The organism is Pseudomonas sp. GW823-FHT01D03 (genome assembly GCF_058798255.1).
On the sequence record NZ_JBXAKK010000001.1, the window covers coordinates 2,167,055 to 2,224,570 of the forward strand.

At 60.6% G+C, this 57,516-nt stretch carries 48 protein-coding genes and 1 pseudogene (1 of these 49 running past the window's edge); 33 read left to right on the forward strand and 16 right to left on the reverse strand.

Annotated features, from left to right (window positions below):
• The 6 genes from AC1RBR_RS09545 to AC1RBR_RS09570 all read left to right on the forward strand — a co-directional run.
• On the forward strand, positions 1-213 hold the end of the coding sequence (locus tag AC1RBR_RS09545) for a lysine N(6)-hydroxylase/L-ornithine N(5)-oxygenase family protein (RefSeq protein WP_115985748.1). The gene continues 1,125 nt to the left of window position 1, outside the view; only the last 213 of its 1,338 coding nucleotides appear in the window; its start codon lies beyond the left edge, outside the window; its stop codon occupies positions 211-213.
• A 580-nt stretch (positions 214-793) separates the two neighbouring features.
• Entirely contained in the window at positions 794-3,493 is a 2,700-nt protein-coding gene (mgtA, locus tag AC1RBR_RS09550) for a magnesium-translocating P-type ATPase (RefSeq protein WP_492564006.1), read from the forward strand.
• A gap of 141 nt (positions 3,494-3,634) precedes the next feature.
• Positions 3,635-4,351, forward strand: a complete 717-nt coding sequence (locus tag AC1RBR_RS09555; protein ID WP_095138705.1) for an MgtC/SapB family protein — start codon at positions 3,635-3,637, stop codon at positions 4,349-4,351.
• Between the two features lie 135 nt (positions 4,352-4,486).
• Complete coding sequence (locus AC1RBR_RS09560; protein ID WP_115985746.1) at positions 4,487-4,921, forward strand: chemotaxis protein CheY; 435 nt, start codon at positions 4,487-4,489, stop codon at positions 4,919-4,921.
• 143 nt (positions 4,922-5,064) lie between these two features.
• Entirely contained in the window at positions 5,065-5,697 is a 633-nt protein-coding gene (locus AC1RBR_RS09565; protein ID WP_492564007.1) for a response regulator, read from the forward strand.
• An 8-nt stretch (positions 5,698-5,705) separates the two neighbouring features.
• Positions 5,706-8,924 carry a transporter substrate-binding domain-containing protein gene (locus AC1RBR_RS09570; protein ID WP_492564008.1) on the forward strand — a complete coding sequence of 1,073 codons (3,219 nt, stop codon included), beginning with the start codon at positions 5,706-5,708 and terminating at the stop codon, positions 8,922-8,924.
• 4 nt (positions 8,925-8,928) lie between these two features.
• On the opposite strand, the gene dkgB is transcribed toward AC1RBR_RS09570, so the two are convergent.
• The gene (gene dkgB, locus AC1RBR_RS09575) at positions 8,929-9,732 is read right to left on the reverse strand and encodes a 2,5-didehydrogluconate reductase DkgB (RefSeq protein ID WP_492564010.1); all 804 of its coding nucleotides are present in this window, start codon (positions 9,730-9,732) and stop codon (positions 8,929-8,931) included.
• A gap of 292 nt (positions 9,733-10,024) precedes the next feature.
• Here dkgB and AC1RBR_RS09580 point away from each other — a divergent pair, with 292 nt between their 5' ends.
• From AC1RBR_RS09580 to AC1RBR_RS09590, 3 genes are all read left to right on the forward strand, one after another.
• Positions 10,025-10,891 carry a pirin family protein gene (locus AC1RBR_RS09580; RefSeq protein ID WP_492564012.1) on the forward strand — a complete coding sequence of 289 codons (867 nt, stop codon included), beginning with the start codon at positions 10,025-10,027 and terminating at the stop codon, positions 10,889-10,891.
• A gap of 209 nt (positions 10,892-11,100) precedes the next feature.
• On the forward strand, positions 11,101-12,543 hold the full coding sequence (locus tag AC1RBR_RS09585; RefSeq protein ID WP_492564014.1) for a mechanosensitive ion channel domain-containing protein: 1,443 nt from the start codon (positions 11,101-11,103) through the stop codon (positions 12,541-12,543).
• A gap of 96 nt (positions 12,544-12,639) precedes the next feature.
• Positions 12,640-13,080, forward strand: coding sequence for a carboxymuconolactone decarboxylase family protein (locus AC1RBR_RS09590; RefSeq protein ID WP_492564016.1), 441 nt, complete (start codon positions 12,640-12,642; stop codon positions 13,078-13,080).
• A 132-nt stretch (positions 13,081-13,212) separates the two neighbouring features.
• On the opposite strand, the gene AC1RBR_RS09595 is transcribed toward AC1RBR_RS09590, so the two are convergent.
• Complete coding sequence (locus tag AC1RBR_RS09595; RefSeq protein WP_492564018.1) at positions 13,213-14,805, reverse strand: DHA2 family efflux MFS transporter permease subunit; 1,593 nt, start codon at positions 14,803-14,805, stop codon at positions 13,213-13,215.
• Entirely contained in the window at positions 14,802-15,923 is a 1,122-nt protein-coding gene (locus AC1RBR_RS09600; RefSeq protein ID WP_492564019.1) for an HlyD family secretion protein, read from the reverse strand. The genes AC1RBR_RS09595 and AC1RBR_RS09600 overlap by 4 nt, the downstream gene beginning before the upstream one ends.
• Positions 15,924-16,265: 342 nt before the next feature.
• Between AC1RBR_RS09600 and AC1RBR_RS09605 the strand changes: the two genes are divergently transcribed.
• Positions 16,266-17,993 carry a ShlB/FhaC/HecB family hemolysin secretion/activation protein gene (locus AC1RBR_RS09605; RefSeq protein WP_492564021.1) on the forward strand — a complete coding sequence of 576 codons (1,728 nt, stop codon included), beginning with the start codon at positions 16,266-16,268 and terminating at the stop codon, positions 17,991-17,993.
• Between the two features lie 113 nt (positions 17,994-18,106).
• Complete coding sequence (locus tag AC1RBR_RS09610; RefSeq protein WP_492564023.1) at positions 18,107-22,573, forward strand: hemagglutinin repeat-containing protein; 4,467 nt, start codon at positions 18,107-18,109, stop codon at positions 22,571-22,573.
• Between the two features lie 139 nt (positions 22,574-22,712).
• Here the strand turns inward: AC1RBR_RS09610 and nhaA are convergent, their stop codons facing one another.
• The gene (nhaA, locus tag AC1RBR_RS09615; RefSeq protein ID WP_492564025.1) at positions 22,713-23,927 is read right to left on the reverse strand and encodes a Na+/H+ antiporter NhaA; all 1,215 of its coding nucleotides are present in this window, start codon (positions 23,925-23,927) and stop codon (positions 22,713-22,715) included.
• A 718-nt stretch (positions 23,928-24,645) separates the two neighbouring features.
• Between nhaA and AC1RBR_RS09620 the strand changes: the two genes are divergently transcribed.
• The 11 genes from AC1RBR_RS09620 to AC1RBR_RS09670 all read left to right on the forward strand — a co-directional run bounded on the left by AC1RBR_RS09620 (position 24,646) and on the right by AC1RBR_RS09670 (position 35,804).
• Positions 24,646-25,023, forward strand: a complete 378-nt coding sequence (locus AC1RBR_RS09620; protein WP_492564026.1) for a c-type cytochrome — start codon at positions 24,646-24,648, stop codon at positions 25,021-25,023.
• A 91-nt stretch (positions 25,024-25,114) separates the two neighbouring features.
• Entirely contained in the window at positions 25,115-26,293 is a 1,179-nt protein-coding gene (locus AC1RBR_RS09625; RefSeq protein WP_443532229.1) for a 4-hydroxybenzoate 3-monooxygenase, read from the forward strand.
• 46 nt (positions 26,294-26,339) lie between these two features.
• A complete protein-coding gene (locus AC1RBR_RS09630) occupies positions 26,340-27,065 on the forward strand; it encodes a glutamine amidotransferase (RefSeq protein WP_492564029.1) in 726 nt (241 codons plus the stop codon).
• Positions 27,066-27,145: 80 nt separating this feature from the next.
• Positions 27,146-27,769, forward strand: a complete 624-nt coding sequence (locus AC1RBR_RS09635) for a LysE family translocator (RefSeq protein WP_492564031.1) — start codon at positions 27,146-27,148, stop codon at positions 27,767-27,769.
• A gap of 24 nt (positions 27,770-27,793) precedes the next feature.
• Positions 27,794-28,633 carry a glutamate racemase gene (gene murI, locus AC1RBR_RS09640; protein WP_492564032.1) on the forward strand — a complete coding sequence of 280 codons (840 nt, stop codon included), beginning with the start codon at positions 27,794-27,796 and terminating at the stop codon, positions 28,631-28,633.
• Positions 28,634-28,739: 106 nt separating this feature from the next.
• The gene (locus AC1RBR_RS09645) at positions 28,740-29,351 is read left to right on the forward strand and encodes a glutathione S-transferase family protein (RefSeq protein ID WP_492564034.1); all 612 of its coding nucleotides are present in this window, start codon (positions 28,740-28,742) and stop codon (positions 29,349-29,351) included.
• 189 nt (positions 29,352-29,540) lie between these two features.
• A complete protein-coding gene (locus AC1RBR_RS09650; RefSeq protein WP_492564036.1) occupies positions 29,541-31,064 on the forward strand; it encodes an anthranilate synthase component I family protein in 1,524 nt (507 codons plus the stop codon).
• Positions 31,045-31,650 (forward strand): anthranilate synthase component II, encoded by a 606-nt coding sequence (locus AC1RBR_RS09655; protein ID WP_443532235.1) that lies wholly within the window; start codon positions 31,045-31,047, stop codon positions 31,648-31,650. Before AC1RBR_RS09650 ends, AC1RBR_RS09655 begins: the two co-directional genes overlap by 20 nt.
• A gap of 107 nt (positions 31,651-31,757) precedes the next feature.
• Positions 31,758-32,258, forward strand: a complete 501-nt coding sequence (locus AC1RBR_RS09660; protein ID WP_003223490.1) for a sigma-70 family RNA polymerase sigma factor — start codon at positions 31,758-31,760, stop codon at positions 32,256-32,258.
• A 40-nt stretch (positions 32,259-32,298) separates the two neighbouring features.
• Positions 32,299-33,282: a FecR family protein gene (locus AC1RBR_RS09665; protein ID WP_492564038.1), complete on the forward strand. Its 984-nt coding sequence runs from the start codon at positions 32,299-32,301 to the stop codon at positions 33,280-33,282.
• 98 nt (positions 33,283-33,380) lie between these two features.
• Entirely contained in the window at positions 33,381-35,804 is a 2,424-nt protein-coding gene (locus AC1RBR_RS09670) for a TonB-dependent siderophore receptor (protein ID WP_492564040.1), read from the forward strand.
• A 117-nt stretch (positions 35,805-35,921) separates the two neighbouring features.
• Here the strand turns inward: AC1RBR_RS09670 and AC1RBR_RS09675 are convergent, their stop codons facing one another.
• A complete protein-coding gene (locus tag AC1RBR_RS09675; RefSeq protein WP_443532237.1) occupies positions 35,922-37,073 on the reverse strand; it encodes an MFS transporter in 1,152 nt (383 codons plus the stop codon).
• Between the two features lie 373 nt (positions 37,074-37,446).
• Between AC1RBR_RS09675 and AC1RBR_RS09680 the strand changes: the two genes are divergently transcribed.
• Positions 37,447-38,427, forward strand: a complete 981-nt coding sequence (locus AC1RBR_RS09680; protein WP_492564042.1) for a diaminopimelate epimerase — start codon at positions 37,447-37,449, stop codon at positions 38,425-38,427.
• A gap of 118 nt (positions 38,428-38,545) precedes the next feature.
• Here AC1RBR_RS09680 and AC1RBR_RS09685 read toward each other — a convergent pair whose 3' ends face one another.
• The 6 genes from AC1RBR_RS09685 to AC1RBR_RS09710 form a co-directional block, all read right to left on the reverse strand.
• Positions 38,546-39,202: a carboxymuconolactone decarboxylase family protein gene (locus tag AC1RBR_RS09685; RefSeq protein WP_492564043.1), complete on the reverse strand. Its 657-nt coding sequence runs from the start codon at positions 39,200-39,202 to the stop codon at positions 38,546-38,548.
• A 119-nt stretch (positions 39,203-39,321) separates the two neighbouring features.
• Entirely contained in the window at positions 39,322-40,557 is a 1,236-nt protein-coding gene (gene codA, locus AC1RBR_RS09690) for a cytosine deaminase (protein ID WP_492564045.1), read from the reverse strand.
• A 14-nt stretch (positions 40,558-40,571) separates the two neighbouring features.
• Complete coding sequence (codB, locus tag AC1RBR_RS09695) at positions 40,572-41,843, reverse strand: cytosine permease (RefSeq protein ID WP_492564047.1); 1,272 nt, start codon at positions 41,841-41,843, stop codon at positions 40,572-40,574.
• Between the two features lie 245 nt (positions 41,844-42,088).
• Complete coding sequence (locus AC1RBR_RS09700) at positions 42,089-42,901, reverse strand: alpha/beta fold hydrolase (protein WP_492564049.1); 813 nt, start codon at positions 42,899-42,901, stop codon at positions 42,089-42,091.
• Between the two features lie 202 nt (positions 42,902-43,103).
• Entirely contained in the window at positions 43,104-43,460 is a 357-nt protein-coding gene (gene queD, locus AC1RBR_RS09705; protein WP_003223505.1) for a 6-carboxytetrahydropterin synthase QueD, read from the reverse strand.
• Positions 43,461-43,555: 95 nt separating this feature from the next.
• Entirely contained in the window at positions 43,556-44,635 is a 1,080-nt protein-coding gene (locus tag AC1RBR_RS09710; protein WP_492564052.1) for a patatin-like phospholipase family protein, read from the reverse strand.
• A gap of 245 nt (positions 44,636-44,880) precedes the next feature.
• Between AC1RBR_RS09710 and AC1RBR_RS09715 the strand changes: the two genes are divergently transcribed.
• The 4 genes from AC1RBR_RS09715 to AC1RBR_RS09730 are packed head-to-tail and all read left to right on the forward strand — an operon-like array spanning position 44,881 to position 47,482.
• Positions 44,881-45,189 carry a PepSY domain-containing protein gene (locus tag AC1RBR_RS09715; protein ID WP_095138727.1) on the forward strand — a complete coding sequence of 103 codons (309 nt, stop codon included), beginning with the start codon at positions 44,881-44,883 and terminating at the stop codon, positions 45,187-45,189.
• Positions 45,189-45,500 carry a PepSY domain-containing protein gene (locus AC1RBR_RS09720; protein ID WP_007915591.1) on the forward strand — a complete coding sequence of 104 codons (312 nt, stop codon included), beginning with the start codon at positions 45,189-45,191 and terminating at the stop codon, positions 45,498-45,500. Before AC1RBR_RS09715 ends, AC1RBR_RS09720 begins: the two co-directional genes overlap by 1 nt.
• A 3-nt stretch (positions 45,501-45,503) precedes the next feature.
• On the forward strand, positions 45,504-46,172 hold the full coding sequence (locus tag AC1RBR_RS09725; RefSeq protein WP_095138728.1) for a response regulator transcription factor: 669 nt from the start codon (positions 45,504-45,506) through the stop codon (positions 46,170-46,172).
• The gene (locus AC1RBR_RS09730; RefSeq protein WP_166495644.1) at positions 46,169-47,482 is read left to right on the forward strand and encodes an ATP-binding protein; all 1,314 of its coding nucleotides are present in this window, start codon (positions 46,169-46,171) and stop codon (positions 47,480-47,482) included. Before AC1RBR_RS09725 ends, AC1RBR_RS09730 begins: the two co-directional genes overlap by 4 nt.
• Before the next feature lie 122 nt (positions 47,483-47,604).
• On the opposite strand, the gene AC1RBR_RS09735 is transcribed toward AC1RBR_RS09730, so the two are convergent.
• On the reverse strand, positions 47,605-48,360 hold the full coding sequence (locus tag AC1RBR_RS09735) for a methyl-accepting chemotaxis protein (RefSeq protein ID WP_371262551.1): 756 nt from the start codon (positions 48,358-48,360) through the stop codon (positions 47,605-47,607).
• A 102-nt stretch (positions 48,361-48,462) separates the two neighbouring features.
• Positions 48,463-49,935 (reverse strand): annotated as a pseudogene (locus tag AC1RBR_RS09740) (cache domain-containing protein); the annotation flags it as partial.
• A gap of 265 nt (positions 49,936-50,200) precedes the next feature.
• On the opposite strand from AC1RBR_RS09740, the gene AC1RBR_RS09745 reads away from it, so the two are divergent.
• Both AC1RBR_RS09745 and ctpM read left to right on the forward strand, forming a co-directional pair.
• Positions 50,201-51,520: a Na+/H+ antiporter family protein gene (locus tag AC1RBR_RS09745; protein WP_492564056.1), complete on the forward strand. Its 1,320-nt coding sequence runs from the start codon at positions 50,201-50,203 to the stop codon at positions 51,518-51,520.
• Between the two features lie 197 nt (positions 51,521-51,717).
• Positions 51,718-53,400, forward strand: coding sequence for a methyl-accepting chemotaxis protein CtpM (gene ctpM / locus AC1RBR_RS09750; RefSeq protein ID WP_492564057.1), 1,683 nt, complete (start codon positions 51,718-51,720; stop codon positions 53,398-53,400).
• Positions 53,401-53,527: 127 nt separating this feature from the next.
• Here ctpM and AC1RBR_RS09755 read toward each other — a convergent pair whose 3' ends face one another.
• Complete coding sequence (locus AC1RBR_RS09755; RefSeq protein WP_492564059.1) at positions 53,528-54,463, reverse strand: LysR family transcriptional regulator; 936 nt, start codon at positions 54,461-54,463, stop codon at positions 53,528-53,530.
• 112 nt (positions 54,464-54,575) lie between these two features.
• On the opposite strand from AC1RBR_RS09755, the gene AC1RBR_RS09760 reads away from it, so the two are divergent.
• The 4 genes from AC1RBR_RS09760 to AC1RBR_RS09775 all read left to right on the forward strand — a co-directional run bounded on the left by AC1RBR_RS09760 (position 54,576) and on the right by AC1RBR_RS09775 (position 56,953).
• Positions 54,576-55,061, forward strand: a complete 486-nt coding sequence (locus AC1RBR_RS09760) for a DMT family transporter (protein WP_253151894.1) — start codon at positions 54,576-54,578, stop codon at positions 55,059-55,061.
• 4 nt (positions 55,062-55,065) lie between these two features.
• Positions 55,066-55,521, forward strand: coding sequence for a DMT family transporter (locus AC1RBR_RS09765; RefSeq protein ID WP_492564062.1), 456 nt, complete (start codon positions 55,066-55,068; stop codon positions 55,519-55,521).
• 514 nt (positions 55,522-56,035) lie between these two features.
• A complete protein-coding gene (locus AC1RBR_RS09770) occupies positions 56,036-56,290 on the forward strand; it encodes a hypothetical protein (RefSeq protein ID WP_492564063.1) in 255 nt (84 codons plus the stop codon).
• A 495-nt stretch (positions 56,291-56,785) separates the two neighbouring features.
• Positions 56,786-56,953 carry a metallothionein gene (locus AC1RBR_RS09775; protein WP_115985675.1) on the forward strand — a complete coding sequence of 56 codons (168 nt, stop codon included), beginning with the start codon at positions 56,786-56,788 and terminating at the stop codon, positions 56,951-56,953.
• A 22-nt stretch (positions 56,954-56,975) separates the two neighbouring features.
• Here AC1RBR_RS09775 and AC1RBR_RS09780 read toward each other — a convergent pair whose 3' ends face one another.
• Complete coding sequence (locus AC1RBR_RS09780; RefSeq protein ID WP_492564066.1) at positions 56,976-57,248, reverse strand: hypothetical protein; 273 nt, start codon at positions 57,246-57,248, stop codon at positions 56,976-56,978.
• A gap of 39 nt (positions 57,249-57,287) precedes the next feature.
• Positions 57,288-57,515: a DUF6555 family protein gene (locus AC1RBR_RS09785; protein WP_095138739.1), complete on the reverse strand. Its 228-nt coding sequence runs from the start codon at positions 57,513-57,515 to the stop codon at positions 57,288-57,290.
• Between the last annotated feature and the right edge of the window lies 1 nt (position 57,516).

A 57,516-nucleotide genomic window follows, 5' to 3' on the forward strand; every position in this document is an offset into this window, starting at 1 on the left:
GTCGATCGCAACTACAAACTGATCACCGACGAACGCTGCAAGGCCGGCCTGTACATGCAGGGCTTCTGCCAGGCCAGCCATGGTCTGAGCGATACGTTGCTGTCGGTGTTGCCGGTGCGTGCCGACGAGATTGCCGGGTCGCTGTATGAGCATGGCAAGAACCGTGGGCACAGCCGTTCGATGGCGGATCTGCTGTTGGCGACTGCCAGCTGATTCTGTAGCGCCTGACACACCGCTTTCGCGAGCAAGCCCGCTCCCACACTGGTTCTCTGCTGACCACAAAATCTGTGTTCAATGAAGATCCCCTGTGGGAGCGGGCTTGCTCGCGAAGGGGCCCTTCAGCAATACCGCAAAACTCATTCCTGAACCCTTCCTGAACATCCCCGACACACCTTCTTTCACGGGTTTACTCTCCAATCATCGAGGCGTAAGCTTCGCGCGTTTTCATCAATAGCGGAGACCCACAGTGGGTACTTGTTCGAGTGACAGTTGTCGGCCGGTCTCGGTAACCGGCAGATTCTCGGCAAGATAACGCGCAGCCTTTCTCTGCCGTTGTCTCGCCGTAAAGCGAGCAGCGGCATCCCGATCATGGTCAGTTGAGACCATGTCCCGACGTCCTTCTCATCGACACTGAACGTATGTGATTTCGACCGTGTGCTCGCGATCGCAAACCTATCGACACGCCTGTCTTTTCTGACCGGCGCGCCAAGCCTTGCCGTGCCGGATTTTCCGGTGAACGAGGCATGCTCGTACCTGCTCGACGGTTTCCCGGCTGACCATAGGGGCAACAGCCATGAAACTTACGCTCAAGGAATTTTTCGCAGGCTTCCTGCGTACACGCCACATCGCCCGGCACTTCCGTCGTCTGGCGCTGCTGGAATCGATCACCGACACCACGGTCAGCCGTGAAGTGCCGCCAACCCTGGCCAATACCCTGGTTGATGCGGCCCAGCGTGACAGCGGGGAACTGCTGTCGTCACTGGGTACCCACGCCGATGGCCTGACCGACTTTGAGGTCGATGCACTGCGCGCGCAGCACGGCCTCAACGAAGTCGAACACGAGCAGCCGCTGCCGTGGTGGACTCACCTGTGGCACTGCTACAAAAACCCGTTCAACCTGCTGCTGACGTTGTTGGCGGTGATCTCGTGGCTGACCGAAGACCTGAAAGCCGCCACGGTGATTTTCTCCATGGTGGTGCTGTCGACGCTGCTGCGCTTCTGGCAGGAAAGCAAATCCAACCAGGCCGCCGACGCGCTCAAGGCGATGGTCAGCAACACCGCCACGGTGATGCGCCGCGACGAGCCGCGCATCGAACTGCCGATCAAGCAACTGGTGCCGGGCGATCTGATCGTACTGTCGGCCGGCGACATGATTCCCGCCGACTGCCGGGTGCTCAGCGCCAAGGATTTGTTCGTCAGCCAGGCGGCGATGACCGGTGAATCGATGCCGGTGGAAAAATTCGCCCGGCAGGCCGACCGCGACACGCGCAACCCGCTGGAGCTGGAGAACATCCTGTTCATGGGCACCAACGTGGTGTCCGGCACGGCGGTGGCAGTGATTCTCACCACGGGCAACAGCACCTATTTCGGCGCGTTGGCGCAGCGGGTCGGCGCCACTGACCGCGCGGTGACCTCGTTCCAGCTGGGCGTGAACAAAGTCAGCTGGCTGCTGATCCGCTTCATGTTCGTGATGGCGCCGCTGGTGCTGTTCATCAACGGTTTCACCAAGGGCGACTGGACCGAAGCGCTGCTGTTCGCGCTGTCGATTGCCGTGGGTCTGACCCCGGAAATGCTACCGATGATCGTCACCTCGACGCTGGCCAAAGGTGCGGTGTTCCTGTCGCGCAAGAAGGTCATCGTCAAACGTCTGGACGCGATCCAGAACTTCGGCGCCATGGACGTGCTATGCACCGACAAGACCGGCACCCTGACCCAGGACAAGATCTTCCTCGCGCGCAATGTCGATGTCTGGGGTGAAGACTCTGACGATGTGCTGGAAAAGGCCTACCTCAACAGCTACTACCAGACCGGGCTGAAAAACCTGCTCGACGTGGCGGTGCTGGAACACGTGGAAATCCATCGTGAACTGAAGGTCGGCACGGCATTTCGCAAGGTCGATGAGATCCCGTTCGACTTCAACCGTCGGCGCATGTCGGTGGTCGTGGAGGGGCGTGGCGAACCGCATCTGCTGATCTGCAAAGGTGCGGTGGAAGAAGTGCTGGCGGTGTGCACCCGCGTGCAGCACGGCGACGTCGAAGAAGCCTTGAGCGATGAATTGCTGACCCGGATTCGTCAGGTCACCGCAGCATTCAACGCTGAGGGCTTGCGCGTGGTGGCGGTGGCTGCCCGCTCGATGCCGGCAGGTCGCGACACTTACAGCCTGGCGGATGAGCAGGAGCTGACGCTGATCGGTTACGTGGCATTCCTCGATCCACCGAAGGAAAGCACCGCGCCGGCGCTCAAGGCGCTGGCCGAACACGGCGTGGCGGTCAAAGTGCTGACCGGTGACAACGAACTTGTGACCGCCAAGATCTGCCGCGAAGTCGGTCTGGCGCAACAGGGCTTGCTGCTGGGCAACGACATCGAGCGCATGAGCGACGCCGAGCTGGCCGTGGCGGTAGAAAAAACCAACGTGTTCGCCAAACTGACGCCGTCGCACAAGGAACGCATCGTGCGCATCCTCAAAGGCAACGGGCATGTGGTCGGCTTCATGGGCGACGGCATCAACGACGCGCCGGCGTTGCGCACTGCCGACATCGGGATCTCGGTAGACAGCGCGGTGGACATCGCCAAGGAAGCCGCCGATATCATCCTCCTGGAAAAGAGCCTGATGGTGCTGGAGGAGGGCGTGCTCGAAGGGCGCCGCACCTTCGCCAACATGCTCAAGTACATCAAGATGACTGCCAGTTCCAACTTCGGCAACGTGTTCTCGGTGCTGGTCGCCAGTGCGTTCATTCCGTTCCTGCCGATGCTGCCGATGCACCTGCTGGTACAGAACCTGCTCTACGACATTTCGCAGATCGCGATTCCGTTCGACAACGTCGATGACGAGATGCTGAAAAAGCCGCAACGCTGGCAGCCGGCGGATGTTGGACGCTTCATGCTGTTCTTCGGGCCGATCAGTTCGATCTTTGACATCACCACGTTCGCCTTGATGTGGTACCTGTTCGATGCCAACACCCCGGATCACCAGACGCTGTTCCAGTCCGGCTGGTTCGTGGTGGGCTTGCTGACCCAGACGCTGATCGTGCACATGATCCGCACGCCGAAGATCCCATTCCTGCAAAGCCGCGCAGCCATGCCGCTGCTGGTGATGACCGGAATCATCATGGCGGTCGGGATCTTCCTGCCGATGGGGCCGCTGGCCAACTACTTCAAACTGCAGGCGCTGCCGTCGCTGTACTTCGTGTTCCTGCCGATGATCCTGCTGGCGTACATGGCGCTGACCCAGGCGGTGAAAGGCTTCTACATCCGCCGGTTCGGCTGGCAATAACAACAGGACACGCTGTTCCCTCTGTAGGAGTGAGCCTGCTCGCGATGGCAATCCGTCAGTCAAAATTTCAACGACTGACACACCGCTATCGCGAGCAGGCTCACTCCTACAGGGGATTGGGATGTTTTCAAGGACAAGACTATGCAAGCCATCAACAACCTCAACCTGACCTCACTGCTCGACACCCTCGTCAGCCTCAGCGCAGCGTTCATCCTCGGTGGCCTGATCGGGTTCGAGCGCCAGTACCGGCAACGCACCGCCGGTCTGCGCACCAACGTGCTGGTGGCGGTCGGCGCGGCGATTTTTGTCGACATGGCCAACCGTCTCGGCGGCGCTGAAGGCGCGGTGCGGGTGGTCGCCTACGTGGTCTCCGGCATCGGCTTTCTCGGCGCCGGGGTGATCATGCGCGAAGAAGGCAACGTGCGCGGCCTCAACACCGCCGCGACCCTGTGGACGTCAGCCGCCGTTGGCGCCTGCGCCGGTGCCGACCTGTTGGCCGAAGCGCTGCTCGGCACGCTGTTCATCCTCGCCGCCAACACGTTGCTGCGGCCGATCGTCAACAACATCAACCGCCAGCCACTGGACGTGGTCTCGGCCGAAGTCACCAACATCGTTTACGTGATCGCCCGGCGCTCGCAGCAGAAAGCCGTGTTCGCCCTGCTCGAAGCCGAGCTGGAACGCAGCAACTACCCGGCCAGCGACGTCGATGTACACGCCTTCGGTGCCGACGAAATCGAGATCGAAGCCACACTGGCAACCACCTCGGTGGACGGTGACGAGCTGGATGCCCTGGTGGCACGGATCTCGACTTCAGCGCTGGTGGTGCAGGCGTTCTGGAGTCCGAGTACCACCGAATAAGGCCACAACGTCGGGCAGCCATTCGGCATGGCTCATGGGTGCGGATGAATGACCGGTTTTTTAGGAAAAGTCCTACAGAACTGCTCCTGAGGCTTGCGTAGTCTTGGCGCACCCATCCACCTCACGAGATCGAGCATGATCAATAAAGCCCTGCGTATCCTGATTGCCGATTCGCAGCATTTTCACCGGATGAAAATCGAGCGCCTGTTCAATGGCCTCGAATACTTCCGGGTTGCTCCGGTACAGAGTCTGTTTGAGCTGCTGACCCTGGTGGACTACGGCTGTGCACCGTTCGACGTCGTGGTCATCAACGCCGAGCTGGCGGCCGGATCGCTGGACCTGCCGGGGTTTTTCCTCAACAACCCGCAGGTGCGCCACGCCCTGATCTATAACGAGCCCTCGGCGCCTGCGCCGACACCCGCAGGCTTTGCTCAGGAAAACCTGCAGATCAGCCATGTCGGCCTGCCCAATGCGGCCGCGATCAAGCACCTGATGGCGCGCGTCGACGTTGCCCCGGTGTGTGCTGCCAATGCCTGGAACCCGGCGCCAGCCTTGCAACGCCGGGCTTGAGCACGAATTACATTTTTGCGCAACTGTCAGATCTGACAGGTAGATACGCCTGGCTTCCCGTGTAACAGTTCTTGCGCAGCCACCCCGGCCGGAACAGCCGATACCGGTGGCGCCATCGTCTTGTTTTTGCCCTGGGAGCGGTCATGAAGTCAGCGCTGATCGTCGACGATCATCCGGTGGTAAGGGCTGCCGTGAAACTCGTACTCGAAGCCGAAAGGTTCAAGGTGATTCACGAAGCATCGAACGCCAGCGAAGCCGTGGAGCTCAGCCGCGAGCACAAGCCGAAACTGGTGGTACTCGATCTCAAGTTGCCGGGAGTCGGCGGACTGGAGGTGCTGGAGCGGCTCAAAGCCACCGACCCCGACTGCAGGGTGCTGATCTTCACTTCTCAGGATCCGCTGCACTATCAGGATCGCTGTCTGCGTAGCGGCGCCATGGGTTACGTGGCTAAAACCAACCAGTTGCTGCAATTGCACAAGGCTGTCCAGGCGCTCATGTCGGGCTACTCCTATTTTGTTGCACTGCTTGATAGCGGCCCTGTGTCGACCCCGTCGCACCGCAGCGAAAAACAGCTGATCGACGAGCTCTCCAACCGAGAGTTGAACATTCTCGTGCAGTTGGCTCTGGGCAAGCCCAACAAGAAAATCGCCGCTGAAATGTTCCTCAGCCACAAGACCGTCAGCACCTACAAAACCCGCTTGATAAAAAAGCTGGGTCTGCACTCAAAGTCAGCGGTGTACTTGCGCGAATTCGCCAAGCGCAACGACTTGATCTGAGTAGCACAGTGAATCTGCGACGCTGGTGGTGCGTGCTGTGGTTGAGCTTCACGGCCACCTGCTGGGCCAGTGAGTCGCCGCAGCCTCTGGAGTTATTGAGCCAGGCCGCACTGGAGAACATTCAGGTTCCGCTCGACCTGCAGGATCAACAGTGGCTACGCCGCCATCCGACGTTGCGCATGGGGATTTCCGGGCCCGATTATCCACCGTTCGAGATCACGCGAAATCGGCAGGAGCTGGAAGGTCTCACCGCCGACTATGCCGAGCTGCTGGCGCAACTGCTCGGGGTGCGGATCGAGGTGCAACGCTACGCCAACCGCGACGCGGTGATGAGCGCACTCAAGCGCGGCGAACTCGATCTGCTGGGCACCTCGAACAATTTCGAGCTGGCCGACCCGGATTTCATCCTGTCGCGCCCTTATGCCGAAGACCAACCGATGCTGGTGACCCGGCTCGACGAAACGTTGCCGGCCGACCTGGCGGGCAAACGCATCGCCATGGTCGAGGACTATCTGCCGCTGGCCAGTGTGCAGTCGTTATATCCCGAGGCGAACGTGCAGCGTTACTCCTCGGCAATGGATGCGCTGGGTGCGGTGGCATTCGGAGTCGATGACGGCTATCTCGGCGACCTGATCAGTGCCAATTACCTGATCAACACCAATTACCGCAATGACCTGCAACTGGCCGGGCCATCGGGCCTGGATGCCAATCCCTTCGGTTTCGCCCTGCTGCGCAGTGAGGTGCGCCTCAAACGCATCATCGACAAGGCGCTGGCGGCCATTCCCATGGAGCGCCGACAGCTTATCGAACAGCGCTGGAGTGCGGGGGGCGCGCACATGGCCGCGCAGTCACGGGTACGCCTCAGTGTCAGCGAGCAGCAGTGGCTGGAGCAACATCCTCGGGTGCGAGTCGGGGTGATCGAGGATTTCGCACCGCTGACATTTTTTGATGCCGACGGGCGATTCAACGGGTTATCGGCGCAGTTGCTCAACCTGATCAGTCAGCGTACCGGGCTGCAATTCGAGTTGGTTCGGGGGCGTTCGCTGGATCGTCAGATTGAGCAGCTCAAGGCCGGTGAACTCGACGTGTTGCCGGTGGTGACCCCGAGCAGCGAACGGGAAACCGAGCTGCAATTCACCCGTGCCTACCTGAATAATCCGTTTGTGCTGGTCAGCGCGACGACGGCCGGCAGCCCGCGCAGCCTCGCCGATCTGCCGGGCAAACGGCTGGCGATTTATCGCGGTCATCCATTGCGCGACTTTATTCTGCAGCAGGTGCCCGGGATCCGTCTGGTGGAGGTGCGCAGCCCGGCCGAGGGCATGGAGCAGATCGCCAAAGGCCAGGCTGACGTGACCGTCAGCTCGCTGCTGGTGGCGCGGTTTCTGATTGCCCGTCATTACCGCGAGCGCCTGCGCATCACCAACACGACTGGCGATCAGCCGGCACGCATTGCCCTGGCGACAGCAGCGCAGGATACGGCGCTGCACACGATTCTGAACAAGGCGCTGCTGAGCATCGCGCCACAACAGATGGACGAACTGGTCGAGCGCTGGAGCCATGACGTGGTCGTGGAAGAGAGCTATTGGCAGCGTCATCGCCGCGAAATCCTGCTGGCGTTTGCCGCTGCGGCAGGGTTGCTGTTGCTGGCCTTGGCCTGGATCGGTTTTCAGCGCTCGCAACTGCGCCAGCGTCAGCAGTGGCTGCAGCAGTTGCAGCAAGCCAAGGATGCCGCCGACGACGCCAATCGGGCCAAGACTACGTTTCTGGCGACCATGAGCCATGAAATCCGCACGCCCATGAATGCCCTGATCGGCATGCTCGAAATGGCCCTCAAACGTGCCGAGGAGGGCGTCATCGACAAGCTGGCAATCGAGGTCGCGTCCGCTGCCGGCCAGCAATTATTGGCGTTGATCGGTGACATTCTCGATATCGCACGCATCGAGTCCGGGCATTTGTCCCTCGCGCCGGAGCGGGCCAATCTGCGTGAACAAGTGATCGCGGTGTGCCGCGTATTCGAGGGGTTGGCGCGGGAGAAACGCCTGCTGTGGCAGGTCGAACTGGATGCGCACAGTGACGTTGAGGTTCTGCTCGACCCGACACGCTTCAAGCAAGTGCTGTCAAACCTGTTGAGCAACGCGATCAAGTTCACCGAGCACGGGCAGGTCAGTCTGCAACTGGCGGTGACCAGGGCGGCGCTTGGCCAGTTGGCCGTGAAACTAGCGATTGCAGACAGCGGAATCGGCATCAGTGCCGATGACCGCAAACGCCTGTTCAGTCCGTTCGTCCAGGCCGCTAATCAAGGCCAGTCAGCGCGTAGCGGTTCGGGGCTGGGCCTGGTGATCAGCCGTAACCTCTGCGAAATGATGGGTGGCACTCTGCGCCTGGACAGCGAGCCGGGGCATGGAACGCGGGTTGAGGTAAACCTGCAGTTGCCGCTGTTGACCGCGCTCGAACCCGAGACGGCAGGCCCGCAAGTGGCGGATACGCCAGCGCGTTCGCTGAGCGTGCTGGTGGTGGACGATCATCCGGTCAACCGCTTGCTCCTGTGCCGGCAATTGAGTGAACTGGGCCACGCTACGGTCGATGTCGAGGATGGTGAGCTGGGCTTGCAGCGCTGGCGAACACAGGCTTTCGATGTGCTGATCACCGATTGCAACATGCCCCGCCGCAACGGTTACGAACTCGCTCGGACACTTCGTGAAGAAGAGGCGGCGAGCGGTCGGGCACGCTGCCTGATCCTCGGCTTTACCGCCAACGCGCAGGTTGAGGAGAAAATCCGTTGTCTTGAGGCCGGCATGGACGATTGTCTGTTCAAGCCGATTCGCTTGCACGATCTGCAACAGGCATTGAAGTCGGCCAGCCGCGGCGACAGTGATCAGCTGTCGAACCCGACACCGCCGCTGCCCGAGATCGACCTGAGCGCGCTTGAGCAGATGGCCGGGGACAATCCTGCAGTGATGCAACGTCTGCGCGAACAAGTGCTGCGCAGTCTGCACGAGGACCTGCAAAAACTGGACGCTGCGCGCCAGCCACAGGATCTGAGCGAATTAACCACCCTGGCGCACCACATCAAGGGCGGTGCGCAAATGGTCGGTGCCGCGCGGGTGGCGGCGGCGTGCGCGGAGCTCGAACAGGCGTGCCGCGACGCCGAAACCCTGGCGGTCCACCGCTCGGCGGATGCGCTGCGCAGGGCTATGCTCGGCCTCGCGCAGCGACTTCAGGACTGAGCGATCAATCCCACTGCGGGGCAATGCCTTTCGGGCTGGTCAGGCGCTGGCCCCGCTCCAGACCGGCGATCAGCGCCATGTCGGACTCGCTCAGGGTCAGCGCGGTGGCGCCGAGGTTGCTTTGCAGGTTGGCGCGTTTGGTCGACGATGGAATCACCGCGTAACCCGACTGCATCGCCCAGGCCAGAGTGACCTGCGCCGGGGTCGCTTGCAGGCGTTCCGCGATCTGCTGGATCACCGGATCCTTCAGCACTTCGCCATAGGCGAGGGTCATGTAGGAGGTGATCTGGATGCCCTGGCTGCGGGCGAACTCGACCACTTTGCGGTTTTGCAGGTACGGGTGCAGTTCGATCTGGTTGGTGGCGATGTTGTCTGCGCCGACCGCTGCGATGGCTTGTTGCATCAAGTCGATGGTGAAGTTGGACACCCCGATCTGCCGGGTCAGGCCCAGACGCTTGGCTTCGAGCAGCGCGCCCATGAATTCGGCGACCGGCACCTGATCTTCCGGCGACGGCCAGTGGATCAGTGTCAGATCGAGGTAATCGGTCTGCAATTTCTGCAGGCTTTCCTTGAGGCTGTCGATGAGACGGTCCTTGGCGAAGTTGGCGATCCAGATCTTGCTGGTGATGAACAGCTCTTCGCGAGCAATGCCGCTGGCGGCGATGGCCTGGCCGACCTCGGCTTCGTTCTCGTAGATCTGCGCGGTGTCGATGGCGCGGTAACCGAGTTCAAGGCCGGTGCGCACCGAATCGATGACCACCTGACCTTTCAGGCGAAACGTACCCAGACCAAAAGCGGGAACAGACATTGATGACTCCAGGATTGCAGTGGGAATGGGCAGGAGTATCCGCGTCTGTTTCCTTGAGAAAAACCGCTGCTGGGGCAAAGCACTGTTGAGCAGAAGTCATGAATCTTTCCCGATAGTTGTGTTGTCCGGACTGGCACCTTCGCGAGCAAGCCCGCTCCCACAAGAGATCAAGATTCAAAGGTGGGACTGTTCTATAAATGGAACACTAAGGCCGGTTTTTACCGTCTAGTCCTTCAGCCGTCATGGATTTAAGCTTAATCCATTGCGTCACCCACCTTTTCTGGAGGCAACCATGAAAAACATCATCGGTATCTACACCAGCCCTCGCGGCCATTGGGTCGGCGATGGTTTCCCGGTGCGCACTCTGTTTTCCTACGACAACCTGGGCAAACACATCAGCCCGTTCCTGCTTCTCGATCACGCAGGCCCGGCCGAATTCACCCCGACCACCGAGCGTCGTGGCGTCGGCCAGCACCCGCACCGTGGGTTCGAAACGGTGACCATCGTTTACTACGGCGAAGTGCAGCACCGCGACTCCACCGGCAGCGGCGGCACCATCGGCCCCGGCGATGTGCAGTGGATGACCGCCGCGTCCGGGATCCTCCACGAGGAGTTCCACTCGGATGATTTCGCCAGAACCGGCGGCAAGCTGGAAATGGTGCAGCTGTGGGTCAACCTGCCGGCCAAGGACAAAATGGCTGCGCCCGGCTACCAGACCATTCTCGACGGCGATATTCCGAATATCGCGTTGAAGGACGATGCCGGCCGGCTGCGGCTGATCGCCGGTGAGTTCGATGGGCATAAAGGCCCGTCGCACACTTTCACGCCGATCGACGTCTGGGACCTGCGGCTGAACGCCGGCAAGTTGCTGACGCTCGATCTGCACGAGGGGCGCAACACTGCGCTGGTGCTGTTGAAAGGTTCGGTGCAGATCAACGGTGTGGAAACTGCGGGTGTCGGGCAGTTGGTGCTGTTCGAGCGCGACGGTCGTCAGTTGACCCTTGAGGCCAGTGAAGATGCAGTGGTGCTGCTGCTCAGCGGCGAGCCGATTGACGAACCGATTGTCGGCCATGGCCCGTTCGTGATGAACACCGAGCAGGAAATTCATCAGGCATTCGCCGACTTCCAGTCCGGGCGTTTTGGCCAAATGCACGGGTAAATTCTCACCCCTGTGGGGGCGGGCTTGCTCGCGAAAGCGCAGTGCCAGTCAATGCATGTCTGACTGACCCTCCGCCTTCGCGAGCAAGCCCGCTCCCACATTGGTTTTCGGGTGTTTTTGCGGCGGCGTTCAATCTCTGAAATCAATTACTCCTACACTTGCCCAATCTGTGCGATCTTCTCGCGACCGGGCCCTGTCGGAGTGCTTTGATGTTGTCTTTTTTGACCGAACATCCGTTGTTTTGCGCGTTGATCCTGATCCTCCTCGATCTGGGCCTGTGGCGCCTGATCAGCTCCCGTGGCAGCGAGTGGAAGCTGCTGGTGCGGGTGCTGATTTTCACCCTGTTCAGTGCGGTATTGTTCAACGAAGGCCTCAACCCGATGGAGCCGGCGCCGTGGGCTGACAACGTGCCGCTGCATCTGGCGGCGACGGGGTTGCAGATCGGCTGGTGGCTGTTCGGCGCGCGTACCCTGACCGTGCTGATCGGCGCGGTGATGATGCAGCGCGTCGGGCACACCGGACGACTGTTGCAGGATCTGCTCGGTGCGGTGATTTTCCTGATCGCGATTATCGCGGCCCTGGCCTACGTGCTGGATCTGCCGGTCAAAGGTGTGCTGGCGACGTCCGGCGCCTTGGCGATCATCGTCGGTCTGGCGTTGCAGAGTACTCTGAGCGACGTGTTCTCCGGGATCGTGCTCAACACCACCAAGCCCTACCAGATCGATGACTGGATTTCGATCGACGGCACCGAAGGCCGGGTCGTCGACATCGACTGGCGCGCCACGCGTCTGCAGACCAGTCAGGGCAGCATGGCGGTGATTCCCAACTCGCTGGCGGCCAAGGCCAAGATCATCAACTTCAGCCGGCCGAGCAACATGTTCGGCCTGGCCGTCAGTGTGCAGGTCAGCCCGCATGCGCGACCGACCACTGTGATCGACGCATTGGAGCGGGCAATGCAGGGCTGCCGCCCGCTGCTGGACAATCCTTCGCCAAGCGTCGCGCTCAAGAGCTCCAGCAGCGCCGGCGCGGAATATGAGATCAGCGGTTTTGTCTCGTCGATGGATCAGAAACGCTCGGTGCGCAATCAGCTGTTCGATCTGGCTTACCGGCACTTGCAGGCGTCCGGGGTCAATCTGTTGTCGAGCGTGGAACCGAATGCGCCAAGCGGCCTGTCGCGGCCACGGGCGCTGCTCGACAGCTCGCCGATTTTCTCCACCCTGCGCCAGGAAGAGAAAGACACTTTCAGCCAGAACATGACCCTGCAAACCTTCCGTGCCGGGGAAACGATCCTGGAGGCCGGGGAGGTCAGCGATCATTTGTTCATCATCGAATCGGGCGTGGTCAGCGTGACCTTGACCCGCCATGGCAGCCCGTTCGAATCCGGGCGCATGGGACCGGGGGAGGTGATCGGCGAGGCTGGGATTCTGTCCGATTCTTCAGTGCCGGCAACCTTTGCGGCGAAAACCTTTTGCGCGTTGTATCGCATCGAAAAGACCTACCTGAAGCCGTGCCTGGATGCCCGCCACGACATCAATGAGGCGATGAAAGCCTTGCTCGATTATCGCCTGCACAAGGCTCAGACCCTGACCCAAGACGTGCCGCCCGTGGTGGCGAAAACCGGGTTTCTGCAGTGGTTGCGCAATCGCGTGTGATGCGGTGGTCTACTCGTCTTCCGGGAGATTGGCTATTTGTGCGGAGCGGGGGTGGGACTACCTTAGTCACACATTCACTGGCCCCGGAAACTCACCATGCAAACTCGTACCGATTTCTACACCGCTTCCCCTGACGCCATGAAAGCGATGATGGCCCTGGAAACCGCGGTCTCGAAACTGCCGCTGGAAAAGACCCTGGTTGAACTGGTCAAGCTGCGCGCTTCGCAGATCAACGGCTGCGCATTCTGCATCGACATGCACACCGCTGACGCGATCAAGGGCGGCGAAACCCCGCGCCGGCTGTTCGCCGTCACCGCGTGGCGTGAAGCGCCATTCTTCACCGAGCGTGAGCGCGCTGCGCTGCTGTGGACCGAATCGCTGACCCAACTGAGCCTGACCCACGCCCCGGACGAAGACTACGACATCGTCGCGGCGCAATTCACGCCCAAGGAAATGGTCGACCTGAGCGTGGCGATCAACACCATCAACAGCTGGAACCGTCTGGCGGTGGGCTTCCGCAAAATCCCGCAGCTCTAAGCCCCAGACACAATCTTTTGTAGGAGTGAGCCTGCTCGCGATAGCGATTATCCGTTCAACATTAATGTTGAATGAACTGGCGCCATCGCGAGCAGGCTCACTCCTACAGGGGGCATGCATTGCAGATCTGGATCAATGCCCATCCGCACTCGGCGCGGCCGGTGGTTGTACCTTGCGCATCAAGGGCACCATCGCCGTGGCGATGATGAAGCACAGCATGATCATCAAAAAGGTGTCGCCATAGGTCTGGGTCTGCGCCTCGCGGTAGGTCAGCAGCCACAGTTGACGCAGGCTGGCAGTGACCCCTACGTCACCGCTCTGACCCAGCGTCGCCAGGTTGCCACCGACCTGCGCCAGCCACTGATTCATCGCCTCGTTACTGCTGTTCAAATGCTCGGCCAAGCGGGTGAAGTGCAAGTTGGTGCGGTCATTGAGAATGGTCGCGCACGCAGCAATGCCGATCGCCCCGCCCAGATTGCGCATCAGGTTGAACAGCCCCGAAGCGTGCTTCAAGCGTGCCGGTGCCAAACCTCCCAATGTCAGCGTCACTGCCGGCGGCACCGCCAGTTGCTGGGCGATCCCGCGCAGCGCTTGCGGTAGCATCAACTCAGCGGAACCCCAGTCGTGGGTGATCGGACTGAACTCCCACATCGACACCGCAAACAAGCCCAGGCCGATCATCATGATCCAGCGCAAATCCATGCGATTGGCGAGAAAGGCATACAGCGGAATCGCCATGATCTGGAACACCCCGGTGGAAAAAACCGCCAGACCAATGTCCAGCGCGCTATAGCCACGCACCCGTCCAAGAAACAGCGGAGTCAGGTAAATCGTTGCGAACAGGCCGATCCCGGTGACAAAGGAAAAGAAACAACCCAAGGCAAAGTTGCGATCCTTGAGCGCGCGTAGATCAACGATTGGATTGGCCACGTGCAAGGTGCGCCCGATAAAGGCCAGACCCGCCAGAGCGCTGATCCACGCCGTGGTCAGAATCGTTTGATCGCTGAACCAGTTCCAGCGCGGGCCTTCTTCGAGGGTGTATTCCAGGCAGCCGAGAAACAGCGCAAGAAACACCATGCTCAGGTAGTCCGCACCCTTGAGCAGCGACAGCTCCGGCTGGTCGATCTTCACCAGCATCGGCACGGCTACGGCGACGAAAATCCCCGGCACCAGATTGATGTAGAACAGCCAGTGCCACGATGAAATGTCGGTGATCCAGCCGCCGATCACCGGCCCCAAGGTCGGCGCCAGCGACGCCACCGCACCGATGGTCGCGGCGGCGATTACCCGTTGTTTGCCGGTGAAGAAAAAGAACGCGGTGGTGAACACCAGCGGGATCATCGAACCGCCGAGAAAGCCTTGCAGCGCGCGAAAGGCGATCATGCTCTGGATGTTCCAGGCCACGCCGCAGAGCAGGCTGGCCAGAGTAAAACCGACCGCCGAGGCGCAGAACAGCCAGCGTGTGGAGAACACCCGCGACAGCCAGCCCGACAGCGGAATCACGATGATTTCAGCGATCAGGTAACTGGTCTGCACCCACGCGGTTTCATCGGTGCCGGCCGAGAGTCCGCCGCCGATGTCACGCAGCGACGCCGAGACGATCTGGATATCCAGCAGCGCGATGAACATGCCGATGCACATCGTGGCGAAGGCGAACACTTTGGTCGCGGTGGCCATGTCGGCGGCATTGAACGGTTGCGCCGGGGCGGTGAGGGCGGTGCTCATGGCGCGACGGCCACGGCACTGGTTTCGGCTTGTGCGCGGGTGTCGACTTCAGCGGTGACCGAGAGCCCCGGCCGCAGATGGCCAAGCACGCCGTCGGCCGGATCGAGCAGGATGCGCACCGGCACCCGCTGGACGATTTTGGTGAAGTTGCCGGTGGCGTTCTCCGGCGGCAGCACGCTGAATTGCGAGCCGGTGGCCGGGGCGAGGCTGTCGAGGCGGCCGTGGAATTCCTGGCCGGAAAGCACGTCGGCACGGATGCTCACCCGTTGTCCGGGTTTCATCCGCGCCAGTTGGTCCTCCTTGAAATTGGCATCCACCCACAGACCGCTGGCCGGCACCACCGACAACTGTTGCGAACCTGCCTGGGCATAGGCGCCGACCCGCGCGCGGCGGTTGCCGATCACGCCATCAACCGGCGCGCGCAGCTCGGTGTAGCCGAGATTCAACTGCGCCAGATCACGCTCGGCGCGGGCCTGTTGCAGGGCGGCGCGGGCCTGTTGTTTCTGAGTGTCGATCACCGCCAGTTGGCGCTGTGCGGCGAGCAGTTCGGCCTGGGCACGCGCACTCAGGGCCTGAGCGGTCTTGAAGGTGGCGTCGGCGCGCTGGGCACTTTCCACCGACACGGCATTGGTGCTGACCAGGCGTTTGTAGCGCGCATTGTCATCCCGCGAGCGGGCGGTTTCGGCACCGGCGGCATCGATGCCGGCGCGGGCCTGGCCGATCACTGCTTGCTGCAATTGCTCGGTAGCGTCGAGGTTGGCCAACAGCGCTTCTTCGGCGGCGACTGCGCCTTCGGCTTTGGCGAGGTTGGCGCGATAGTCGCGCGCGTCGAGGCGGATCAGCACGTCGCCGGCCTTCACCGACTGGTTGTCGCTGACCAGCACTTCTTCGATGTACCCGGCGACCTTCGGCCCGATCACCGTGACGTCGCCACCGATGTAGGCATCGTCGGTCTCTTCGAGAAAACGCCCGGTGCCCCACCAGTGAGCGGCGTACACGCCGAGCGCTACCAACGCAATCAGGCCGGCGCCGGTCAGCAGCAGGCGTTTGCGCAGTGGCAGTTTGGCGGGGGAGACCGGGGCAGACAGGTCTGGCTCAAGGGTGGGCATGCTGGTCATGGTGTAATACCTGCAGAAACGGGCTGTTATTACGGCTGTAATATGACGTGAGTAATATTTTGTGGCAATTGAATTTTTGTGCCGGTCGTCAGTTGCTTGCCAGGACTCGGGGTTTGGAGCGGTTTCGATAAACGACAGCGTCATTAATACGGGACAGGTCTTCGAAAACCCAATGAAAAGCCTCGGGGAAATCCTGATGGCGTGGCGTTGAACGCAGCAAAATCAATTGTTTAAGAAATGTAAGCGCTGTAGGAAGCGTCTTGCATTTGTGTAGGAAGGCTCTGACTATCACCAGCATTGATGAAGTGGCATTACGCCATTTTATGATTGCAAGGATGTTGCGTGCCGTATTCGCTTCGCGTTGTTTCTCGTCGTCGTTCCACGCTTTGCCCGCTGTTGTCGGCCTTTGTGTTGAGTGTGTGTGCTTCCTGGATTCAAGCGGCTGACCCTGTTGCGCCGGGTCAGGAAGTGCTGCGCCAGCAGCAACAGCAACAGCGCGATCTGCAACAACTGCAGATGGAACAACGCAAGCGCCAGCTGGAGCGCGGTGCGTTCGGCCCGGCGCCGGCCACACCAGCGCTCCCGCAGACAGTCGCCCCCGATGAACGTTGCTGGCCGCTAAGTGGCACGCGCATCGGCGGTGTCACGCTGATCGACAGCGACAAACTCAACGCCCGGATCAAACCGCTGCTGGCGCCGTGCATGGGCGTCGGCCAGATCAACCATTTGCTGGCGACCATCACCGCGAGCTACGTCGAAAAGGGCTACATCGCCAGCCGCCCATATCTGCTGAGCGCGCCGGCGGCGGGGCAGTCGCTGGACATCATGATCGACGAGGGCTACATCGAGTCCATCGAACTGGCCGATCAGAGCCTGCCCGTTTCGCTGGGCGGCGCGTTCCCGCACATGCTCGGCCAGCCGCTGAACCTGCGCGATCTGGAGCAGGGCCTGGATCAGCTGAACCGCTTGCGCTCGATTGACCTGACCGCTGACATCGCCCCCGGCAGCCAGCCCGGCGCGTCGCGAATCATCCTGCGTTCGCGCACGGCCGGGCAGTCGCGCTGGGCGTTGGGCCTGGGCATGGACAACCTCGGGAGCGCCAGCACCGGGCGTGATCGCGATACCGTAAGTCTGAGCTTAGACAGCCCGTTGCAACTCAACGATCTGTTGAGCCTCAGTGCCAGTGACACGTTGAATCAGGGCGACCGCTACAGTCGCAACGCCAGCCTGTATTACGCGATTCCCTACGGCTACTGGACCTACAGCGCGTTCGCCAGCCACGCCGAATATCGTGCGCCGTTCAAACTGCCCAGCGCGACCTTGTACAGCACCGGCATCACCGATCAACTGAGCCTGCGCGCCGACCGCGTGTTGTGGCGCGACCAGAGCCGTCAGCTCAGCGCCAACCTGCAACTGGCGCACAAGGACGTCGACAGCTATCTGGAAACTGTCCGTCTGGGCATTCAAAGCCCGACCCTGACCGTGGCCGAAGCCGGACTCAATCTGTTCTGGCTCGACCGTGCGGTGTGGAACCTCGACTTCACCTATTCGCAAGGCCTGCGCTGGCTGGGCGCCGATGACGACGCCAATCACGCGGTCAGCAACCTGCCCAAAGCGCAGTTTCGCAAGTACCGCGCCGGCCTCAGCCAGTGGCGCAACGGCCAGTTCGGCGCGCAAGCGTGGCAGTGGCAGAGTCAGCTCAATCTGCAATACAGCCCCGACCCGTTGCCGGCCATCGAACAACTGCTCGGCACCGACGATTCGGCGGTGCGCGGTTATCGGGTCAGCAGCGCATCCGGTGCCAGCGGCGCGATCTGGCGCAACACCTTGCGTCTGCCGCTGCGCAGCGATTGGCCGGTGCAGATCACCCCGCGCGTGGGCCTGGACAACGGCTGGCTCAAGGCTGACCACGGCGCCCAGGGCCAACGCCTGAGCGGTGCCAGCGTCGGGCTGAATCTGGGCTGGAAGAATCTGCAAGTGGACGTCGATTACCAACGCGCCCTCAACACCCCCAAAGGTTTACAGCACGAGCCAGAGACCTGGCTGATGCGCGTGGGGTTGCAGATATGAGCACCACCGAAACTTATCAAGCAGTGAACAAACAGCCGTCGGATCTGAGCGCGACAGCCACGGCCAAGACTAAATCGCGCGCCGTGATGCCGTACTTACATGGAGACGTTTTTATGCCAGCACACACCTTTGCATTCCATCTTTCTCCTCGGGGTAAATTGCGCTGGGCGATTGCCAGCCTGTTCTTCGCCGTGCACCTGCCCAACGCCATTGCCGGCGGTGTGGTGGTCGCTCCCGGCCCCGGCGGCACCGCGCAATTGCAGACCCAGGGCGGCGTGCCCATCGTCAACATCGTCGCGCCCAACGGCTCGGGCCTGTCGCACAACCAGTTCCTCGACTACAACGTCGACCGTCAGGGTCTGGTGCTGAACAACGCCTTGCAGGCCGGGCAATCGCAGCTCGCCGGGCAACTGGCGGCCAACCCGCAATTACAGGGCCAGGCGGCGAGCGTGATCCTCAACGAGGTGATCAGCCGTAACCCTTCGGCGATCAATGGTGCCCAGGAAATTTTCGGCCGCGCGGCCGATTATGTGCTGGCCAACCCCAACGGCATCTCGGTGAACGGCGGGAGTTTCATCAACACGCCGAACGCCAGTCTGCTGGTCGGTCGTCCGGAATTGAACGACGGCAAACTGCAAGCCTTGAACACCCGCGACGCCAGCGGTCAGTTGCAGATCCAGAGTGGCGGCCTGCGTAACGCCGAGGGTTCGGTCAACCTGATCGCCCCGCGTATCGACAGCCAGGGCCGCATCGATGCCCGCGATCAACTGAACCTCACGGTCGGACGCAATCAGGTCGATTACGCCAGCGGGCAGGTTAAAGCTGTGGATCCGGCTGGCAGCACTAAAGATCAACGCATCGACGCCAGCCTGTTCGGCGCGATGCAGGCCGGGCGCATCAACATCGTCAGCACCGCCGAAGGCGCGGGCGTGCGCGTGGGTGCGGTACAAGTGGCCGGGCGTGACGGCGTGCAGATCCGTTCGGCTGGCGACCTCAGCGTCAGCGGTGAAGCCATCCCCAACAGCCTCGAAGTGACCCGTGCCGGCATTCGCAGCAGTCAGGGCGATGTTGGTCTGCACAGCGGCAACGATCTGACGCTGGCCGCCACCGACGTCAGCGCTCGCGACGTCAGCGTCAATGCCAAGCGCAATCTGACCCTGAGCAGCGTCGAAAGCCGCAAGCTCCAGGAGCAGCGCGAAAACTGGAGCAACAGCACCATCGGCATCACCTGGGAAACCTACGACCGCACCCAGACCGACAGTGAAACTCGCCAGCACGGCAGCCAGATCGTCGCCAGCCGCGACGCCAAATTGTCCTCCGGCAAAGACACCGAACTCAAAGCCGCGAAAGTTGAAGCGGCGAAAAATCTCGATGTGCAGAGTGGCGGCGATTTGCACCTGACAGCTGCCACCGAAAGCCACACCCAGACCGATCAGGGCAACCATCGCAAGCATCTGTGGAAGGCTGACTGGAACAACAGCAGCGAAGAGCAGCGGAGCATCGGCAGTCAGTTGAAGGGCGGCAATATCGCGCTGCAAACCGCCGCGTTGCTGCGCGCCGAAGGTGCCGAACTGAACAGCACCGGCGATGTGAAACTGGCGGGCAAGCAAGTGGACGTCACCACCGCCACGCGCACCAGTCGCAGCAACAACAACAGTTACTCCGGCGACCTGGTTGGCGGCGGATTCTTCGGCAAGACCGGTGATGCCGACAAGGGCCAGACCCGGCATCAGGGCAGCAAAATCAATGCGGCGGGCAAACTGATCGTCAAGGCTGACGACGTGCGCATCAGCGGCAGCCAAGTCCGTGGCGGCACCGAGGCCAGCGTGATCAGCGATCAGGGTTCGCTGGTGATCGACGGCGTGCAGGACACTTCGCACAGCAACAACCACGACAAGGACAGCAAGTTCTTCGGTATCAGCAAGGACGAGTCGCGGCAGAACGCCAAGGACAGCACCACGCTGCGCAGCGAGCTGGTGTCCGACAGCAACCTCAAGCTCAAAAGTGCCAAGGACATCGAAGTCGCCGGCTCCACGGTCAAGGCCGGCGGTGCGCTGACGGCGGACGCCGCCGGTGATGTGAACGTGCATTCCGCGCAGAACACCCACGACAGCAGCTCGACCACCGAGACCCGTGGCTTCGATGCCTACGCCAAGGAGCAAACGCCGGAGCAATACCGCGCCGGGGTGCACTACGAAGACAAGCAGCAGACCGTCACCCGCAACGACGTCAACCAGCAAGGATCGAGCCTCAGCGGCGGCAGCGTGCAGGTGAAGGCCGGCGGCGATCTGACGATCAAGGGCGGTGAAGTCAAATCCACGGCCGGCGACACCACCCTGAGCGGCAAAAATGTGTCGTTGCTGGCCGAACAGGACAGCCACAAAACCTCATCCGACACCTCCAGCACCGGCGGCGGTTTCTACTATACCGGTGGCCTCGACCGGGCCGGCAGTGGCGTCGATTTTGCCCACAGCACCACGCAAGACAGCAGCAGCAAAACCAGCGCGCAAACCACCAATGTGCAGAGCAGCGGCAGCCTGAACATCAACGCCGACAAGCTGGTTACCGAAGGCGCGCAGGTCAAGGCTGGCAACGGCGTGAACGTCGCGGCCAACGAGATCGACAACCGCGCCGCCAGCAACACCGAAAGCAGCAGCCACAATCAGAGCAACTGGTCGGCGGACATCGGCGCCAACGTCGAGTACAAGGACATCGCCCGCCCGATTGCCGGTGCAGTCAAGGATGTGCTCAACGGCAAGGTGCCGGACAAGGAAGCCCTGAGCAATCTTGGCCAGCCGAACGTCGGCCTCGACGTGGCGATCGGTCACGGCAGCGCTGACAAGACCGAGCACAACAGCAACGCCGTGGTCAGCCGTTTCGACGGTGGCAGCGTCGAGGTGAAAACTGCCGGCACCCTGCACGACGAGGGCACCCAGTACAGCGCGAGCAACGGCAAGGTCAACATCAGCGCCGATAAACTGGTGGCCGATGCCGCGAGCAACACCCACAGCAGCACCGATAACTCAGTGGACGCCAAGGTCGACGTGCGGGTCTACACAAAGACCGGCGAAGACGTGAACGTCGCCGGCAGCGGTGCGGGCGGCAACAGCTACAGCAGCAAGGACAGCAGCACCGCAGTGGTTGGCGGTTTTGCCGGCAGTCAGGGCGTGAACATCAAAGTGGGCGGTGACGCGCAGTTCGCCGGCAGCCGTTTTGACGGCGGCCAGGGCGGTGTGAGCATCAATACCGGCGGCGATCTGGCGCTGAATCAGGCCAGTGACCGCCAGAGCAGCAGCGACTCCAGCCTGCGCGGCAACGGCTCGCTGACGGTCGGCACCTTGCCGGGCACCGACGGCACCAACGTCGACCTCGGCGCCGGCTTCCAGCTCGATCACACCGGCAAGCAGACCACTGACACTCAGGCCCATGTGGCGAGCATCAGCGGCAACGGTCCGGTGCAACTGAGCAGCGGCGGCAATCACGTTCAGCAAGGCACGAAGATCGACAGCGCCGGCGCTATCGATCTGCACGCTGATGGCAAGCTTGATCTGCAAGCGGCCACCGCTACGCACACCGCAACCGGCAGCAATCTCGGCGGCGGTTTGAAGGGCGGAGGCAGCAAATCCAGCAGCGAGAAGAGTCGTGATCAGGGCGGTAATCTGAGCGGCAACTTCAACATCGGCCGGATCAACGAAAGCTCGCAGACGTTGACCGGTGGCCAGCTCAACAGCCAGAGCGGGGTCGCGCTGAGCGGTGACGCGGTGCACCTGCAAGGCACGCAAGTCGGCGCGCCGAATGTCAGCATCGATGCGCAGAAGGGCGGTTTCGTTCAGGAATCGGCGCAGTCCACCGAGAGCCGCAACAACTGGAACGTTGTGTTGAATGCCGGCGGCAACCTCAGCAGCAAGACCCCGACCGCTGCCGACGAAAAGGCCAGCAGCGATCACGGCTTCAATGTCGGGGCCAAGATTGGTGTCGATTATCTGCAAGGCACCACCCAGCAAAACAGCTATATCAAGGCTGACAGTGTGGTGCTCAACAGCGCAGGCGATGCACAACTGTCTGGCGCGCGGATCGACGCGAACACTGTCGGCGGCAAGGTCGCCGGTGATCTGACCGTCGAAAGCCGTCAGGACTCGAAGACGCAAGCCAAGGTCGATGTCGATCTGGGCCTGACCGCGAAGAAGAACCCACCAAGCGACAAGGAAAAACTCGCTGGCACCGACTACAAACCAACGCTGAAAGCGCAGGGCGAATACGCGCACAAGGACAGCGTGGCGCAGGCGTCCGGCATCAGTGGCAATCAGGGTGTGAAGTTGAACGTTGGTGGTACGCAGCTGACCGGCGCACGGATTTCATCGACGGACGGCAAGGTCGATCTGGGCGCTTCGAAAGTCGGTAGCAGCGATCTGGTCAACCGTGAATATGGGGTGAAAGCCGGGCTGGATCTGCCGCAGAAAACCGAGGAGAACGCACCGAAGGTGTCATTCGATAACGGCAGTCTGAAAGTCGGTCCGGTGACCTTGAGCGGCAATCTGGACAGCCAGACCCTGCAGGCCGGGATCGACGAAAAAGGCTGAGCAGCACCGCTGTAAAAACTGTGGGAGCGGGCTTGCTCGCGAAGGCGGTGGTTCAGTCGATAAATTAGCTGACTGAATTGACGCTTTCGCGAGCAAGCCCGCTCCCACATTGGTTTTCTGTCTCGACCCGATCTGGCGGTCAGCTCGAAGCCTTCGCCTTACCCGCATTCATCAGCACGACCACCGCCAGCAGCGCGGACAGGATCGAACCCAGCAACACGCCGACCTTCACCGAATCGACCAGATGCGGCGCGCCCGGGAACGCCAGCGCGCCGATGAACAGGCTCATGGTGAAGCCGATCCCGCAGAGCAGGGCGACGCCGTACAGTTGCAGCCAGCTCGCGCCTTGCGGCAGTTGCGCCAGGCCGCTGCGAATCGCCAGGGCGCCGAGGCCGAGGATGCCGATCTGCTTGCCGAACAACAGCCCCAGCGCCACGCCCAGTGGCACCGGCTCAAGCAGATTACTTGGGGAAATACCGGCCAGCGATACACCGGCGTTGGCGAAGCCGAAAATCGGCACCACAGCGAATGCCACCCACGGGTGCATTTTTTCTTCGAGGTAGAGCAGCGGCGAGTTGTGCTCGTCTTCGGGATTTCCCAGCGGAATGCACAGGGCCAGAATCACCCCGGCGAGGGTTGCGTGGATCCCCGATTGCAGCATGAAGAACCACAGGAAGGCGCCGGCGATCAGGTATGGCCAAAGCTTTCTGACACCGCAGCGGTTGAGGATCACCAGCAGTGCAATCACTGCCAACGAGGCCAGCAGCATGCTCACCGACAGGCCGCTGGTGTAGAAAATCGCGATGATCACCACTGCGCCCAGGTCATCGAGGATGGCCAGCGCCGAGAGGAAGATTTTCAGCGACACGGGCACCCGTTTGCCCAGCAGCGACAGCACGCCCAGGGCGAAAGCAATGTCGGTGGCGGCGGGGATCGCCCAACCGCTCAGGGTCTGCGGATTACCCCAGTTGATCGCAACGTAGATCAAGGCCGGGACCAGCATCCCGCCCAGCGCGGCGAAGCCCGGCAGCGCGCGCTGACCCCAGGTCGACAACTGACCGGCGAGCATTTCGCGCTTGATCTCCAGGCCCACCAGCATGAAGAAGATCGCCATCAGGCCATCATTCACCCAATGCTCGATCGACAGACCGGCGATCTTGATGTGCAAGGTCGAGAAATACGTGGCCGCCCAAGGCGAGTTGGCGACCAGCAGCGCGGCCAGGGCAGCGGCCATCAGAATCAGGCCACCGGCGGATTCGGCAGCGAAAAAACGCGAGAGAAAGGCCAAGGCAGAAGGCGACTCCTGGCGGGCAGGGGCAGGGGCAGTCTGCAGGCGTGACGGATCGTGGCTCATAGGCACAGCAACTCCGCGCGGCGGCCCGACCTGCGCTGAATTAAACCTGCCCTGCCGCGTTGTTGCGGTGGCACCCGGGCGGCATTTTACACAATAGCTGAAGCAAAGGCGTGGTTTCGCTGACGAGTGCGCCTCGTCGCGCAGTCCTGGAGGAAAATGAGCTTTTGATGTTTTGATCGACGTGGCTGTGTCAATTTAATTTTTGAATATTGACATATTCAGAAACAAGTGTGAATGTATTGCCCATGAGTAAGGATAGTACTCAGTGGACTAAAAAATATATACGCTCAAGGGATTGGCATGTTTCATATCGAAGCTATAAATACGTCCTTTTCTCCCTTCGCCTTGTTTTCAGGGCATCTCGTGAATTATACGTTCGCGCTAGGTTTTATTTCTGCGGCCGAGGTCATTACCTGAACGGTATTGCCTGGTCTCTCGTCTGTTTGCCAATCTTTCGATATAAAAATATCTACGTCATGACTCTATTGGTCCTGCGCGTAGCTGTACGCCATCCATTCCGTTTTTGAAGTTGACATAGAGTTTTACAGACCAGAATAAAACCATACCGATGTGTCGCGGCGCTGTGTGCGCTGTTAAAAAATATAATCCGGAATTTCTGAGCGCACGGCGCGTTCAGTTATGGAGAGAATCGATTATTGTGAAAGCTCAGGGGCAATCCTGGACTCAGATCCGATTTATACGAAAAGGCCGTATGGACATGAAAAAAACATTCACCGCATTGCTCGGGTTCTTATCACTGTTGCAAGCGTCATTATCCTGTGCGGACAATGTTAACGGGAAAAACCTTTATCTACAGCGATGTGCCGTGTGTCACGGAGCCGATATCAAGGGAACCGGGCCGCTGGCGAATAAAAGCAGTCCTCCAACGCCAGACCTTACAACATCTGTCTTCAAGAAACGCCTGAGTGATTATCCGGGCGTTATTGTTTCCTCGGTGATACTTCGCCCCAGTGGGAACCTGATTCCAAGGACACTGCGAGAGAACGCTGTAAAAATACCGCCACATGTCTGGACTATTAATGATTTGCGCGACCTGCATCAATACATGAGTGGTGTAATTGCGAAAGCACGATAATTTTTAGATAAGTCGGCGCAGCGCTGACGAGAGGCTCGATACGGCCAATCACTGAAACTGTTAAAACCTTATAACTCAGAGGGACAAACCCATGCGGACAAAGGTTGCAATTATTGGAGCGGGCCCGGCCGGGCTGATGTTGGGGCAGCTCCTTTCACTTATGAATATCAGTAACGTGATTGTTGAGAGTCGCTCAAGAAGTTACGTGGAAGGGCGCAGTCGCGCCGGTCAGATCACCCCGGCCACGGTCCGGATACTGACTGAAAGCGGTGTCGGTTCGAGAATCCATACCGAGGGAATGGTTCATTCCGCGCTACAGTTCCATTATGACGGCGCGACACGCGAGTTGGACTTTCAGGCACTTACCGGGAACACGGTAACCATTTATGGACAACAGGAAATTATCAAGGACCTGATTGCTGCGCGCTTGAAAACAGATCATCCGCTTCTGTTCGACGCAGTCGATGTTCAGATTCACGATACCAATGGCAGCGCGCCTTCAGTTTCTTTCCGGCACGACAATAATCATCAGACTCTGGAATGTGATTTTATCGTTGGCTGCGATGGTTTTCATGGTATTTGTCGTCCGCATATAGCTGACGATCTGACTTTCTTTTCCCACACCTATCCTTTTACCTGGCTGGCGGTGCTCGCTGAAATGTCACCCATTTCGCGGGATGTGATTTTTTCCAGCCACGACACCGGTCTTGCGTTATTCACCATGCGCTCCCCAAGCGTCTCAAGAATCTATTTGCAGTGTTCACCGGATGCAGATCTGAATGAATGGCCAGCGTCGCGCATCTGGGATCTTTTACAGTCACGGATAGAAGGCAGACCCGAGAAAGTAAACGGCGGCGCGATTATCGAAAAAAGTATCGTGCAACTGAGAAGCTTCGTAGCTGAAAAAATGCAAAAAGGCAGGTTGTTTCTGGCAGGCGATGCTGCACACATTGTGCCGCCTTCCGCAGCCAAGGGACTTAACCTTGCGGTTTCCGATGCCAATATTCTTGCGCAGGCCTTTAAACGATTTTACGCCAGTGACAAAGAAGATCTCTTGCTTTCTTATTCCGATATCGCCTTGAAGCAGGTGTGGAAGGATGTGCAGTTTTCGCACTGGATGGCCATGTTGTTGCATCGGTTTGATGACAACTCCGGTTTCCATAGACGACTTCAAATGTCTGAACTCGATCGAATTCTGGGGCCCGGCCCGGCGGCACGGAATTTCGCAGAACTATGGGTCGGCGATCCTCCCTACGTCGCGTCGATCTGAACCAGTCCTGGATTAAGTTGATCGTCTGAAATTATGGAGTTGTGCTATGGATCAAACACGGAAGATCCTGATTATCCTGCATCAGGAGCATTCAACCCCTGGTCGGGTCGGGGGGCTGCTGTGCCAACAGGGTTTCGAGCTTGATATCCGTCGGCCGCGATTTGGTGATCCTCTCCCCCAGAACATGTCCGAGCACGAAGGTGTAGTGGTTTTCGGTGGACCGATGAGTGCCAACGACAGCGACCGTTATATCCGTGATGAAATCGATTGGTTGGCCAAACCGTTGCAGGAGGGCAAGCCGTTTTTGGGGCTGTGCCTGGGTGCTCAAATGCTCACTCGTCACTTGGGGGCACGCGTCTATCGACTCGATGACGGAGGAACCGAAGCCGGTTATTACCCAATCACTCCACTGGCGGCCGCTCACCAGATTACGGCTGACGCCTGTGCTCCCTTTCCGGACCATGTCTATCAATGGCATAGCGAGGGCTTTGATTTACCCCACGGCGCGACGCAACTTGCCGAGGGCTCGACCTTTCCGGTTCAAGCTTATCGATATTGCGGTAACGCTTACGCTTTGCAATTTCACCCCGAAGTGACTTACGAGACGATCGATCGCTGGGCAACGCTGGGCACCGAGCGGCTCAGGGCGCCAGGTACGAAGCCGGCTTCGGAACATCTTGCTGGCTGGCGCCAGCACGATTCCGCAGTGGCGACGTGGATCAAGGCGTTTCTCCCAAAATGGATAGATTCACGTGCTCAAACCTCCGAGTGATTGCATATCCATATCTCATGTATAACTTCATTCAGAGCTAAAACTCTGGTATTTGGCACCCATCCGAGAATCAGCGCAGTATGGACTTTCAACTTTGGATATTGTTTTGCGTCGTGTTTCTTTCAGCGGCGATCCTTCCGGGGCCTAATGTTGCGTTTTCTATGGCGCAAGCATTGGAACATGGATTTAAAGAATCTTTTCCGGGTGCAATTGGTTTCGGCCTGGCGAGCGGAGGGCACGCTGTCATTGTCCTTTCCGGTCTCGGTATTCTCGTGAAGGAAAACCCCGATATTCTCTTCTGGTTGAAATGGGTGGGTGTTGTATACCTGCTCTATCTCGCGCTGAAAGCATTACGCTCGCATTCTCAGGTAGCGGTTGCAACATCAAGTAAACGCACACCTCTGCAAATGTTTACCGGGGCGGTCATTGTCTCCTTTACTAATCCCAAGGGTATATTGACGAACATAATACTTTTTCCGACCTTCATAAATAAGGCGTTACCCTATATTCCGCAATGCATCGCCCTGGTAGCAACGGCGATATTCATTTCCACATCGGTGTACGCCATGTATATGCTCATGGCTCGTCATGCCGCGAAAATTTTTCGAACCAGACGTCAAATGAGTGTAGTAACGGGGCTTTTATATATCGGGGTCGCTACTGCGATAGCAACTACAATCCAAGTGAATGTGGCCGCTGGTTAATCCCAGGATTTAAGTGAGGTTCGGATGATTGGCGTTTTTGATTTCGGTAGCGGCGGTTTAACAGTGATGCGTGCGTTTGAATCCGTTTTGCCAAATGAGCACTTCGTCTATTTGGGTGACCATGGCAACGCGCCTTATGGCAGTGATGCGACCGACTCTATCCACGATCTGACACAAGCGGCCCTGGCTCGACTTTTCAGCCATGGCTGCACGCTGGTAGTCATCGCCTGCAACACTGCGGTAGCCATCAGTCTGCGAAAATTACAACAGGGATGGCTTTCAGAGGCGTTTCCTGGTCGCAGGGTGATCGGCGTTATTGCACCTATTGCTGAAGCACTGTCCCGGCCTTTCCCGGTTACAACTTTCTCTGAGCATGCTCTATTCCAGCAGCCTGTGGAAAACGTGGCCATTTTCGCGACCCGGCATACGGTTGAATCAAATGCCTTTGCTATGGAAATAAATAAAAGAAATCCTGATATAAAAGTTTCTCAGCAGGCATGCCATGGTCTTGCCTTGCTCATTGAACAGGACGCGCCCGAGAGTGTGTTGCACAACGAGATTGCTAAAAATGTCGATGCTCTGCTCAGCGTAACTGCGAGAGTGCCGGATGTTTGCATACTGGGATGCACGCATTATCCGATCGTCGAACATATTTGGCGAATGGTATTGCCCGACTCAGTGCGGATACTGTCGCAGTCAAATGCCTGCGCACTGAGTCTGGTAGATTATCTTGAAAAAAATCCGCAATTCTCTAATGTCGGTGTACAAGGCAATCAGTTCTTTACCACCGGAGAAGTGCAAGCGGTGTCAGAACGTGCATCTTTGTTTTATCGGTCCAGAGTGCAGTTCTCGAAGCTTGATTAGTAGTAGTTTCGTATCAGTCACGCTTGTGTGAGTTTCGCTCTTTGTTCAGTTGTGACACAGAGTGGATGTTAGTTAAAACGGACGTTCAAGACTTTAGGAGAAAGTAATGAAACTGGTAGGCATGATGGGGTCCCCCTATGTTAGGCGTGTGGCAATTTCGTTACGCTTGATGGATCTGCAACACGAACATCGACAGATCTCGGTGTTTCGCGATACTGAAGAGTTTCGGAGCATCAACCCGGTTGTGAAGGCACCGACCCTGATTTGCGATAACGGCGAAATGATCATGGATTCGTCGATGATTCTTGATTATCTGGAGTCGCTGGTCGAGCCGGAACTCAGTTTGATGCCAAGAGACCCGAAAGAGCATCAGAAGGTGCTTTCGCTCATTGGACTTGGGCTCGCGGTCTGTGAAAAAGCCGTCCAGCTCGAGTATGAGCACAACAAACCTGTGGAATATCACTACGTGCCTTGGCTGACGCGTATCACCGAGCAATTGCACGCCGCGTTGGCACTTCTGGAGGACGCGGCAGGCGGCGCTGATCCCTGGCTTGCAACGGCGCAGTTGTCTCAAGCCGATGTCACAGTCGCCGCGGCCTGGCGTTTCACGCAATTCAGGGTTGCTCACCTTGTTGATGTCCAGACCTACACCAGGCTCGCCGGTTATTCCGAGCGAATCGAACGGCTACCTGCGTTTGCCACTACACCACTGAAATAAGCGCTGTGCCTGCCCTCCAGCGCAGTGAGGGCAGGTTTGATTCGGATAAATCCCGGAGCAGTTTGTCGTTGAAGGACAAAGCCCTTCAAACGCGGCAACCCGAAACCCTCTCGTTCGAAATGGCAGGTCTGAGCGCAGCGCTCTGGCGCACTCGGCCGTCTGTTACCGCGTGATTCACAGGAGATGAACATGTTGAGTCTGGAAGAGTTTTTTGCCTACGGCGAAGCGGGGTATACCCATGTTCCGCTTTGGCAGAGCCTGCCGTTGCCGCCAGGGGTCGAAGCAATCTCGTTGTATCAGGCATTGGCCAATTGTGGGCAGGATTACCTGTTCGAAACAGGGCACTGGAAAGAGGGAGTGTTCGAGCAAACGTACTCAGCGATTGGTCTGCCTTGCAGTCAGCGTGTCGAACTTGATGAGGGCATCTTGCGCGTTTACCGCGACGGCCAGATGTCAGCCACCATTGACTGCGAAGATCCGTTGGCAGAGTTGGCCAGACTGCAAAACGACTTTCGCATTCCGAACTGTCCTGGCCTGCCTTTTTTCAGCGGCGGGTTTTTCGGCTATTTCGGATTCGAAACCACCCGGCTGATCGAGCCTCGCCTACGCCGGATGCCACGCAAACCCTCCGGTTTTCAGCTTCCTGACGTATTGCAGTTGATCAGCACTGAACTGGTCGTACTGGATCACCGTGAGCGTCTGGCCTATTGCATCGTGCATGAAAGCCCGAAGACGCTGGGGGATTACCAGTGCGGGCAGGATCGGCTTACCCGACTGGTTGCGCATTTGCGTCCGCTGCTTGTCGCGCCTGCGCCCCGCAGCCATGTGGTTGAAGTGACAACCCCGGCGTTCGTGTCGGCCTTTGCCCAGCCAGCCTTTGTTCAGGCAGTGGGCCGCATCAAGGACTACATCGCGGCAGGGGATGTGATGCAGGTCGTTTTATCCCAACGCATGAGTCTGCCTTTCGAAGAAGACGCCCTGGCCTTGTACCGCGCCCTGGCTGATCTGGGGCACACACCCTACCGTTATTTATTGAATCTGGGTGATTGCCAGGTGGTCGGTGCATCGCCGGAAATGTTGTTTCGCCAGGACGAGCAAACGGTGACGACCCGGCCGATGGCGGGCACACGCCGTCGAGGCAACGTGGCGGCCGAAGACAGTCGACTCAAGGAAGAACTGCTCGCCGATCCGAAGGAAATTGCCGAGCACATGATGCTTGTCGATCTGTCGAGAAATGATCTCGGTCGGTTGGCGAGCACCGGTAGTGTGCAGGTGAGCCAATTGCTGAATGTGGAATATTTTTCCCATGTGATGCACATCGTCTCAACCGTTACCGGCCATGTGCCGGACAACGTCAGCGGTCTGCAACTGCTCAAGAGCATTTTTCCCGCAGGCACGTTGAGCGGGGCGTCGAAGGTGCGTGCGCTTGAGATCATTGCCGAGCTGGAGCCGCACTCGCGCGGAGTGTATGGCGGTGCCATCGGCTATCTGGACTGGAACGGTCGGGCCGACCTCGCGATCGCCATTCGAACCGCATTGTTGCAAGACGCCCGTCTCTACGTTCAGGCAGGCGCGGGCGTGGTACAGGACTCGGTAGCAGAGCGCGAGTGGCAGGAAACCATAGAGAAAAGCCAGTTGATTCGTGTTGCAGCCGGCCGCTGTCAAACGCTCGCACAACGCCAGGAGGTAGCGTATGCACTTAATGATCGATAACTACGATTCGTTTACCTACAACATCGTGCAATACCTGGGCATTCTCGGGGCGGATATCCAGGTGCGGCGCAATGACGACATCACACTGGCAGAAATGGATTCACTGGCGCCGGAGTCGTTGATTATCTCTCCCGGGCCGTGTTCGCCGGCAGAAGCGGGAATTTCCCTTGCGGCAATCAATCATTTCGCCGGTCGTTTGCCCATATTGGGTATCTGCCTCGGTCACCAGTGTATAACCGCCGCGTTCGGCGGGGAGGTGCGCAGGGCCCGCGAGGTGCTGCATGGAAAAGTCTCGCGTATCAGTCATGACAGACGTGACCTGTTCGAAGGCCTGCCTGACGAATTGCAGGTCGCCCGGTATCACTCGTTGGTGGCCGGCGTCTTGCCCAGCCAATTGGTTGCCACGGCACATGCGCTGGACGAGTACGGCAGGCCGGGGGAGATCATGGCGCTGCGCCACCGGGAGCTGTCGATTTATGGGGTGCAATTTCATCCTGAGTCACTGATGACCCAACAAGGCCTGGCAATGTTGGCCAATTACCTGCAACTGGTTGAGCGAGAACGCCTCACCAACACCGCGGCTTGACCGTCTACACCGTGGGGCCGTTACCCTTTCGGACGAGGTGGCAAGGAATGAATTGCCGGCCTTAATAGGAAGCATTACTATTCACGCCCTTTCCACAGCACGCCGTTATGAACCCCATGCTGCCCCGCAGACCCGGCTTTTTCGAGCATTACGAAGAGTTGATCGGCACCTGGACCCGGCGCCTGCGCAATCGCGCGCAGGCCGAGGATCTGGCGCACGACACCTTTGTGCGGGTGCTCGAATCCGATTCGGCAGCGGTGCAGCAGCCACGGGCGTATCTGCACCAGACCGCACGCAATATTGCGGTCGACGGTTATCGGCGTGAGGACCGGCGGGAAGCCATGGAGTCGCAGGCGATCGATCACAGTGTGTCGTCCACTGGCGACCCGGAGCATTACATGCAGGCGATCCAGCTGGCCGACTCCATCGAACGGGCGCTGCAGGAACTGCCGCTCAACTGCCGGAAGATTTTCGTCTGGCAGAAGATCGAAGGCCTGACCCAGGCGGAAATCGCTGAACGTCTGGGGCTGTCGAGGAACATGGTCGAAAAGTATATGATCCGCACCCTGCGCCACTTGCGCGATCGCCTCGACGGCATGCAGTCATGAGCGGCCGCCGCTTTTCATCCCCAGCCCGACAGGACATTCCATGATGGATACCCGTGATTGCGCGTGCGGGCAAACAACGGTGCGCGATGAAGCGGCACGCTGGTTTGTGCGTTTGCAGGAACCGCTGATCAGCGCCGACGAACAGCAGCGCTTCGACGTCTGGCTGAATCAGCATCCGCAACACCGTGACGAATTCCAGTTGCTGCAAGGCCTGTGGACAGCGGCCGATCTGCTGCCGGCGCCACGCCTCAAGGCCCTGGTCGAAGCCCCGCCAACTCGCCGCGAACGTCGCCCGCTGCTGCGCTATGCGGTGGCGGCCAGTGTGCTGGCGGTGGCGCTCGGCCTCGGTTTGTTCAGTGGTCTGAATCACCCGGACGGCTATAGCGCCGAGTTCGCGACGGCGTTGGGTGAGCGCAAACATGTGGCGCTGCCGGACGGATCGGTGATCGACCTGAACAGCCGCAGCCGTCTGCAGGTGCGTTTTGAGAAGGATCGGCGGCTGATCGAATTGAGCGAAGGCGAGGCGCTGTTCAGCGTTCAGCACGACACCGCGCGCCCGTTCGTGGTCGAGGCCGGCAGCGGCAAGGTCACGGTCACCGGTACCCGTTTCGACGTGCGCCGCGATGTCACGCAAACCCGGGTCGCGGTGGAGCAGGGCACGGTCAAGGTGCAGGGGCGCAATGCTCCGGACGACCAATTCATCAACCTGACCGCAGGCCTTGGCACCCATGTCGATGCCGAAGGCAAAGTCGCTGCCGCCTACGCGGTCAACCCCGCTGAACTGACGGCGTGGCGCGGCGGCAAACTGGTGTTCAACAACGCCAGCCTCGGCGAAGTGGCGGCGGAGGTTTCGCGTTATCGCGACAAGCCGCTGACGGTCAGCAACCCGACCGTGGCCAGTCTGCGCCTGACCAGCGTGTTCAAATCCGACAATACCGACGCCTTGCTCAAGGCCCTGCCAGACATCCTGCCGGTGGCCGTTCGCACCTTGGCCGATGGCAGTCAGGAAATAATTTCAAAATAAAATTCAGGTTTTTTTCGAGTTCATCGTCTTCCTGTTCAACTGCAACTGGTTTGCATTAACAGACGCACACTCTTGCGCTCCACAGGACTCCGTTCGACGTGAAAAACACCTCAGCCAACAACAAAAAATCCCCTTGGTTGCCGCTGGCCCTCGCGCTGGCTGTCAATGCGGCGATGCCGCTGGCCTATGCCGTCGAGGCCATTCACATCCGCGCCCAGCCGCTGGGCCAGGCTCTGAGCGAACTGGCCCAGCAAACTTCGCTGCAAGTGTTTTTCAGCCCGGATCTGGTCGCTGGCAAACAGGCGCCGGCGGTTGACGGCAATCTTTCCCCCGAGCAGGCGTTGCGCCAATTGCTTCAGGGCAGCGGCCTCGACTATCAGATCAACGAAGGCTCGGTGACTCTGGCGCCAGTCGCAACCGCCGCCAGCAATGGCCCGCTGGAACTGGGCGTGACCGACATCAAAGTGGTCGGCGACTGGCTCGGTGACGCTGACGCCGCCGTGGTGCAGAACCACCCGGGCGCACGCACGGTGATCCGTCGCGAAGCCATGGTCGAGCAGGGCGCGATGAACGTCAGTGATGTGCTCAAGCGTGTGCCCGGCGTGCAGGTGCAGGACTCCAACGGCACCGGCGGCAGCGACATTGCGCTGAACGTCGGCGTGCGTGGCCTGACTTCGCGCCTGTCGCCACGCTCCACCGTGCTGATCGACGGCGTGCCGGCCGCGTTCGCACCGTACGGCCAGCCGCAACTGTCGATGGCGCCGATCTCCTCGGGCAACCTCGACAGCATCGACGTGGTACGCGGCGCCGGTTCCGTGCGTTACGGCCCGCAAAACGTCGGCGGGGTGATCAACTTCGTCACCCGCGCCATCCCGGAAAAAGCCACCGGGGAAATCGGCACTACCCTGGAAACCACCCGTTACGGCGGCTGGAAGCACATCGATACGGCGTTTCTCGGCGGCACTGCCGATAACGGCATGGGCGTGGCGCTGTTGTATTCCGGGGTCAACGGCAACGGTTACCGCGAGCGCAACAACGATAACGACATCGACGACGTGCTGCTCAAGACCCACTGGGCGCCGACCGATCAGGACGACTTCAGCCTCAACTTCCATTACTACGACGCCAGCGCCGACATGCCCGGCGGCCTGACGCAGAAGCAGTACGACGACAAACCGTATGATTCGGTGCGCGATTACGACAACTTCAGCGGTCGGCGCAAAGACGTGTCGTTCAAGTGGATTCGGCAGATCGACGAGCGCACTCAGGCAGAAATCCTCACCTACTACACCGACAGCTTTCGCGGCAGCACCATCGCCGCCCGCGATCAGAAAACCCTCAGCTCGTACCCGCGTTCCTACTACACCCTCGGTGTCGAGCCGCGGGTGTCGCGGGTGTTTGACGTCGGCCCGACCACCCAGGAAGTCAGCGTTGGTTATCGCTACCTGAAAGAGGCGATGCACGAGCAGTCGAGCCGTCTGGCGCTGGTCAACAATCAGCCGGTGGTCACGCCGACGTCCGACGGCCATGTGTTCCAGGACCGCACCGGCGGCACCGAAGCCAACTCGGTGTACGTCGACAACAAGATCGACGTCGGCAATTGGACCATCACCCCGGGCATTCGCTTCGAACACATCAGCACTGACTGGCATGACCGCGCCGTGCTCGACACCGCAGGCAAACGCGTGCCGGAGAAAAACCGCAGCATCGAAAGCAACGAACCGCTGCCAGCGCTGAGCGTGATGTATCACCTGTCGGACGCGTGGAAACTGTTCGCCAACTACGAAACCTCGTTCGGCAGCCTGCAGTATTTCCAGCTCGGCCAGGGCGGCTCGGGTGACCAGACCGCCAACGGCCTGGAGCCGGAAAAGGCCAAGACCTACGAGATCGGTACGCGCTACAACAATGACGTGTGGGGCGGGGAAGTGACGCTGTTCTACATCGACTTCGATGACGAACTGCAATACATCAGCAACGATGTCGGCTGGACCAACCTCGGCGCGACCAAGCACCAGGGCATCGAAGCGTCGGTGCACTACGACATGGCAGCGCTCGATCCGCGTCTCGACGGCCTGACCGCCAACGCCGGTTTCACCTACACCCGTGCGACTTACGAAGGCGAGATTCCGGGCTTCAAGGGGCGTGATCTGCCGTTCTATTCGCGGCAGGTGGCGACCGTGGGCTTGCGCTACGACGTCAATCGCTGGACCTACAACATCGACGGTTTTGCCCAGTCGAAACAGCGCTCGCCGGGCACCGGGGTCAACGCCGATGGCAGCTTCAACGGCAACTACATCACCGAAGGCACGGCCGACGGGCAGTACGGCGACATCCCGGGTTACGTGACCTGGAACGTGCGCGGCGGGTATGACTTCGGGCCGCAGGTGTCGAACCTGAAGCTCGGCGCCGGGGTGAAAAACGTCTTCGACAAGCAGTACTTCACCCGGTCCAGCGACAACAATTCGGGGATGTATGTGGGCGCGCCAAGGACGTTCTTTGTGCAGGCCAGCGTCGGTTTCTGATAACGCCTGATCCTGTGGCGAGGGAGCTTGCTCCCGCTGGACTGCGCAGCAGGCCCGATTTTTTGGGGTCGCTTCGCAACCCGGCGGGAGCAAGCTCCCTCGCCACAATGATGCTGTTCAGACCTTGAGGACTTTGCCGCCAATCGCCACCGCCACCAACAGCAGCGCCATCAACCCGAACGCAAAACTCAAACTGCTGGCATGCGCGACAAAGCCGATCACCGCCGGCCCCGCCAGAATCCCTGCGTAACCCAGCGTGGTGATTGCCGGCACCGCGATGCTTTCCGGCATCACGGTCTGCTTGCCCACCGCCGTGTACAGCACCGGCACGATGTTCGAGCAGCCGGCGCCGACCAGCGCATAACCGAGCAGCGCGGCTTCCCAGCTCGGGGCGAAGGTCGCCAGAAACAGACCTGCCGCTGCCAATAACCCGCCGAACAGAATGATCCGCGTGGCCCCGACACTGCGCACGATCCTGTCACCCAGCAGGCGTCCCGCCGTCATGGTCAGGGCAAATGCGGCGTAACCCAAACCCGCGTACGCCGTGTCGATCCCGCGTTCCTGGGCGAGGAACACCGCGCTCCAGTCGAGCGCCGCGCCTTCGGTGAGGAACACGATGAAACACATCCCGCCGATGAACAGCACGATGCCGTGGGGAATGGCGAACGCCGGTCCGGAACTTTCGCTGCCGTACGGCAGCATGTGCGGCACCGCTTTGAACAGCGCACCGATCAACACCGCCACCACCACCAGCATCGCCGCCAGCGGCGTCAGCCCGAGGCCGAGCAGGGCGCTGACACCGGCTGCGCCGACAATCCCGCCGAGGCTGAACAGGCCATGAAAGCCCGACATCATATTTTTGCCGCTGGCCCGTTCGACGATCACCGCTTGCAGGTTGACGGTCGAGTCCACCGTGCCCAACCCGGCACCGAACATGAACAGCGTGGCGATCAGCGCCGGTATCGACGACACCGTCGCCAGCAACGGCAGTGCCGCGCAAATCAGCAGGGTGCCGCCGGTGGCGACTTTGCGGCAGCCGAAGCGCGTGGCGAGAATCCCCGCCAAGGGCATCGCCAGAATCGAGCCGACCCCCAGGCACAGCAGCAGAAGGCCCAACGTACCCTCATCGAGTCCGGCGCGGGCCTTGGCGTACGGCACCAGTGGCGCCCACGCGGCAATACCCAGGCCGGCGATGAAAAAAGCGATGCGCGTCGACATCTGTTGCAGGCGTCCGGGGACGAAGGTGTCTTGGGGGTTGAGGCTGGTCATATCGGTCCTTGGCAAAAAACGTCGCGTCCCCGAATGACAGTGATAGCGCGTCGAGGTTCGATCGCAGGTCACGGGGGGAGTGCAGCCGACATCCTAACCTGTAGGGATGAGTCTGCTCGCGATAGTGGTGTGTCAGCCAAAAAATATAGTGAATGACACACCGCCTTCGCGAGCAAGCCCGCTCCCACAGTGATCTGCGCATGACAGCAGATTTGTGAGCGCCCGCCATTTAATGTGGGAGCGGGCTTGCTCGCGAAGGCGGTGGCTCCGGCAATGAATAGGGCGCCTGACACCCCGCTATCGCGAGCAGGCTCACTCCTACAGGGGATCGCGGTTTACAGTAGGTGCCTCGACTAGGTGAGTGAGGCTAGTGATGACGCAGTTTTACGATGCACGGGGCAATATCTACGGGGTGGTTTCGCCGCAGAGGCTTCGCGAGGCGGGGATCGATCTGCCGAGTGGAGCCGCGCAGTGTGCTGCGTCGAGAACGGAATGGAGCCACGCCGCCATTGCGCTGTGCTGCGACTGGCCCGAGGGGCAGCGTCCGGCGGAGAGCAAATCGCACCGCAGCGATGGCCTGCTGATCGGCCCGTTTCAGTCGGCAGCGCCGTTCGACGTGCTGATCGTCAACACCGACGGCACCTTGGCCGAGCGCAGTGGCAACGGTCTGACGATCTTTTCCCAAGCGTTGCTTGAGCAGGGGCTGATGCCGGAAGAAGGCGCGTTGCTGAAGGTGCATCACGACAAGGGTGATGCTGTGCAAACCGTGGTGAAACCGGCCGCAGTCGAAGACGCTAACGGCTTCTGGCTGGACCTCGGTCAACCGGGCTTCGGGTCTTCAGCGGTGGCCGCTCAAGGTGTTGAAAGTCGCGAGTTCAATGATCGTGAGGTGATCCACGTAACACCCTTGGCACAGCTCGATCCCGCGTGGCAGCACAGCCAGTTTGTGCGCATCGGCAACCCGCATTGTGTGACGTTGTTGAGCGACGTCGCCGAGCTGCCGAGCAACGCACAAATGCGCGAGTCGCCCTTGGCTGAAGGCCTGACCCGAATCGCCTACGCCATGCCGACTGGCGCCGGATTGCCATGCCCGGCGGGCGTCAATCTGCAATGGGCCGCGCTCGAGTCAGCGCAGCGCATCGTCGCCCGAGTATTCGAGCGTGGCGAAGGGCCGACCGCGTCTTCCGGCACCAGCGCCAGTGCAGTGGCGTGTGCTGCATGGCGAGTGAATTGGGTGACGGCAGGGGAGGTGGAAGTGATCATGCCCGGCGGCACCGCGCCGATTCTGCTCGAAGAAGTGCACGGAGAGCTGGTGCGGGTCAGGTTGTTCGGTGCGGCGCGGTTGATGGGCTGAGTTCTGAATCGTCATCGCTGGCAAGCCCGGCGCCCACATTGGATTCAGGTGGACACGAATAATGTTTCCACACAAAACCCTGTGGGAGCCTGGCTTGCCAGCGATGAGGCCCGCAGAGTTACCCTGTCAAATGAGCCTTGAACAACGTCACCGACACTACATGATCATCCTGCACCGCCAACCAGAGCAGTGCACGTGGCGAAAGCTCATCCTCGAAACATTCAACAATCACCGTATGCACCGAACTGGCCTGTAGCGCCAGCCTTTGCGCATGTTTCAACTGGCGCTTTACCGCGCCACTCACAGGAATCGGTGCATGCCCGGTGCGCACTTGTTCACAGAAGGCCTGTGCGACTTCACGGGGTGTCGGTGGGGGCGGTGAGGTCAGGCCGGCTTCGTCGAACAGCCGATTGAGTTGCTCCGCTGCGCTGACCGCCCGAGGAAAACCGGCAAATGCCGAGGCCTGCAACAACACTTCGGTCATTTCGCCGGGCGCCAGCCCCGAGGCCATTCCCGTCTTGAGGTGCACACTCAGCGGCGGACCGACCATCCCCGAGGCGACAATTGCAGCAAACGATACGGCTTCACGCAAACGCGGGTCGAGGCCGGGGCGCGCATGCAAATGCCCGTAAACCACACCCACCGCCAACTCGCCCAACGCGGGCACGGTGTGAAACAGAGCATCGAGACGAGCGCCTCCATCGGGTACAAGTCCGGTAAAGGTATGACGGCCTTCGTGGTACAGCGTGGCCATGGGAGAAGGTTTGTGATTCATGGAGAAATCCTCAAGCCAATGAGGATGGCGGTTGATCAACTACGCACGAACTTCAGCATGAAAAAGCGTCCATCGAGGTGGGGGAAAATCGGCGTCATCGCGACGCCGATATGATTATCCTAGACGAACTCCACCACCGGCATCTTCCGCTGCATCAACACCTTGCCGCCGCGAATCGAATACAGCGGCAGGCCCTGGCTGCGGATCACTTCGTAATCGCTGTCCGCCGACAGAATCAGCAGGTTCGCCGGGCGCCCCTCTACCAGCCCATAACGCTCGCCCAGGTGCATGGCCTTGGCACTGTTGTCGGTGACCAGATCCAGCGCGTTCTGCAGGTTGCGATAGCCGAGCATGTGGCAGATGTGCAAACCGGCTTCCAGCACGCGCAGGATGTTGCCGTTGCCCAGCGGGTACCAAGGATCGACGATCGAGTCCTGGCCGAAACACACGTTCATCCCGGCCTCCAGCAATTCATTCACGCGAGTCACGCCACGGCGTTTCGGGAAGTTGTCGAAGCGCCCCTGCAGGTGAATGCTTTCGGTCGGGCACGAGACGAAACTGATCCCGGAATGCCCGAGCAGGCGAAACAGTTTGGCGCAGTAGGCGTTGTCATAAGAGCCCATTGCCGTGGTGTGGCTGGCGGTGACCCGCGCACCCATGTCGCGGCTGCGCGCCTCTTCGGCGAGCACCTCAAGAAAGCGCGAGTGCGGGTCGTCGGTCTCGTCGCAATGCACGTCAACCAGGCAGCCGGTGCGCTCGGCCAGATCCATCAGAAACTTCACCGAACTGACGCCCTGATCACGGGTGTACTCGAAATGCGGAATGCCGCCGACCACATCGGCGCCCATGCGAATCGCTTCCTCCATCAGCTCGCGACCGTTGCGGAACGACTCGATGCCCTCTTGCGGGAATGCGACGATTTGCAGGTCGATCAGTTGCCGGGTTTCTTCGCGCACTTCGAGCATCGCCTTGAGTGCGGTGAGTTGCGGATCGGTGACGTCGACGTGGGTGCGCACGTGCTGGATGCCGTGGGCGGCCAGGGCCTGGATGGTTTTCCTGGCGCGGGTTTTGGTGTCTTCTTCGGTGATGGTGACCTTGCGCTCGCCCCAGCACTCGATGCCCTCGAACAGCGTGCCACTCATGTTCCAGCGCGGCTCGCCAGCGGTCAGCGTGGCGTCGAGGTGGATGTGCGGCTCGACGAAGGGCGGCACCACCAGATTGCCGCCGGCGTCGAGGTCGCCGGGGTTGAGGGTCGGGGCTTCGGTCTGGCGGCCGATGCTACGGATCAGGCCGTCTTCCAGGTGCAATTCGTGCAAACCGTCCTGGTTGCGCAGTCGGGCGTTGATGATGTGCATCAGGCGAATCCTTCTTATAGGTCTGGTAGTGGCGCACTGGCGCGACGGGCGCCGAGCAGGCCGGTGACGATGACATACGTTAGCGCGGCGGCGGCAATCCCTACCAGCGGCGCGACCCAGGGCGAGTTGAACGCGGCGAGCGTGCCGACCGCGTAAGCCCCCAGCCCCGGCCAGTTGAACGCCGGTAGCCGTGCGTCGGCCAGCCGCGGATAGCGCCCGCGCCAGCGGAAGAAAAAGTCGGCCATGATCACCCCGCCAATCGGCGGAATCACCGTGCCCAGCAGAATCAGGTACGGCACCAGCATGTCGTACATACCCAGCAGGGCGAGCAGGGTGCCGATCACCGCGCCGGCCAGGGTCACGGTTTTGCGCCGTCCGGTGCGCAGCAGGTTGCAGCCGGCGACGGCAAAGTTGTAGATGGTGTTGTCCTGGGTGCTCCAGATGTTCAGTAGCAGCATGGCCATTGCGGCCATGGCGAAACCTTGCAGCAGCAACACTTCAACCACGTCGGGCTGCTGATAGACGATCGCGCCGTAGGCGCCGATCAGCACCATCAGGCCATTGCCGATGAAAAATCCGATCAGGCTGGCCAGCACAGCAACCCGTGCCGAGCGTGAGAAGCGGGTCCAGTTGGTCGCCTGGGTCGCACCGCTGACGAAGGTGCCGAAGACCAAGGTGATGGCGGTCGACCAGTCCAGCGAACCCGTCGGTACCACGCTGAGCAAACCTTCGAGGCCGCCGACTTTCACCGTCGCGACCCACATCGACAGCACCAGCAGCAACATCATCGCCGGCACCGCGATGTACGACAGAATCTCCAGACCGCGATACCCGACATACGCCGTGGCGCAGAACACCAGGCCGAACAGCACCATCAAACCGAGCACCGCGCCTTGCTCCAGATCGAAGTATTTGCCGAGCACCACGGCGGCGGTCGCAGTACCCCAGGCGTACCAGCCGATCTGGGTGAAACCGAGGATCAGGTCGCTGAGCTTGCTGCCGACTTCACCAAAACAGAAACGCCCCATCAGCACCGAATTAAGCCCGCTCTTGAAGGCGATATAACCGAGGCCTGCCGCATACAGACCGAGCAGCAGGTTACCGACGATGATCACCGCCATCATCTCGCCAAAACTGAAGGCGACCCCAAGCTTGCCGCCGGCAAACATGGTTGCGGTGAAAAATGTGAATCCCAGTAACACCATGGCGGTCGAGGCCAGACCTTTTCGCGCGTGCATCGGGACTTCGCTGAGGGGGTAATCGTTGCCGGGATCGTTCTGCGTCATGGGGCGTTCCTTGCTGGATTGGGGAGACGCGAAGCAAGTTGCAGTGGTCGTGCCAAATACCGTTATGCGGATTATGTATAGCCGAGTCAGGGATTTCGGCGCGAAAGCAGTGCACCAGAACGCACACAGGCCCAATGTGGGAGCGGGCTTGCTCGCGAAGGCGCCGGGTCAGCCATTGCAGGTGGCGACTGATGCAGCGCTTTCGCGAGCAAGCCCGCTCCCACCGTTTTGAACTGTGTTGGGGGTCAGAGGAAGCGCAGCAGGGCGGCGACGATGGCTTCCGGGGCGTCCTCCTGGACCAGGTGGCCGGCGTTGGCGATGGGGTGAAATTGCGAACCGGGGATCATCTGGTGCAACGCCAGACCCCGCTCGATGGGAATCCACTGATCGGCTTCACCCCAGAGAATCTGCACCGGACAGCGGATGTTCGGGTACAGCGGTTCGGCCTCGCGGGTGTAGCGCTCGTCCATCTGCGCGATCTGCCGATAGAACGCCGCTTGCCCGGGTTCGCCGAGCCACGGTTGCACGTAGGGCGCCAGTTCTGCGTCGGGGATGTCGCGGTGAATCGCCCCGCGAATGTAAGTCGGGACGATCGCGCGCTGAATGTAATCGGGCAGGCCGCTGAACGCCGCTTCATGCTGGCGCACATGCTGCACGAACGGCGAACCCCACGGCGTCAGCGCCACCGGATCGATCAGCGTCAGGCTGCGGTAGTCCCTGCCATTGAGCAAATGCGTGCGCAACGCGGTGGCGCCGCCGAAGTCATGGGCGACCACGTCCGGGCGCTGGATGTTCCAGTGATCGAGCAACTGCGCGAGAAGTTGATTCTGTACGCCGAGGGAAACGTCGGCGTCCGGTTGTGCGGAGCGTCCGTAGCCCAGCAGATCGAAATAATGCACCCGATGACTGGCAAAGAAATGCGGCGCGATGCGGTGCCACACGTAAGACGAGAACGGCGTGCCGTGCACGAACACCAGTGGCGGGCCGTCACCGCGCACGGCGTGGCGCACCGGATGCCCATTGAAATCGAAGACCTGATCCAGCAGCCAGTCTGTCATCGGCCTGTCCTCTTGGCGGGGTTTAGCCAAAAAGCATAGGCATAAAAAAACAGCCGTGAAGGCTGTTCTCTATTTTCCTGACAAACACAGATCCTTTGTAGGAGTGAGCCTGCTCGCGATAGCGTCGGCACATCCGAAATCAATGTGTCTGACAAACCGCTATCGCGAGCAGGCTCACTCCTACAGGGGGATTTGTGTTCAATTATTCACCGCGATAGATGCAACCGCTGGTGCAGGTCTCGTGAATGCGGATCGCGCTGAGTTCCGGCAACAGTGGCTTCATTTCATTCCAGATGAATTTGGCCAGGACTTCGCTGGTCGGGTTTTCCAGGCCGGGAATGTCGTTCAGGTAGTTGTGATCCAGGCGCTCGTACAGCGGCTTGAAAATCGCCTTGATCTCGGAGAAGTCGCGGATCCAGCCGGTGTGCGGATCGAGGTCGCCGCTCAGGTGAATCGCCACCTTGAACGAGTGACCGTGCAGGCGTCCGCACTTGTGGCCGTCCGGTACGTGCGGCAGGCGGTGGGCGGATTCGAAAGTAAATTCCTTGAAGATTTCCACAGTATTTTCGGCTCTGTTCAGGTGGCGTTCGCCGCAGCGATTCGGGCAGGCGGCGAGTTTACCAGCTTGTGTTTGGCGATGCGGGAAAACACTGACTAAAGGGTCAGCAAGCGCTCGACGAGGCGACCGTTGGTGGTCAGTTCGAGAAACTCGTCGCCCAGTCGGCGGCTCTCGTCCATCGCCGCGTGCCAGTACTTTTGGCGGCTCGGCGCATCACCCATGAAGCGCTTGAAGTCGTTACGATCCGGGAGTTTGCCGTAGGGCAGGCGCGCCAGATATTCCTTCGATGGCGCGAGCAACAGCACGTCCTGCAAGCGCTCGACCGAGGCCTTGCGCCAGGGCAGAGTCTTGTCGAACCAGCCCGGAATCACCCGGTCGGTGAAGTGCGGATAGAGCACGATGCCGTCGCCGCTGTAGGGCAGGTCGAGGTGATAGTCGAGCAGCCCGCCATCGCGGAACGTGCCGGCACCGGCGCCCGGCAGGTCACGTACGCCTTCCATGACCATCGGGATCGAGCCGGAGGCCAGTAGCGCCTGGCGCAGGTTGCCCGCATTGAGGGCGACGAAGCGCGACGGAAAGTCATTCAGCGCCTTCACCGGCGGCGCCAGGCGCGGGTCGTGAATGATCAGCCGTTCGAAGTGCCGCGACAGCCGCGCGCGACCGCGCAGGTTATCGGCGATCACCGAACCCAGCGCCAGACCGAGGCGGCCACGATGATCGTCGGCCAGGCGTCCGTGGCTTTTCACCACCATGATGTTCAGGCGGTAGTCGGCATTGTTGAGGATGCTGGCGTCGCGGCCGTCGAGCAGGTCATTGAGCATGCGCTGCGAGCTCGCGCTGATCGCGGCCATGGTCACGCCTTTGTTGAAATTCTGCTCGGCGTACAACTGACCGAGGCGGCGGATGCCTTCGGCGGCGTCCGGCAGGCAGGCGCTGGCGAAGCGCCAGGAACCGACCGACGCGCCGATCAGCGAGCGCTCACGCGGCGCGCTCGGCAGCCATTCACCGAACAACGCCAGGTCCAGCCCCTGAATCCCCAGAGCCTTCGGCCCGCCGGCCGCACCGGGCAGGGTGCCGACGTCAGCGGCGTTCAGACCCTGAGCGCGAATGCGCGCCATGGCCCGTGGGCCGGCCTTGAGGGTAAGGGCGGGGAACTTGATGTGGATGGCAGTCATACCGGTCTCGATCGTTAGCAAGCGAACAATTATAAGCACATGTTACAAAACACTGTAGGAGTGAGCCTGCTCGCGATAGCGGTGTATCAGACATATCAATGCTCAATGACACATCGCAATCGCGAGCAGGCTCACTCCTACAGGGGAAAGGTATTGCTCTGGGGCAATGATGGCAATTCAGTTTCAGTTAAGTTCGCACCGCTATGGTGCCCACCGTAGCTGCACATAAAAATACGGAGACACCCATGAGAACCCTGACTGCCCTGTCCATTGCCTCGATCATCGGCCTGACCGCCAGCCTCGCCCATGCCCGCGATCTTGGCCCCGATGAAGCCCTGCGCCTGCGCGACGCTGGTACTATCGTCTCCTTCGAGAAGCTCAACGCCACGGCGCTGACCAAACATCCGGGGTCGACCATCACCGATACCGAGCTGGAAGAGCAGTACGGCAAGTACATCTATCAGATCGAAATGCGTGATCCGCAAGGGCTGGAGTGGGACCTGGAATTGGACGCTGTGACTGGGCAGGTTCTCAAGGATCATCAGGATACGTAATGAAGGTTAATGTTCGCGCCACCCGCCGCACGGCGCTGGCGCTGGTGATGTGTTGTTCGACGGCCATGGCCCGCGATCTCGGTCCGGACGAAGCGCTTGATCTGCGCAAGCAGGGCGTGATTCTGCCGCTTGAGCAAGTGCTGCAGCAGGCGATGGACCGTTACCCCGGCGCAAAACTGCTGGAAGTCGAGCTGGAAGAAAAACACGACGTCTACATTTATGAAGTCGAGTTGCTGACCGTCGAAGGTGTCGCCCGTGAGCTGCACCTGAAGGCCGATACCGGCGAACTCGTGAAAGACAAGGAAGATTGACCGATGCGTTTGCTACTGGTGGAGGACCACGTGCCGCTGGCCGACGAACTGATCGCCGGCCTGCAGCGCCAAGGCTACGCGGTGGACTGGCTGGCGGACGGGCGCGATGCGGTTTATCAGGGCAGCAGCGAGCCCTATGACCTGATCATTCTCGACCTCGGCCTGCCCGGCGTTCCCGGGCTGGAGGTGCTGGCGCAGTGGCGTGCCGGTGGCCTGGCGACCCCGGTGCTGATCCTCACCGCTCGCGATTCCTGGGCCGAGCGCATCGAAGGCCTGAAGGCTGGCGCCGACGATTACCTGACCAAACCGTTCCATCCTGAAGAACTGCACCTGCGGGTGCAGTCGTTGCTGCGCCGCTCCAAGGGCCAGGCCAACCAGCCGACGCTCAAGGCCGCCGGCCTGCACCTGGATGAAGGCCGCCAGTGCGTGATTCGCGACGGCAGCGAGATTCAGCTGACCGCCGCCGAATTCCGCCTGCTGCGTTATTTCATGCTGCACCCGGAACAGATCCTGTCGAAAACCCACCTCGCCGAGCACCTCTACGACGGCGAGACCGAGCGTGACTCCAACGTCCTCGAAGTTCACGTCAACCACCTGCGGCGCAAGCTCGGCAAAGCGGTGATCGAAACCCGTCGCGGCCAGGGTTACCTGTTCGGCGGGCAAGCTTCGTGAGGTCGATCCAGCGCCGTTTGAGCCTGGGATTGATCAGCGTGATGGTGATCGTCGGCCTGGTGCTGGCGCAAACCAGCCTGTGGTTGTTCGAAGTCGGTTTGCAGCGTTATCTCGAAGCCGGTCTGCGCAACGACAGCGAAAGCCTGCTGGTCGCGCTAGTGCGTGGCCCGCAAGGGTTGCAACTGGATGAGCGGCATCTGTCGCCGGCCTATCAGCGACCGTTTTCCGGGCATTACTTCCGCATCGATTTTGCCGACAGCCACTGGCGCTCGCGTTCGCTGTGGGATCAGGATCTGCCGCTGCTGGAGCACCCGGGTTTGCACAGCAACCTGCAACTGGGGCCGGACGGTCAGCAGTTGCTGGTATTGCGCTCGGACTATCGCCGGCTGGGGCAGTCGATCTCGATCAGCGTTGCGCAGGATTACACCCCGGTGCGCGAGAGTTTCCAACGCATGCGCCAGATCGGCCTCGGACTGGGGCTGGCCGGCTTGCTGCTGATTCTGCTGCTGCAACGGCTGACGGTGCGCCGCGCGTTGAAGCCGCTGGAGCGCGCGCGCGAGCAGATCGCCCAGTTGCAGCAGGGCCAGCGCTCGCAACTGGACGATCAGGTGCCGGTGGAGCTGGAGCCGCTGGTGGCACAGATCAACCATTTGCTGGCGCACACCGAAGACAGCCTCAAGCGCTCGCGCAATGCACTGGGCAATCTCGGACATGCGCTGAAAACCCCGCTGGCGGTGCTGCTGAGTCTGGCGTCGAGCGAGAAACTCGATGCCCACCCGGAGTTGCGCCGAATCCTCAAGGAGCAACTGGAGCAAGTGCAACAGCGGCTCAATCGCGAACTCAATCGCGCACGGTTGTCCGGAGATGCGCTGCCCGGTGCGCTGTTCGACTGTGATGCGGAACTGCCGGGACTGCTGGCGACGCTGAACATGATCCACGGCGAGCATCTGGCGCTGAGCTACGTTGCGCCGCCGGGGCTGCAATTGCCCTGGGATCGCGAGGACTTGCTGGAGCTGCTCGGCAACCTGCTGGACAACGCCTGCAAATGGGCGGACGCCGAGGTGCGTCTGAGTGTGATCGAACGTACTGACGGCTACGCCCTGAGCGTTGAAGATGACGGGCCGGGGATTCCTGAAGAGCAACGCACTCAGGTGTTCAGCCGTGGCACGCGGCTCGACGAGCAGACTGACGGGCATGGTCTGGGGCTGGGGATTGTGCGCGATATTGTCGAGACGTGGGGCGGGTTGCTGGTGTTGGGCGAGAGTGAGTGGGGCGGGTTGAAGGTGGTGATCGAGTTGCCTAAACGCTAACCCCGGCCTGCCAAAGAACTGTAGGAGTGAGCCTGCTCGCGATTGCGCCGATACATTCGAAATCAATGTGTCTGACAAACCGCTATCGCGAGCAGGCTCACTCCTACAGGGACGGATGGTTTTCAGACCCGGAACTGATCCATCAGGCTCTGCTGCTGATTCGCCAGGCTGTTCAGCGACTGGCTGACGCGCGCCGACTCATTGGCCTGTCCGGACAGCGATTCGGTCACGTCACGAATGGTGGCCACGTTGTTGTTGATCTCCTCGGCCACCGCGCTCTGTTCTTCCGCCGCGCTGGCGATCTGCAGGTTCATGTCGCTGATCACCGTCACCGCATCGCCGATCTGGCGCAGTGCGGTCACCGCTTGCCCGACCTGTTCGACACTGCCCTGAGCCTGACGATGGCTGTTGCCCATCGACCCCACCACGTCCTGGGTGCCGGTCTGCAGTTGCTCGATGACCTGACGGGTTTCCTCCACCGACTCTTGGGTGCGGCGGGCGAGGTTGCGCACTTCGTCGGCGACCACGGCAAAACCACGCCCGGCTTCACCGGCACGCGCTGCTTCGATCGCCGCGTTGAGCGCCAACAGGTTGGTCTGTTCGGCGATGGCGCGGATGGTTTCCAGCACGGTGCCGATCTTCTCGCTGTTGGCGGCCAGGCCTTCGACCTGAACCATCGCCGCGCTCATGTCGGCGGCGAGGGTGTCGATACTCGCGGTGGTGCGGTCGATCACGGTCAGGCCCTGGCGGGTGGCGCGGTCGGCGTCCTTGGCCGCTTCGGCGGCTTGCGCGGCGCTGCGTGCAACGTCCTGCGCGGTGGCGCTCATTTCGTGGGAGGCAGTGGCGACCTGATCGACCTGACGGTATTGCTGCTCCATGCCGGCGCTGGTCTGGGTGGCGATGGCCGAGGACTGGTCGGCGGTGTTGCGCGCATCCTGCACCGAGCGTTTCACCTCGGCGATGATCGGCTGCAACTTGTCGAGGAACTTGTTGAACCAGCCGGCCAGTTGACCGAGTTCATCCTGCTTGTCATAGGCCAGACGTCGAGTCAGATCGCCTTCGCCGCTGGCAATGTCTTCCAGCATATTGGCCACGCCGAGGATCGGTTTGGTCACGCTGCGCGCCATCAGCCACACCAGCAGCAGGCCGACCAACGCCGCGAGCACGCCGAGGCTCAGTTCGATCAGGGTGCCGGAGTTGTTGCTCGCATCCAGTTGCTGCTTGAGCGCTTCGGCGCGGCTGACCAGCACCTTTTCCGGCACGTCGAGCAACACGGCCCACGACGGGCCGCCGGGAATCGGCTGGAACGGCGACAGCACTTTCAACTGGCCGTTGCTGTGCAGGCTACTGACGCTGCTGCTGGCCGCGAGCTGACGCAACAGTTCGGCACCACTGACGGTGTCCACGGCATCCAGACGCTTGCTCAGCTTGCTGGCGTCCGGGCTGTAGCCGGCGAGCAGGCCGGTGGAGCTGATGATGCTCACGGCGGTCTGGCCGTCGTAGAGTTTTTTGCTCGCGCCCTGGCTGATCGCCTGCAGGCTGTTGAGATTGATGTCCACCGACAGCGAGGCGATGACTTTGCCGTTGACCATCAGCGGGAAGACGATGCTGGTCATCAGCACGTTCTGGCCGTCGATCACGTAGAAGTACGGTTCGATCACGCACGGCTTGAGCGTGGTGCGCGGGCAGGTGAACCAGGCGTTGGCAGCCTGACCGCTGGGGCCGGTGCTGGTGTCGGCCATGTCGCTTTCCGGCAGGGCCATCGAGGTGACTTTGCCCGGGGTCGGCTGCGACCAGTACAGGGCAAAGCGGCCCTTGTCGTTGCTGCCGAGTTCGGCCTGACCGGCGAACAGTTCATCCTTGCCATCCAGCGCATTGGCTTCGAACACCAGCGACAGACCGAGCAGATCCGGGTTGGCCTGCAGGGCGGACTTGACCTGACGGGTCATGTCTTCGCGCAGGTCGAAGGCGTCGAGGAAGCGCTTCTCGGCCTGTTCACGCAGGAACAGCACCTGACGCGAGAAGCCGTGGCCGTACTGATAGGCATCCATGAATTGCTGGCGAATCCCGGCAGCCTGCACTTCGCCTTGCGATTCAATGCGCGCCTGGGCCGACTCGGTCAGCATCTCCATGCTCGAAGCCTTCACCAGCTCGGAGCTGTGCTCCATGCGGTACAGCGAAAGACCCACCAGCAGGGTCACGATGCCCGCCAGGCACAGGCCGGCGAGCAGGGTGATTTTCCATTGAATGGAAAGTTGTCTGAGCGACATGGAGACGTCCTTATTCGATAAATATCTGAGACTTTGCACTGTAACGGCCGCGCTTCGGCTTTCTTTATTGTTCAAGTGCAATATGACTAATTGCCGCAGCTGAGTGACATTTAGATCCCTGTGGCGAGGGAGCTTGCTCCCGCTGGGGTGCGTAGCGCCCCCAAATCCTGCTGATGCGGTCATTCAGGCATAACGCGTCTACCGGGTTTGCGACTGCTGCGCAGCCGAGCGGGAGCAAGCTCCCTCGCCACAGGGATCTCCTGCGCATCACCGTGTTGTGCATTGGCAGTTACATTCAGTTCAGCCGCTCGCTTTGACACCGCCGCCACTCTGCGGCACAGTGCGCGCCCTTCTAATAAGACCCTCTTTGCAAATCCGCCGGTTAACCGTTGGCGGACTCATCCTGTCTGGCGGTGATATTTCATCGCAGTGTTTTTGAGGTAGTGAAATGAATGCAGTGATTGCTGCGGTCGGCGTCATGCTGATCCTCAGCCTGTCCCGCGTGCACGTGGTGATCGCCCTGATCGTCGGTGCGCTGGTCGGTGGCCTGACCGGTGGTCTGGGCATCGACGCCACGCTTAAGGCGTTCAACAGCGGCCTGGGTGGCGGGGCGACGGTGGCGTTGTCCTACGCGTTGCTCGGCGCTTTCGCCGTGGCGATTGCCAAGTCCGGCCTGGCCCATGCGCTGGCCGACAAGGCCCTGGCGATGGTCGATCGTCAGCATTCGACGGGCGGCGGCAGCGTCAAGTGGCTGCTGATCGGCCTGCTGTGGGTGGTGGCGATTGCCTCGCAGAACATCCTGCCGATCCACATTGCGTTCATTCCGCTGCTGGTGCCGCCACTGTTATATGTGCTGACCAAGTTGCAGCTGGATCGCCGGCTGATCGCCTGCGTCATGACCTTCGGCCTGATCACCCCGTACATGGTGTTCCCGGTGGGTTTCGGCAACATCTTCCTCAACCAGATCCTGCTGGCCAACGTCAGCAAGGCCGGGGTCGATATCAGCCAGATCAACGTCATGCACGCCATGGCGATTCCGGCGCTGGGCATGGTCTTCGGCCTGTTGCTGGCGGTGTTTTTCAGCTATCGCAAGAAGCGCGTTTACGATCTGCAGAAGATCGAACAGGTCGAGCAAGTCAGCGTGGCGTACAACCCAAAGACCATTGGCATTGCCGGCCTGGCGATTGCCGCCGCGTTCATCATTCAGTTGCTGCTGGACTCGATGATTATCGGTGCGCTGGCCGGGTTCCTGATCTTCTCGGCCTCGGGTATCGTCAAGTGGCGTGAGACCGACGACCTGTTCACCGAAGGCATGAAGATGATGGCGATGATCGGCTTCATCATGATCTCCGCCTCGGGCTTCGCCGAAGTGCTCAAAGCCACCGGCGAAGTGCGCTCGCTGGTGGAAAGCGCGGCGGCGTGGATCGATCACAGCCAAGCAATCGGTGCGCTGTTGATGCTGCTGGTGGGCCTGATGGTGACCATCGGTATCGGCTCGTCGTTCTCCACGGTGCCGATTCTGGCGGCGATTTTCGTGCCGCTGTGCGTGCAACTGGGCTTCAGCCCGATGGCCATCGTGTGCATCGTCGGCACCGCCGGGGCATTGGGCGATACCGGCTCGCCGGCCTCCGACTCGACGCTGGGCCCGACCTCGGGTCTGAACGTCGATGGCCAGCATCACCACATCTGGGACACCGTGGTTCCGACCTTCGTGCACTACAACTTGCCGCTGCTGGCGTTCGGCTGGGTGGCGGCGATGGTCCTCTGATCACCACATACCCCTTGTAGGAGTGAGCCTGCTCGCGATAGTGATGTATCAGTCGACAGATGTAGTGGCTGATACACCGCTATCGCGAGCAGGCTCACTCCTACAGGGGATGGGGTCAAGTCGAAGCTCAACTTTTGCTATTGCGTGCCGTTAAAGCCTTTAACCACGCCAATAAAACCAAAAGAGTGAGCCCCCCAATGCGCTTGAGTCTCAAGGCCAAAGTCCTGTCCCTTGCCGTCCTGCCGGTGCTGCTCTTTGCGCTGGTCATCAGCCTGACCATGCTGTTCATCCTCCAGCAGCAGGCGCACACCGAGGTCGAGCAGACCCGCGAGCGCTTGCTCGCCGACGCCAAGGCCACCTTGCAAAGTTACGTCGCCGTGGCCATGACCACGATCAAACCGCTGTACGACGCAGCCGCCCCCGGTGACAACGCGGCGCGGGCGCAGGCGATCAAGTTGCTCTCGGGCATCCGCTACGGCAAGGACGGCTACTTCTTCGGCTACGACTCCGAGACCGTGCGCCTGTTCAAGGCCAACGACCCCGAAGGCGTGGGCAAAAGCTTCAAGGACAACCGCGACCCGAATGGCGTCTACGTCAACCTCGGGCTGGTGAAAGTGGCGAAAGACGGCACCCACTATCTGCAATACAGCTCACCGCTGCCGGGCAATGCCAGCGTGCTGGTACCGAAACTCGGCTACACCGAGTACCTGGCGAAGTGGGACATGGCGGTCGGTACCTCGGTCAACCTCGACGGCATTGAAGCGCAAGTGGCGGTGGTCGAGGCGCAAGTGCAGGAGCGCATGCAAGGCGTGATCCTCAGCATTGTCGGCGTGGCGGTGCTGGTGCTGCTGGTGATTGCCATCGCGGGGATGCTGCTGGCCAACACCATTCTGCGCCCGCTCAACCTGATGAAAGCCAACCTCGACGACATCGCGGCGGGCGAGGGCGATCTGACCCGCCGGTTGAACATCACCAGCCAGGACGAACTCGGCGAACTGGCCGGCTCGTTCAACCGCTTCGTCGACAAGATCCACGGCCTGGTGCGGCAGATCACCGAGATGACCACGCAACTCACCGGCCTGGTGACCCAGGTTTCCGATCAGGCCCAACGTTCCGATCAGGCGATGGAGCGTCAGCGCCACGAGACCGATCAGGTCGCCACGGCGATCAACGAGATGTCCGCCGCCGCCCAGGAAGTCGCCAAGAGCGCGCAGAACGCCGCGGTCGCTGCGCAGCAGACCGACGAAGAAGGCCAGAGCGCCAAACGCGTGGTGGCCGGCAGCATCAAACAGATTCATGCGCTGGTGGATGACATTCGCAGCAGCGGCGTGTCGCTCGACAGCCTGCAGCAGGACGTGTCGTCAATTGTCGGTGTGCTCGGGGTGATCCGCTCGATTGCCGAGCAGACCAACCTGCTGGCGCTCAACGCGGCGATTGAAGCGGCGCGGGCCGGGGAGGCCGGGCGCGGCTTTGCGGTAGTGGCGGACGAAGTGCGGGCGCTGGCCAGCCGCACGCAGATCAGCACCCAGGAGATTCAGGGCATGATTGATCGCCTGCAAGCGGGTACGCAGTCGGCGGTCGAGGCGATGCGCCGTTCCAGTGAAGCGGGCGATGGCACCTCGGCGCAGGCCAATCAGGCCGGGGCGTCGCTGGACGCGATGGCCGATCTGATCGCGACCATCAACTCGATGAACGCGCAGATCGCCAGCGCGGCCGAGGAACAAACGGCGGTGGCCGAAGAGATCAACCGCAGCGTGCATCAGATCGCGGTGGCGGTGGACAGCGTGGCGGACGAGACCCAGTTGGGCGCGCAGACTTCGCGCAGTCTGGCAGAGCTTGGGCAGCGGTTGGGCAAGCTGGTGGGCCAGTTCCGCATTTAAAAAACTCCGCAAAAAACCATTGTGGGAGCGGGCTTGCTCGCGAAGGCGTCATGTCAGTCAGTATTTTTGTATCTGACACACCGCCTTCGCGAGCAAGCCCGCTCCCACATTGGGTTTTGTGTAGGGCTCAGGGCCTGTCCCAGTACGGCACTTCGCCAAAGCACTCGACAAAGAAATCGATCACCGTACGCACCTTCACCGACAGCCGCCGGCTCCCCGGCCACAGCACCGCAATCTGCTGCGGCTCCAGGCTGTTCGATACCTGATATTCGCCCAGCACTGGCACCAGCGTGCCGTCGCGCACCGCCTCACCAATCAGCCAGGACGGAAACATCACCAGCCCCAGGCCTTGCTCGGCGGCCTGGGTGAGGGTGTCGGCGTGGTTGCCGGTGATCGGACCTTTGACCGAGTACGGCGTCCAGTCGCCCTGGTGCTGACGGAAGAACCAGCGCTGCTGACCGGTCGCACCTTTGTAGGCCAGGCATTGGTGTTGCGCGAGTTCGTCGGGATGCTGCGGTGTGCCATGGCGCTTGAGATACGCCGGGCTGGCCGCGACCTGAAAGCGGTGCGGCGCGAGGATCCGCGCCTGCATGCTCGAGTCGTGCATCGGACCGATGCGAAACAGCAGGTCGGCGCCTTCCTGCAACGGGTCGACGTAATGGTCGGTCTGCTGGATGTCCAGTTGCAGCTTCGGATAGCGCGCGCACAACTGACCGAGCCACGGCGTCAGATGACGTTGGCCGAACACCACCGGTGCGTTGATCCGCACCAGTCCGGTGGGTTCGCTTTGCTGCTCCTGCAACGCCTGCTCGGCTTCCTCCAGTTGCACCAGCACCAGCCGCGCATGGTGGCCGAGCATGCGCCCGGCCTCGGTCGGGGTGACGGCGCGGGTGTGGCGGTAGAGCAATTGCTGGTTCAGCGCCTGCTCCATCAACTGGATCTGCCGCGAAATCGAAGAGGGCGCCACACCCTCGCGGCGGGCGACTTCGGAAAAGCTGCCGTGGTCGAGCACCGCCACAAACAGCCTGAGTGCCTTGAATCCCAGTTCATTGAACCCGTGCATGAATCATCCTGCTGTGCATGTTGCGCAAAAGTGTTGTCCGGATACTCCCATTTATCGCACAGCTGCGCCAGCCGATAATCCGCGCCATCGTTTACTTGCACGGGTTTTGGTTATGCAGACGTTGGATGAAGTAAGTGTGGCGGCGCCGGCGACCCGGTCGTGGTTGCGCCTGTTGTTGCTGCCGCTGGTGATTCTGGCCGGCATGGGTTTGTCGGTGGAGGCCGGGTTGCTGGGGCCGTTGGGGGAGCAGGTCGGGCATCTGTGGGCGACCTTGAGCATCTTCGGTGTGGGTTCGGCGATTCTGTTTTTGCTGCTGTTGTTCGCCGGCCCGCAGAAAGGCCCGGCGCTGACCGAGCTGCCGCGCTGGCAATTGATCGGCGGCTTTCTCGGGCCGATGTACGTGGTGGTGCTGACCCTGGCGACGCCGCATATCGGGATCGCGATGACGATGATCGCGATCCTGTCCGGGCAGGTCGGCAAGAGTGTGCTGATCGACCATTTCGGCTGGTTCGGCGCGACGCGCAAGAAGGTCAATGCCGAGCGCTGGCTGGCGTTGGGGTTGATTGTGGTGGCACTGGTTCTGATTGCGCGGGGTTGAGAATATGAGTCTGGTTATTTTGTTGGCAGTGGTGGTGTTGGCGGGCGCGGTGTTGAGTGTGCAGGCAGCGATCAATGGGCGCCTCGGTGAAAGCGTCGGAGTGTTGCGCAGCAGTTTGCTGACGTTTTTCGTCGGGGCTGTGGTCACCGGGTTGTTGATTGTGTTTTTTGAGCCGGCGCATGCGGTGAGTTTGCTCGATGTGCCAAAGTGGCAGGTCTGCGGGGCGTTGTTTGGGGTGGTTTACATGATGGTCATGGTGGGGGCGGTGCCTGTTGTGGGGACTGCGGTGGCGACTGTTGCGGTGATCGTCGGGCAGCTTGGGATGGGGATGTTGATCGATAATTTTGGCTGGCTGGGGAATCCGGCGATCAAGCTTTCGTCTTCTCGGGTGTTGGCGATGGTTTGTCTGGGGTTGGCTTTGGTTTTTATGTATCGGAGCAGTGTTCGGGGTTCTGATTGAGTTTTGGGTGTATATCCGTTGCTGCGGTAACGGCGGCTTAGGGTTCCGCCCTTACGGCGGGTCACTTTTTCCAGACGCCGAAAAAGTAACCAAAAAGGCTTTACCCTGACGTTCGGCCCTCGCCTAGGCTCGGGTTCCTTCGCTGCGGGATTCATCCGGGGGGCAGCGCCTACGGTTTGCTTCGCTGCACCTCCTCTCGCTGTGTTTGGCTGCGCCAAACGGTCGCTGCGCTCCCACCCCCGGATAAATCCCTCCACTCAGCCTGCCGACGGGCCCTGAGATCAAAAGCGGTACTCGAGCTAACGCTCATTGTGTTGAGTGGGGCGGCTTCGCCGCTTGCGGGCACGCAATCTGAACTGTAGGAGCCAGCCTGCTGGCGATGGCGGCCTGCGAGCCGACCAGTCTCTAACTGACCACACCCCATCCCCCTGTGGGAGTGAGCTTGCTCGCGAAGGCGGCCTGACAGCCGACCAAACTCCAACTGAATGCACTCAATCCAACTGTGGGAGCGGGCTTGCTCGCGAAGGCGGCCAGCCAGTCGACCAAACTCCAACTGAATGCACTCAATCCAACTGTGGGAGCGGGCTTGCTCGCGAAGGCGGCCTGCCAGTCGACCAAACTCCAACTGAATGCACTCAATCCAACTGTGGGAGCGGGCTTGCTCGCGAAGGCGGCCAGCCAGCCAACCAAGCTCCAACTGAATGCACTCAATCCAACTGTGGGAGCGGGCTTGCTCGCGAAGGCGGCCAGCCAACCAAACTCCAACTGAACACACCCAATCCCATGCAGGAGCTGCCGAAGGCTGCGATCTTTTGATCTGGCTCTGGCTCTTGATGTGGCTTTTGATCTTTTGCCCCTTCGGCAGGCCGAGCGAAGGTGTCCATCAGGGGGTTAGGCGCGCAGCGCCATGCGGCGGAGCCGCATACATCGAGAGGAGGTGCAGCGAAGCAAACCGGAGGCGATGCCCCCGGATGGACACCGTAGCGAGGGAACACTGAGCCCAAGCGAAGTGCCGTACGCCGGGGCAAAGCCTTTTGGGTTACCTTTTCGGCGTCTGGAAAAGGTGACTCGCTGTAAGAGCGAAACCGCCAGCGGCAGCACCCGAAGCAACGGATATTCACCCACATCGCCAGCAGAAACGGATATTCACCCAATTCCCCAAAAAAACCAGATCAAAAGATCGCAACCTTCGGCAGCTCCTACACTGGTATCTACGGCTTATCCCAAAAGCCCCAGACAACCACCCAAAAAGGAGTCTGCCCCCATGCCCGACAGAAAATGCGATTGCCCCAACTGCAAATGCACGATCAAGGAAGGCGACCACGCCTACGCCGTGCACGGCAAACACTATTGCTGTGAAGCCTGCGCCCACCACCACAAGGACGGTGCGGAGTGTTCAAGCAAAGGCTGCCATTGCGCCCACCCCAAATAACCGCGCGCAAAAAAAGTGGAGCCTAATCAGGCTCCACTTGCAGTTTCAGGCTTTCATCATCCAGGCGTTCGATATGGCGCACGGTGCCAAGCAGTCGTCGGCCTTCAACCCAGACCACCACGGTTTTCGCCTGGTCCAGGTCTTCCGGTAACGGCGCCGGCACGCGCACGGCAAAGCGGTACGGGTCATCTTCGACGGGTTCCAGGCCCAGCTCACAGTCGACGCTCTTGGTGATACGGCCGAACAGGGTGTCGAGGCCGTAATCCAGATGCGCCAAGCTGAAGAGGTTGCTCATGTGTATCCCCCCGAAAAGTCGCCGTTGCCTGGCGGGAGTCTAGCCCGCCGGTCGCCATGTGACGTTTTCCACGCCGAATTTCTCCGCCATCGGTTTGCTGGTCTTTTGCACTTTTTCCCGGCCGAAACGCGGGATGCGACCCACACCGGCGTCGCAGCTTGCCCAGTGCCACGCCTCGGCGTTGTCCATTCTGTCCGAGCGGATAATGAACGACTTAGGCGTGCCGTGAAGGGTGTAATCGATGACAAACAGTTTTGCGTTGTTCATA

What these genes read in the sequence shown, in the direction of transcription:
- AC1RBR_RS09565 (WP_492564007.1), top strand. Translation starts at nt 5,065, where the DNA reads ATGAAGTCAGCGCTGATCGTCGACGATCATCCGGTGGTAAGGGCTGCC.
- AC1RBR_RS09585 (WP_492564014.1), top strand. Translation starts at nt 11,101, where the DNA reads ATGTTGTCTTTTTTGACCGAACATCCGTTGTTTTGCGCGTTGATCCTG.
- AC1RBR_RS09775 (WP_115985675.1), top strand. Translation starts at nt 56,786, where the DNA reads ATGCCCGACAGAAAATGCGATTGCCCCAACTGCAAATGCACGATCAAG.
- AC1RBR_RS09680 (WP_492564042.1), top strand. Translation starts at nt 37,447, where the DNA reads ATGACGCAGTTTTACGATGCACGGGGCAATATCTACGGGGTGGTTTCG.
- AC1RBR_RS09650 (WP_492564036.1), top strand. Translation starts at nt 29,541, where the DNA reads ATGTTGAGTCTGGAAGAGTTTTTTGCCTACGGCGAAGCGGGGTATACC.
- AC1RBR_RS09595 (WP_492564018.1), bottom strand. Translation starts at nt 14,805, where the DNA reads ATGAGCACCGCCCTCACCGCCCCGGCGCAACCGTTCAATGCCGCCGAC.
- AC1RBR_RS09610 (WP_492564023.1), top strand. Translation starts at nt 18,107, where the DNA reads ATGCCAGCACACACCTTTGCATTCCATCTTTCTCCTCGGGGTAAATTG.
- AC1RBR_RS09700 (WP_492564049.1), bottom strand. Translation starts at nt 42,901, where the DNA reads ATGACAGACTGGCTGCTGGATCAGGTCTTCGATTTCAATGGGCATCCG.
- AC1RBR_RS09660 (WP_003223490.1), top strand. Translation starts at nt 31,758, where the DNA reads ATGAACCCCATGCTGCCCCGCAGACCCGGCTTTTTCGAGCATTACGAA.
- ctpM (WP_492564057.1), top strand. Translation starts at nt 51,718, where the DNA reads ATGCGCTTGAGTCTCAAGGCCAAAGTCCTGTCCCTTGCCGTCCTGCCG.
- AC1RBR_RS09645 (WP_492564034.1), top strand. Translation starts at nt 28,740, where the DNA reads ATGAAACTGGTAGGCATGATGGGGTCCCCCTATGTTAGGCGTGTGGCA.
- AC1RBR_RS09720 (WP_007915591.1), top strand. Translation starts at nt 45,189, where the DNA reads ATGAAGGTTAATGTTCGCGCCACCCGCCGCACGGCGCTGGCGCTGGTG.
- AC1RBR_RS09710 (WP_492564052.1), bottom strand. Translation starts at nt 44,635, where the DNA reads ATGACTGCCATCCACATCAAGTTCCCCGCCCTTACCCTCAAGGCCGGC.
- AC1RBR_RS09600 (WP_492564019.1), bottom strand. Translation starts at nt 15,923, where the DNA reads ATGACCAGCATGCCCACCCTTGAGCCAGACCTGTCTGCCCCGGTCTCC.
- AC1RBR_RS09765 (WP_492564062.1), top strand. Translation starts at nt 55,066, where the DNA reads ATGAGTCTGGTTATTTTGTTGGCAGTGGTGGTGTTGGCGGGCGCGGTG.
- AC1RBR_RS09655 (WP_443532235.1), top strand. Translation starts at nt 31,045, where the DNA reads ATGCACTTAATGATCGATAACTACGATTCGTTTACCTACAACATCGTG.
- AC1RBR_RS09620 (WP_492564026.1), top strand. Translation starts at nt 24,646, where the DNA reads ATGAAAAAAACATTCACCGCATTGCTCGGGTTCTTATCACTGTTGCAA.
- AC1RBR_RS09760 (WP_253151894.1), top strand. Translation starts at nt 54,576, where the DNA reads ATGCAGACGTTGGATGAAGTAAGTGTGGCGGCGCCGGCGACCCGGTCG.
- AC1RBR_RS09590 (WP_492564016.1), top strand. Translation starts at nt 12,640, where the DNA reads ATGCAAACTCGTACCGATTTCTACACCGCTTCCCCTGACGCCATGAAA.
- mgtA (WP_492564006.1), top strand. Translation starts at nt 794, where the DNA reads ATGAAACTTACGCTCAAGGAATTTTTCGCAGGCTTCCTGCGTACACGC.
- AC1RBR_RS09780 (WP_492564066.1), bottom strand. Translation starts at nt 57,248, where the DNA reads ATGAGCAACCTCTTCAGCTTGGCGCATCTGGATTACGGCCTCGACACC.
- AC1RBR_RS09715 (WP_095138727.1), top strand. Translation starts at nt 44,881, where the DNA reads ATGAGAACCCTGACTGCCCTGTCCATTGCCTCGATCATCGGCCTGACC.
- AC1RBR_RS09630 (WP_492564029.1), top strand. Translation starts at nt 26,340, where the DNA reads ATGGATCAAACACGGAAGATCCTGATTATCCTGCATCAGGAGCATTCA.
- murI (WP_492564032.1), top strand. Translation starts at nt 27,794, where the DNA reads ATGATTGGCGTTTTTGATTTCGGTAGCGGCGGTTTAACAGTGATGCGT.
- AC1RBR_RS09685 (WP_492564043.1), bottom strand. Translation starts at nt 39,202, where the DNA reads ATGAATCACAAACCTTCTCCCATGGCCACGCTGTACCACGAAGGCCGT.
- nhaA (WP_492564025.1), bottom strand. Translation starts at nt 23,927, where the DNA reads ATGAGCCACGATCCGTCACGCCTGCAGACTGCCCCTGCCCCTGCCCGC.
- AC1RBR_RS09560 (WP_115985746.1), top strand. Translation starts at nt 4,487, where the DNA reads ATGATCAATAAAGCCCTGCGTATCCTGATTGCCGATTCGCAGCATTTT.
- AC1RBR_RS09635 (WP_492564031.1), top strand. Translation starts at nt 27,146, where the DNA reads ATGGACTTTCAACTTTGGATATTGTTTTGCGTCGTGTTTCTTTCAGCG.
- AC1RBR_RS09745 (WP_492564056.1), top strand. Translation starts at nt 50,201, where the DNA reads ATGAATGCAGTGATTGCTGCGGTCGGCGTCATGCTGATCCTCAGCCTG.
- AC1RBR_RS09755 (WP_492564059.1), bottom strand. Translation starts at nt 54,463, where the DNA reads ATGCACGGGTTCAATGAACTGGGATTCAAGGCACTCAGGCTGTTTGTG.
- AC1RBR_RS09735 (WP_371262551.1), bottom strand. Translation starts at nt 48,360, where the DNA reads ATGGAGCAGCAATACCGTCAGGTCGATCAGGTCGCCACTGCCTCCCAC.
- dkgB (WP_492564010.1), bottom strand. Translation starts at nt 9,732, where the DNA reads ATGTCTGTTCCCGCTTTTGGTCTGGGTACGTTTCGCCTGAAAGGTCAG.
- AC1RBR_RS09580 (WP_492564012.1), top strand. Translation starts at nt 10,025, where the DNA reads ATGAAAAACATCATCGGTATCTACACCAGCCCTCGCGGCCATTGGGTC.
- AC1RBR_RS09625 (WP_443532229.1), top strand. Translation starts at nt 25,115, where the DNA reads ATGCGGACAAAGGTTGCAATTATTGGAGCGGGCCCGGCCGGGCTGATG.
- AC1RBR_RS09555 (WP_095138705.1), top strand. Translation starts at nt 3,635, where the DNA reads ATGCAAGCCATCAACAACCTCAACCTGACCTCACTGCTCGACACCCTC.
- AC1RBR_RS09785 (WP_095138739.1), bottom strand. Translation starts at nt 57,515, where the DNA reads ATGAACAACGCAAAACTGTTTGTCATCGATTACACCCTTCACGGCACG.
- codB (WP_492564047.1), bottom strand. Translation starts at nt 41,843, where the DNA reads ATGACGCAGAACGATCCCGGCAACGATTACCCCCTCAGCGAAGTCCCG.
- AC1RBR_RS09675 (WP_443532237.1), bottom strand. Translation starts at nt 37,073, where the DNA reads ATGACCAGCCTCAACCCCCAAGACACCTTCGTCCCCGGACGCCTGCAA.
- AC1RBR_RS09725 (WP_095138728.1), top strand. Translation starts at nt 45,504, where the DNA reads ATGCGTTTGCTACTGGTGGAGGACCACGTGCCGCTGGCCGACGAACTG.
- codA (WP_492564045.1), bottom strand. Translation starts at nt 40,557, where the DNA reads ATGCACATCATCAACGCCCGACTGCGCAACCAGGACGGTTTGCACGAA.
- AC1RBR_RS09665 (WP_492564038.1), top strand. Translation starts at nt 32,299, where the DNA reads ATGATGGATACCCGTGATTGCGCGTGCGGGCAAACAACGGTGCGCGAT.